Genomic DNA, 57,080 nt, shown 5'->3' on the forward strand with positions numbered 1-57,080 from the left:
TGCGCCTGAAAGAAACACCGTTGCGCGGGCAGATGCAGTCACTGCGCAGCCAATACCTGGCGTCGCTGGCCAGCGAAGCGCGCTTGAGTGCCGAGAGCGAAGGCTTGCCGGCCATTGCATTTGGCCCCGAGCTGCTGGCCGATCCCGACGTCGCAAACACCCTGACCCTGCAACGCCAGTTATTCCAGAGCCGTGCCCAGGCCCTGGCCACCGAACAGGCGGGCCTGCGCGAAACCATCGCCGGCTTTGAGGCGCAGTTGCGCGGCACGCGGGCCTCCCAAGCGAGCAAAGTGCAACAGCGGGCGGCGTTGAATGAGCAGCTTCAGGGCCTGCGCGAGTTGGCGCGTGACGGCTACATCCCACGCAATCGCCTGCTCGACAGCGAGCGGCTGTATGCGCAAATCGACGGCGCTATCGCTGAGGATTTCGGGCGTATCGGCCAGTTGCAGCGCCAGGTGCTGGAGTTGCGTTTGCGCATCCGCCAGTTGGGCGAAGACTTCCAGAAAGACCTGCGCACCCAGTTGGCCGAGACTCGCACCCGCAGCGAGGACTTGCGCAATCGCCTGGCCTCCGCCGAGTTCGAACTGGCCAACAGCCTGGTTCGTGCTCCGGCATCCGGCGTGGTGGTGGGGTTGCAGGTATACACCGAGGGCGGCGTGATCAAGCCCGGTGAGGCCCTGATGGACATCGTGCCCCAGGGCGAGCCGTTGTGGGTGGAGGCGCGGGTGCCGGTACAGATGATCGACAAGGTGCACCCGGGCTTGCCGGTTGAGTTGATGTTTTCGGCATTCAACCAATCCACCACGCCACGGGTGGCGGGCGAGGTCACGTTGGTCTCGGCCGACCGCCAGGTCGATGAGCGTACCGATGAGCCGTATTACACGCTACGGGCCCAGGTCAGCGCAGCGGGTATGCAGCAACTGGACGGCGTGCAGATCCGTCCGGGGATGCCGGTGGAAACCTTCGTCAAGACCGGCGAGCGCTCGATGCTCAACTACCTGTTCAAACCCTTGCTGGACCGTACCCATATGGCCCTGGTGGAAGAATGAAGGCGTTGTTGTTCACCCTCTGTTTAAGTTGCACGCCAGCGGCAAACGCCCTGGGTCTGTTGGATGTGTATGAGTTGGCGCTACGCAACGACCCGACCTTTCAGGCGGCGATCCAGGAGCGTGAGGCCGGTGAAGAAAACCGCGTGATTGGTCGAGCCGCGTTGCTGCCGAACCTTTCATGGAGCTACAACAACTCGCGCAATGAGTCCGAAGTCACCCAGAGTACGGCGGTGGGTAATGTCACCAGCGACCGCAATTACCGCAGCTACGCCTCGGCCCTGACCTTGCAGCAACCGCTGCTCGATTACGAAGCCTATGCGCGTTTTCGCCAAGGTACTGCCCAGGCGTTGATGGCCGACGAGCGCTTTCGCGGCAAGAGCCAGGAGTTGGCCGTGCGGGTGTTGAGCGCCTACAGCCAGGCATTGCTGGCACAAGAGCGCATCGAGTTGAGCCGCGCCCAGAAACGGGCGTTTGCCGAGCGCCTGCAACTCAATGACCGCCTGCTCAAAGGCGGTGAAGGCACGCGGACCGATGTACTCGAAACCCAGGCGCGCCTAAGCCTGGCCCAGGCCGAAGAGATCGAAGCCGTGGATGCCCAGGACAGCGCTTTGCGTGAGTTGGAAGCCATTGTCGGCCAGCCGCTGCACATCGAAGAACTGGCACCCCTGGCCCGCTCATTCGAGATCGCGCCGCTTGAGCCCAACCGTTTCGAAACCTGGCGTGAACTAGCCATGGCCAACAACCCCGAACTCAAGTCCCAGCACCACGCGCTCGACGTGGCCTCTTATGAAGTGGAGCGCAAGCGCGCCGGGCATTTGCCCAAGGTCAGCCTGTACGCGACCAGTCGCAAGACCAGTTCCGACTCAGAAAGCAGTTACAACCAGAAGTACGACACCAACAGCGTCGGCATTCAGATCAGCCTGCCGCTGTTTGCCGGTGGCTCGGTCTCAGCCTCTACCCGTCAGGCGGCCAACCAATTGTCCCAGGCTCAATACGAGCTGGACGCGCAAACCGCCGCAACCTTGGTGGAGTTGCGCAAGCAATTCAACCTCAACACCAGCGGCGCGGCCAAGGTGCGGGCCTATGAAATGGCAGTGAGTTCCGCCACGGCGCTGGTGAGCGCCACGAAGAAAAGCGTCAGTGGCGGCGAGCGGGTCAACCTTGATGTACTCGACGCCGAACAACAACTGTTCACCGCCCGCCGTGACCTGGCCAATGCACGCCACGCGTACCTGCTGGCGCGCATTCAGTTGAAGTATTACGCGGGGTTGCTGAGCGAGCAGGACTTGCGGGCGTTGGCCGGGTATTTCCGGCCCTCGGCATGAGTGGTTACAACCCGGCATTCGCCGGGTTTTTTGTGGTTACTAGTCTGTGAAACAGCTTCGGGAATCAGGAGCCGGTTGTCGGGTGGCAGAGGGAAATTGTTACCTGGCGGAAAATAACCTAACGGATGGGTTACGATGAGAGTAGGTGCTTACAAAGGCTACGTGATTTCAGTGTTTATCAGGGATGAGCATTGCCCGCCCCATGTGCATGTCAGGGGCAAGGGATGGGATGCACGCTTTCGCTTCAGTTTTTTGGGTGGGGATGTTGAGTTGTGGGACGTAGAGCCTGAACGGAGGCGGCCACCCATGTCGGTACTGAAGGAAATACGCGAGGCGATCATGCAGCGGCACTACTTGGCGCGGGCACGCAGGATTTGGTGGGAAAAACTGCAGACGGTTTGTCTGGAGAATCATTCCTGGGATTGGGACGCTGGTGAGTTGGTTCCAGGGTTGGTCATTCGACCGGGCGTCTACGTCATCGCAAGCGCCCGGCACGACGTTGTCGAGCAACGGACTATTTTGAATCTGGTAAGAGCGCCAGATTGCGTGGGGATTAATTTATGAAGATCGTAAAAGCTAAGGTCAAACCTTATGTACCTCTCACTGAGGCCGACGTTGACAAGGCAATCGCCCGAGGGCGCAGGTTGAAGCGCCTGTACGCCAACGCCAGCAATGTGCGTTATGAAAACGACTGCCTCTCCATCGGCTTCAGCGATGGCAGCCGCGTGGTGTTGCCGGTGGCTGGCCTTCCGGAGTTCGAGGGGTTTTCAGAGAAAGACTTTCAGCAACTGGAAGTGACGTTCGGTGGCAAAGCGATAAGCTGTGAAGCTCAGGACCTGGACGTTTCGATTACCGGCCTGATCGCTACAAGCCAGCCGCTGATGGACCTGGCAACCAGCCTGGTGGCATCGCGCAATGGTCGCAAAAGCAGCGCGGCCAAATCCGCCGCCGCCCGCGCCAATGGCAAGAAGGGCGGGCGGCCACGCAAGGACGTACCAGAAACACCAGACACATGAGTAACCCCTGTGGGAGGGGGCTCGCCACAGCAAGCCCTCTCCCACATTATTGGGTCGATGCCCCGCGGTTTTATCGGCGGGTCAGCAACACACCCGATTCCATATGGTGCGTCCACGGGAACTGGTCGAACATCGCACATTGGGTAATCCGGTGCGTGTCATGCAGTTGCGCGATGTTGGCGGCCAACGTCTCCGGGTTGCAGGAGATGTACAGGATATTGTCGAAACGCCGGGTCAGTTCGCAGGTGTCCGGGTCCATGCCGGCGCGGGGCGGGTCGACGAATACGCTGCCAAACTCATAGCTTTTCAGGTCGATGCCGTGCAAGCGGCGGAATGGGCGCACTTCATTGAGCGCCTCGGTGAGTTCCTCGGCGGAGAGGCGCACCAACTTGACGTTACCGATCGCGTTTTCATCGAGGTTGCTCAAGGCCGCGTTCACCGAGGTCTTGCTGATCTCGGTGGCCAGCACGTTACGCACGCGAGTGGCCAGCGGCAGGGTGAAGTTGCCGTTGCCGCAGTAGAGTTCGAGCAAATCGTCCGGGCGGTCGCCCAAGGCTTCAAATGCCCAGTTGAGCATCTTCTGGTTCACCGTACCGTTGGGCTGGGTGAAGGCGCCTTCGGGCTGGCGGTAGCTGAAGGTGCGGCCACCGACCTCGAGTTTCTCCACTACGTAGTCCTGGCCGATCACATCGCGCTTGCCCTTGGAGCGGCCGATGATGCTCACATTCAGCTCAGCCGCCAGCTTGTTCGCGGCGGTGTGCCAATGCTCGTCCAGCGGGCGGTGATAGCACAGGGTGATCATCGCGTCGCCGGCCAGGGTGGTGAGGAACTCCACCTGAAACAGCTTGTGGCTCAGGGCGGCGCTGGCTTGCCAGGCGGCCTTGAGTTGCGGCATCAACTGGTTGATGCGCTGGCTGGCAATCGGAAACGCTTCGATCAGGATCGGCGTGCGCTTGTCGTCCTGGGAAAACATTGCGTAATGGCGATCACCGCCTTCGCGCCACAGGCGGAACTCCGCGCGCAGGCGGAAGTTTTGCAAGGGCGAATCGAAGACCTGCGGTTCGGGCGCGTCGAAGGGTGCCAGCAGGTCACGCAAACGCGTGACCTTGTCTTGCAGTTGAGCGGTGTAGCTTGCGGCGTCAAAAGTCATGCGTTGAACCAGCCCAGCTTGATCACAAACAGAATCGACAGGATTACCAGTGCCGGGTTCAGCTCACGGTAGCGGCCCGAAAGCAGCTTGATGGCGGTCCAGGCGATGAAACCGAAGGCGATGCCATTGGCGATGGAGTAAGTGAAGGGCATCGCCAGGGCAGTGATCACCACCGGCGCTGCAACCGTAATGTCATCCCAGTCGATTTCGGCCAGGCCCTGGCTCATCAGCACCGCTACAAACAGCAGGGCTGGCGCGGTGGCATACGCGGGCACGCTGGCGGCCAGCGGCGAGAAGAACAGCGCCAGCAGGAACAGGATCGCGACCACGATGGCGGTCAAGCCGGTGCGGCCACCGGCGCTCACGCCTGCGGCCGATTCGATGTAGCTGGTGGTGGTGGAAGTACCCAGCAGCGAGCCAGCCATGGCGGCGGTGCTGTCAGCGATCAGCGCACGGCCCATTTTCGGCATATGGCCGTCCTTGCCCATCAGGCCGGCGCGCTTGGCGACGCCGATCAGGGTGCCGGAGTTATCGAACAGGTCGACGAACAGGAAGGCGAAGATCACGCTGACCAGGCCGATATCCAGCGCGCCCTTGATATCCAGCTGCAGGAACGTCGGAGCCAGCGAAGGTGGCACCGAGGTCACACCGATGAAGGGTGTGAAGCCCAATACGATGGAGGCGATGGTCACCGCCAGGATACCGATCAGCACCGCACCGCGTACGGCCAGGGCTTCGAGCGCGACGATCAGGACGAAACCCAGCGTCGCCAGGATTGGCGCCGGTTGTTTCAAGTCGCCCAGGCCCACCAGGGTGGCCGGGTTGGCGACCACGATCCCGGCGTTATGCAGGGCAATCAGCGCCAGGAACAGGCCGATACCGGCAGCAATTGCCGAGCGCAGAGGCAGTGGGATGGCGTTGATGATCCACTCGCGGATGCGGAAGATCGACAGCAGGAAGAACAGCACCGCCGAAATGAACACCGCGCCCAGCGCCACCTGCCAGGTGTGGCCCATGTGCAGGACCACGGTGTAGGTGAAGAACGCGTTGAGGCCCATGCCCGGCGCCAGCGCAATCGGGTAGTTGGCGATCAGGCCCATCACGGTGGAACCGATGGCCGCCGCCAGGCAGGTCGCGACAAATACCGCACCTTTGTCCATGCCGGTCTCGCCGAGGATGCTCGGGTTCACGAACAGGATGTAGGCCATGGCCAGGAAGGTGGTGATCCCCGCAAGAATCTCGGTGCGCACATTGGTGTTGTGGGCTTTGAGTTGAAACAGCTTTTCCAGCATGCCGGCTCCCTGTGACGCTATTGTGCGTCGTTATTTGTTGACCTCTAAGTCAAAGCACAAACTGCGCCAAGCGCCTGTGGTTTCAGAGAGGATCGGAAAAAGCGGCGCATCATACCAGCAGCCGAGGCTGTGTGGCGCATGGCCTTGAGGCATACTGCGCCGACGTTCAATACCGGGTCATTGCCAGCATGAAAAAAGCCAACGCGTGGAGTCTAGCTCTGATCGCCAGTATCAGCCTGTGGCTGGGCGAAGCACCGGCGTGGGGCGCGGCTGCACCGGCGTTGAGCGAGGTGCGGGTGTTCAAGGTGGAATCGGCAAAATGCAGCGAAACCATCCCCGAACGGGTGAACACCACCCAGATGTGCGAACACCGTGGGCCCACCCAGGTGTCGGTCATGGAAGTCGGCCTGGGCAACAGCCCGATGGGCCGCTTCAATGGCGCAGAGTTGAACGGGCAACGCACGGCGGTGTGCCAGGTGGGCAACATCAGTGAGGCGTGCAACGGCGTGGGCACCTTGATGGGCTACATCTATGTGTTCGACCTGAATGTCCAGGCCCAGGGCTGGTTCGAATTCACCAATACCTCGATCAACCCCCCGCAAAACACCTTGAAAGCCCAGCTCAATATCCGCTGATCAATCATCTTGAACGCTCAAAATCCCGGGAAGTCGTACCCCTAAGACGGCGATTTTCCTGAACGCCGCGGATGTACTTCAACCCGTGAGGTGTTTATGAGCGCAAACCCCAATGGCGCGGCGGCCCAGCCGTTTGCCCGCCACCCGATACGCATGACACTCAACGGCCAGCCGCGCCAACTGGATGTGCTGCCCTGGACCACCTTGCTCGACCTGCTGCGCGAACAGCTGGACCTGGTCGGCAGCAAAAAGGGCTGCGACCACGGTCAGTGTGGTGCCTGCACCGTATTGCGTGACGGCAAGCGCGTAAATGCCTGCCTGACCCTGGCCGTGATGTGCGACGGCGCCGAGTTGACCACCATCGAAGGGCTGGCCGAAGGCGACCAGTTGCACCCCATGCAGCAAGCCTTCATCAAGCATGACGCCTTCCAGTGCGGCTATTGCACCCCCGGCCAGATCTGTTCCGCCGTGGGCCTGGCCAATGAAGGCCGCGCCCACGACCGTGCGCAGATCCAGGAACTGATGAGCGGCAACCTGTGCCGCTGCGGTGCCTACAGCAATATCCGCGACGCCATCGAAGAGGCGCTGCCGGCGTGCCACCGCTCGGGAGGTGAACAATGAATCCCTTCCACTACAGCAAGCCTGCCGATGTTCAAGAGGCGGTGCACCTGAGCAACGCGGCCTCGCGCTTTATTGCCGGGGGCACCAACCTGCTGGACTTGATGAAAGAAAACATCAGCCGCCCGGAACACTTGATCGATATCACCGGCTTGCCCTTGCACGAGGTTGAAGAAACCGCCGACGGCGGCGTGCGGATCGGCGCGCTGGTGAGCAATGCCGACCTGGCCTGGCACCCGCTGATCGAACAGCGTTACCCATTGTTGTCCCAAGCGATCCTGGCGGGGGCCTCGCCGCAATTGCGCAACATGGCCAGTACCGGTGGCAACCTGTTGCAGCGCACCCGCTGCTACTACTTCTATGACGCTACGGTGCCGTGCAACAAGCGCGAGCCCGGTAGCGGCTGCCCGGCGCGTACGGGGTTGAATCGCATCCATGCGATCCTTGGCGCCAGTGAGCAGTGCGTGGCCACGCATCCCTCGGACATGTGCGTGGCCCTGGCGGCGCTCCAGGCACGGGTGCATGTAGAAGGGCGTGGTGGTGCACGTGTCATCGAGTTCGCCGATTTCCACCGTCTGCCCGGCGATGCGCCACAGCGCGACAACCAATTGGCCGATGACGAACTGATCACCGCGATCGAACTGCCTGCCGACCATCTGGCCCGGCACAGCCACTACCTGAAAATCCGCGACCGGGCCTCGTATGCCTTTGCTTTGGTGTCGGTGGCTGCGGCGCTGGAACTGGACGGCGACACCATCATCGATGCGCGCCTGGCCCTTGGCGGCGTGGCGCACAAACCCTGGCGCGACCGCGCAGTGGAAGCGGCATTGATCGGTCAGACCGTCAGCCGCGAAACCTTCAGCAACGCTGCCGATGCCCTATTGCAAGACGCCGAGCCGCTGGAGCACAACGGCTTCAAGATCAAACTGGCACGACGCGCAATCATCCGTGCCTTGAGCGACGCCGCTGTCGCAGGAGAACAGCCATGAGTGCCATCGGCAAACCCCTGGACCGTGTCGACGGTCTGCTCAAGGTCACAGGCCAGGCGCGCTATGCCGGTGAGTTCCCTGAGGATGGCCTGCTGCATGGCAGTGTCGTCTCCAGCACCATCGCCAAAGGCCGCGTTATCAAGATTGATGCCTCCAGGGCCCTGGCCTTGCCCGGCGTGGTCGAGGTCATTGATCACCTCAATCGCCCCAGAATCGCCAGCTATGACGACGCCTTCCAGGATGATGATGCCGCCGACGGCTCACCCTTTCGCCCGCTGTACAACGACCGCGTGCTTTACAGCGGCCAGCCCCTGGCCCTGGTGATCGCCGATAACCTGGAACTGGCCCGGCACGCCGGTTCACTGGTGCACATCGAATACGCGCCTGAAGATTTCGAGACGGACCTGCTCACCCAGCAGGAACGGGCCTACCCTTCACCGCAGACACCGCCCAAACCACGCGGTAACTTTCAGGCCGAGTGGGCCGGTGCGGCGATCAGCCTCGATCTGCATTACAGCACCCCCATCGAACACCACAACCCCATGGAGCCCCATGCCAGCACCGTGCTGTATCAGCCGGACGGCACGTTGCATATCCACGACAAGACCCAGGGCCCGCAGAACTGCCAAGCCTACGTGCAAAAAGTGTTCGGCCTGGATAAAAGCCAGGTGCGCATTTTTGCTGCCTTTGTCGGTGGCGCCTTCGGTTCGGGCCTGCGCCCGCAGTATCAACTACCACTGGCAGTGATGGCGTCCCTGGCGCTCAAGCGGTCGGTGCGCGTGACCCTGACTCGCCAGCAGATGTTCACCTTCGGCTATCGCCCACGCACTTTGCAGCGTTTGCAGATGGGTGCCGCCGCCAATGGGCGCTTGCTGGCCCTGGGGCATACCGCGATTGGCCAGACCTCGCGCTTCGAGGATTTCAGCGAGCACGTGGTGGAGTGGAGCGGCATGCTCTATCACTGCGACAACGTGCAACTGACCTACAAGCTGGTGCCGCTGGATGTCTTTACCCCGCTGGACATGCGCGCCCCCGGTGCTGCGCTGGGCGTGAACGGCCTGGAATGTGCCATGGATGAACTGGCCTGCGCCTTGGCCATCGACCCGGTGCAACTGCGGCTGATCAATTACGCCGAGCGCAACCAGAACGAAGACAAACCCTGGTCGAGCAAAGCCCTGCGCGAATGCTACAGCGAAGGCGCCGAACGTTTCGGCTGGAGCCAGCGCAACCCGGAACCGCGCAGTATGCGCGACGGTCGCCAGTTGATCGGCTGGGGCATGGCCGGTGGGGTGTGGGAAGCCATGCAGATGAAGGCCAGCGCCAAGGCACGCATCGATAGCCGCGGCAAACTCACCGTCAGCAGTGCCACCACCGACATTGGCACGGGCACCTACACGGTGATGACCCAGATTGCCTCTCAGGCCAGTGGCGTGGCGATGGGCGATATCAGCTTTCTACTGGGTGATTCGTCATTGCCCACGGCGCCGTTGCAGGGCGGTTCGTTTACCGTGTCTTCCGTCGGCACCGCCGTACAGCAAGCGTGCGAAGCGCTGAATGCCAAATTGCTGGAGATCGCCCGGCAGACTTACCCGGTATTCAAGGATGCCGATTCGGTTCGGTTTGAAGACGGCCAGCTACACAGCGGTGACGTGAGCGTGTCGTTGGCGCAACTGGTCAAGGACAGCGGTGAAGACGCCTTGCAGGTACAGGTCGACAGCGAGCCCGACAAGAAGCGCGAGGGTTATGCCAGCGCTACGCACTCGGCGGTGTTCGTCGAAGTGCGGGTGGATGAAGACCTGGGCACCATCAAGGTCAGCCGTGTGGTCAGCGCGATTGCTGCGGGGCGCGTGGTCAACCCGAAGATGGCCCGCAGCCAGATCCTTGGCGGCGTGGTGTGGGGCATTGGCATGGCGCTGCATGAAGAGACCCAGGTCGACCATCAATTGGGACGCTACATGAACCACAGCCTGGCCGAGTACCACATCCCGGTGAACGCCGATATCGGCGAGATTGACGTGCTGTTTGTCGAAGAACACGACGATGTGGTCAACGCACTCGGGTCCAAGGGCGTGGGGGAGATCGGCATTGTCGGCGTGGCGGCGGCGGTGGCGAATGCGATTTACCATGCCACCGGCAAGCGGGTGCGGGAGTTTCCGATCACCTTGGATAAAGTGCTCTAGCACCGGTGTTCCAAACACCGAAGCTCCAACTGTGGGAGCTGGCTTGCCTGCGATAGCGGTGCCTCAGCCACCAGAGAGTTGCCTGATACACTGTTATCGCGGGCAAGCCCGGCTCCCACAGGGTACAACGCTTAAGCTTATGGCTTGGTTTCTTCCACCAGCACATGCATACGATCGCGATTGGCCAGGGTCGGGAACAACTTGATCCATACCCCGGTCACCACCAGGGTGCCGATCCCGCCCATTACCACCGCCGGCACGGTGCCGAACCAATGAGCGGTTATCCCGGACTCGAACTCGCCCAGTTGATTGGATGCACCGATAAACAGGCCATTGACCGCGCTGACTCGCCCACGCATCTCATCCGGTGTTTCCAGTTGCACGAACGACGCGCGGATCACCATGCTGATCATGTCCGCCGCGCCGAGCACTACCAGCACTGCGAGGGAGAACCAGAACGAGGTGGAGAGGCCGAAGGCAATGGTCGCCACGCCGAATACGCCGACGGCGGTGAACATCACGCGTCCTACCTTGCGGTCTACCGAGAACCGCGCCAGCCACAGCGACATCAGCAAGGCGCCCACCGCCGGTGCCGAACGCAGCAGGCCCAGGCCCCAGGCGCCGGTCAGCAGGATGTCCTTGGCGAACACCGGCAGCAACGCGGTGGCGCCGCCCAGCAGTACGGCAAACAGGTCCAGGGAGATGGCGCCGAGGATGTCCGGGCGGCTGCGGATAAAGCGGATGCCGGCCAGCAGCGAGTCCATCGTGGCCTTGGCTTTGTTGAGCGGCGTCTGACGGGCGGGCAGGTTCAAGGTCAGGACGCAGGCAATCAGGTACAGCGCCACGGTCGGCCCGTACACCCACACGCTACCAAACGCGTAGAGCAAACCGCCAACGGCGGGTGCGACGATGGTCGCCAGTTGCTGGGCCGATTGCGATGCCGCCACGGCCCGTGGGAACAACGCGCTGGGCACGATGCTCGGCAGCAGCGCCTGGGTGGTGGGCATTTCAAATGAGCGCGCAGCGCCCAGCAGGAAGGCTAGGATAAAGATCATCTCGCGGGTCACGTTGCCGGTCAGGCCGCCGATGGCCAGGGACAAGGCAATCAGCGCCTGTAACGTCTGGCAAATGGCGGCGACCCTGCGTCGCTCATAGCGATCGGCTACATGCCCGGTGTGCAGCATGAACAGCACGCGCGGTACGAATTCCACCAGGCCAACCAGCCCCAGGTCCAGCACGTTGCCGGTCAGTTGGTAGAGGTTCCAGCCGATCGCCACGGTGAGCATCTGGAAACCGCTGGCGGTAAAGATCCGCGCCAGCCAGAACGCGATGAAAGGGCGGTGGTGACGTAACAGCAACGCGGGTTCACTGGGCATCGGCAATCAGGTCGGCAACGGGGGAATGGCGAGATTAGCATCAAGCTGTAACAAATAGTTGCAAGAACAGGGCTGAGGCAAGCTGTCACGCGGCAAAAGACCACACAGTCCTACAGCAAAAATGGGACTACTCTTTCAACGATGCTTGATCCAGATCAAAACCTGCCCCGGAATTGCTCTGGCGGCCGCAAGGCCAGAATCCCCACGAGATGGGTAAAAAAAGAAACGAATTGAAATTCGCCACACTCCATATCCGTGGGGGCAGTGGGTGCAGGCTCCCAGCCAGCAGCCGGTATTACCTGACAGAGGAAGACTTATGTTCGGTTTGGAGGCGCTAGATCTCGCCCGAATTCAATTCGCGTTCACCATCTCGTTTCACATCCTGTTCCCGGCGATCACCATCGGCCTGGCCAGTTACCTTGCGGTGCTGGAGGGCTTGTGGCTCAAGACTCATAACGATACCTACCGTGACCTCTACCATTTCTGGTCGAAGATCTTTGCCGTCAACTTCGGCATGGGTGTGGTCTCCGGCTTGGTCATGGCCTATCAGTTCGGCACCAACTGGAGCCGTTTCTCCGACTTCGCCGGTGCTGTCACCGGGCCATTGCTGACGTACGAAGTGCTCACGGCCTTTTTCCTTGAGGCCGGTTTCCTCGGTGTGATGCTGTTCGGCTGGAACAAGGTGGGGCGCAAGCTGCACTTTTTCTCCACGGTGATGGTGGCCGTGGGGACGTTGATCTCCACGTTCTGGATTCTCGCCTCCAACAGCTGGATGCAAACGCCACAGGGCTTTGAAATCATTGATGGCCGGGTGATTCCCACCGATTGGCTGGCGGTGATCTTCAACCCTTCGTTCCCCTATCGCCTGATGCACATGGCCACGGCTGCATTTGTTGCCACGGCATTCTTCGTCGGCTCGTCGGCGGCCTGGCATTTGCTGCGCGGCAAGGACAACCCGGCGATCCGCAAAATGCTCTCCATGGCGATGTGGATGGCGCTGATTGTCGCGCCCATCCAGGCGGTGATCGGTGACTTCCATGGCCTCAATACCCTCAAGCATCAACCGGCAAAAATCGCCGCGATTGAAGGCCACTGGGAAAACATCGGCAACGAGCCGACGCCATTGATCCTGTTCGGCTGGCCGGACATGAAAGCCGAGAAGACCAAATACGCGGTCGAGATCCCGTACCTGGGCAGTCTGATCCTGACCCACTCCCTGGACAAGCAGGTGCCGGCCCTCAAGGAGTTCCCGCCTGAGGACCGCCCCAACTCGACCATCGTGTTCTGGTCGTTCCGGGTCATGGTTGGCTTGGGTTTCCTGATGATCTTCACCGGTCTGTTCAGCCTGTGGCTGCGCCGTGGCGACAAGATGTACACCTCCAAACCGTTCCTGTACCTGGCGCTGTGGATGGGCCCGTCCGGGCTGATTGCGATTCTTGCTGGTTGGTTCACCACTGAAATCGGCCGCCAGCCTTGGGTGGTCTACGGGCTGATGCGCACCGCAGATGCCTCGTCCGGGCATAGCCTGGCGCAGATGACCATTACCCTGGTGTTGTTCGTGGTGGTGTACTTCGCGCTGTTCGGTGCCGGTTTGGGTTACATGATGCGCCTGGTGCGCAAGGGCCCTGTGACTCACGACAGTACCGAACCGGCCCATGGTGGCCCTGGTCAGAAACGCACCCCGGCGCGTCCGTTGTCTGCCGCCGACGATGGCAGCGATAACGACCACGACCACATCCAGCACAAGGGGAATTGAGATGGGTATTGATCTTCCGCTGATCTGGGCCGTGATCATCATCTTCGGCATCATGATGTATGTGGTCATGGACGGCTTCGACCTGGGTATCGGCATCCTCTTTCCGTTTATCCCCGGCAAAGTCGACCGTGACGTGATGATGAACACCGTGGCCCCTGTATGGGACGGCAACGAAACCTGGCTGGTACTCGGCGGCGCGGCGTTGTTTGGCGCGTTCCCGCTGGCGTATTCGGTGGTGTTGTCGGCGTTGTATCTGCCGCTGATCCTGATGCTGATCGGGCTGATCTTCCGCGGCGTGGCCTTTGAGTTCCGTTTCAAGGCCAAGGACCACAAGCGTCACCTGTGGGACAAGGCGTTTATCGGTGGCTCGCTGGCAGCAACCTTCTTCCAGGGCGTGGCGTTGGGCGCCTTTATCGATGGCATCCCGGTGGTGGACCGCCAGTTTGCCGGTGGTTCACTGGACTGGCTCACACCGTTCACGATGTTCTGCGGCGTGGCGCTGATCGTGGCCTATGCCTTGCTCGGCTGCACCTGGCTGATCATGAAGACCGAGGGCAAGTTGCAGGAGCAGATGCATAACCTGGCGCGGCCGTTGGCTTTCGTGGTGTTGGCGGTGATCGGTATCGTCAGTATCTGGACGCCGCTGACCCACCCGGAAATCGCTTCGCGCTGGTTCACCTTGCCGAACCTGTTCTGGTTCCTGCCGGTGCCGGTTCTGGTATTGGTCACGATGTACGGACTGTTCCGCGCCGTGGCCCGTCATGCGCACTACACGCCGTTCCTGCTGACACTGGTGTTGATCTTCCTGGGCTACAGCGGCCTGGGCATCAGCCTGTGGCCCAATATCATCCCGCCGTCCGTGTCGATCTGGGACGCTGCGGCACCGCCGCAAAGCCAGGGCTTCATGCTGGTGGGCACGTTGTTCATCATCCCGTTCATCCTGGGTTATACCTTCTGGAGCTACTACGTGTTCCGCGGCAAGGTCACCCACGAAGACGGCTACCACTAGGAGGGTTGAAACATGTCCGGTAAACCTTCACTGCACGAGATTGAACAGGCCGAGAAGCAGCCATTGTGGCGGCGCCTGGGATGGCTGGCGGGGATCTGGGTGGGCAGCGTGCTGGCCCTGTTCGTGGTGGCCAGCCTGATGCGCATGTTCATGAATGCGGCGGGCCTGACCACGCACTGACATACCGAACCGGCCTGCCAGCGTGAGAGGCAAGCCCTGCTCTTCTATTGGAAGGGCAGGGCTTTTTTATTTGCGCGCTTTGAGGATGACGAACTTTGGTGTGGCCGCCACTTGTTCGACGCCACGGAACAATCGCGCCAACTTGCTGTGGTAGCCCAGGTGGCGATTACCCACGATATACAACGCGCCGCCCACTACCAGGGCTTCGCGTGCCTGCTGGAACATGCGCCAGGCGAGGAAGTCACCCACCACTTGTTGTTGATGAAACGGTGGGTTGCACAGCACCACGTCCAACGATTGCGCCTCCTGACCGGCCAGGCCGTCATCGGCACGTACAATAACGTCGCGATTGCCCAGAGCGGCTTGCCAGTTTTCAGCCGCCGATTGCACGGCCATATAGGACTCATCCACCAACGTGTACTGCGCGTCGGGGTTTTGCAGAGCGCTGGCAATCGCCAATACGCCATTGCCGCAGCCCAGGTCTGCCACGCGGGCGCTGCCAAGGTTTTTCGGCAGGTGCGGCAGGAAGGCGCGGGTGCCGATGTCCAGGCCCTCGCGGCAGAAAACGTTGGCGTGGTTGAGCAACTCGATGGCTGGCGCGTCCAGCCTGTAGCGGGTGGGATAGGGCGAGACGGCGACAGGACGATCTGCCACGGTGGCGATCAGCAATCGCGCCTTTTTGACCGCAAGCGTCGCGTGCATCGGCCCGATGTAACGCTCCAGCAGTTCACCGGCGGCGCGGGGCAAGTGCTTGACCATCGCCCCGGCGATCACCTCGGCGCCCGGCGCCAATTGCCCTTGCAGGCGGATCAACTGTTCTTCCAGCAGCGCCAGGGTTTTTGGCACACGGATCAGCACCCGATCGAAAGGTCCCACCGGCGCGGTGCTGGCGGGTACGAATGGCACGGCATCAAACGCCTTGCCGTTGCGCACCAGGTTTTTCTCCAGGGCTTGGGCGGCGAGGAACGAGTCGCCGCTGGAGGTCACCAACATCTGGCCCGCAAGGCTGGCCGCGAGGGCACCGAAGCTGTCATTGAGTACCAGCACGCGGGTCAGCGCATTGGGTTGCTGTGCGCCAAGGTGGTTGAGCAGGTACTCGTCGGCGGCATCGAAGGCTTGCAGCGGATCATTGTGTTGCTCTGGCTGACGAATCAGATCGAGCTGGGCGAAGGGGCTGTCAAGCAGGGGCATGGGGGAAGAATGCTCTGGGTAATCGACGGAACCGTCTGAGTGAACGGCGACGCGACCCACTGAAGGGGGCGGCATCAACACTCAGAGTTGGCCGTAAATGTTACGTTTTTTTTTACGCAATGACATGGGGTGTTTAATTGACGATTACAGCATTCCGGCTTTGGCGAGGCAGAGCACAGCTTGGATCTTACTGGTGACCTTCAATTTGCTGAGTACTCTGCCGACATGAAAACCCACCGTGCGCTCGGACAGGCACAGAATGCGAGCGATCTCCGCGGCAGTCTTGCCCATGGCGCACCATCTGAGAATCTCCGTTTCGCGGGCCGTTAACTTGAATGGCGCCTCGTCGATGGGCTCGCCGGTGTATTGAAGCGCGACGACCGCATGCATCGCATGGCAGAGCCACAATACTTGACCGGCTTTTTCGTAAAGCTCTTCAGGGCTGACCTCACCCTTGTCACGCACCAGGGTCAGCATACTGAATACACCCTTGAAATCATGCACCGCCTGGGACCAGCCCATATGCACCCCAAATGACTCAGCCAAGTCCCACAGTTCAGGTGCGTTACCGAAGGCTTGCTTCTCCCAGAGGATGGGCAGTACAGAGTGCTTGCAGTGAACTACAGCCGGATCTTTGTCGAAGAAACCTGCTTGTTGATAGATTTTGTTCCATTCATTTGGGTAGTTGTTGCAGTTGAAAGGCTTTGCTTGGGTATTTTCGGATTGAGTACTCATTGTGAACGAGCAATATTTGAACCCCATTTCCTGAGTGCGGTTGATCACCATTTCATACACGGTGGTGATTTCGCTCTCGCCTTCCAGCTTGGGCAGCCGTGAATTGTGCCAATTGACCATCGGTAACTCTCCATGGGTTTCTTTGTGACTTGGGTACTTCCTGATCCCCAATCCAACACGAAAACAAGTGTAGGACACGTCGTACAAGCTAGTCTGAAAAAAAATTCATCAAGTGGTTGGTCTTCGGGTTTCAGATATGTACAAGCGTTATTGGTTTGTATGAAAAAACCGATGGGACATTTTTTTTGCACTGGTTTTAATGACTTGCAGGTGATATCAAAATGACGTCTTCGGACGGCGTAGTTTCATCTTGTGGCGCATTCCGGTTGGGTTAATAGCCAAATGATTAGTATGAGTGTGCGGCGCGTTGTTTGCTGCGGATTGCGGGTGAACCGCTGGCTCACTTGCGTCACTGACAGGCGGTGCGCGATGGGTAAATGCAATGCCAGTACAAATCAACGGTGTTTGCGTCATCTGCTTTGAGAGACACTAGCAGCCTGTGCAAAACGGAGCCTCCCATGACGGCCAGTGCTGAGAAATTTACCCGCCAGACCTTGCTCGACGTGCAATCGCTGACCCCCAGCCTCTTCACCCTGCGCACCACTCGCGACCCAGGCTTTCGCTTTACCGCCGGCCAGTTCGTGCGCCTGGGTGTAACCAAGGCCGATGGCAGCACCGTGTGGCGTGCCTATTCTGTGGTGTCATCGCCTTTTGATGAGCATCTCGACTTTTTTTCCATCGTTGTCCCTGGCGGGGAGTTCACCAGCGAACTCAGCCGGCTGCGGGTTGGCGATACCTTGTTGGTAGAGCGCCAGGCCACCGGCTTCCTGACCCTTAATCGCTTTGTCGACGGGCGCGACCTGTGGCTGCTGGGCACCGGCACAGGGGTTGCGCCGTTCCTGTCGATCCTGCAGGACTTTGAGGTCTGGGAAAAATTCGAACGCATCATTCTGGTGTACAGCGCGCGGGAAGCGAAAGAGCTGGCTTACCAGGCGCTGATCAAGGAACTGGGGGAGCGCGAGTACTTGGCCGAGTACGCGCATAAACTCACCTACATCCCCATCGTCACTCGCGAGCAATATCCGGGTGCGCTCAACGGGCGCATTACCACGCTGATAGAAAATGGCGAACTGGAGCGCGCGGCCGGCCTTGAGTTAACGCCGGAACACTCCCGCGTATTGATTTGCGGTAATCCGCAGATGGTCGATGACACCCGCCAGCTACTCAAGCAACGGGACATGCAACTGAGCCTGAGTCGACGCCCTGGTCAGGTTGCAGTAGAAAATTACTGGTAGAAAAAAGGCGCCTCACGAGGCGCCTTTTTGCAACCGCTGATTAAAGCGGTTTGTTGTTATTTTGAGCCTTGAGCAGATCGCGGATCTCACCCAGCAGCACTTCTTCCTTGGTCGGCGTCGGTGGCAAGCTAGGGGCTACGGCCTCTTCTCGCTTCAGGCGGTTGATGGCCTTCACACCCATGAAGATCGCAAAAGCAACGATCACGAAGTCGATGATGCTCTGGATGAACTTGCCATAAGCCAGCACCACCGCCGGTACGTCACCCTGTGCGGCCTTGAGCGTTATCGCCAGGTCGGCAAAGTCCACACCCCCGATCAGCAGACCGATAGGCGGCATAATCACGTCGCCTACAAACGAGGAAACAATTTTGCCGAAGGCGGCGCCGATGATGATACCGACGGCCATGTCGACCACATTACCTTTGACCGCGAAGGCCTTGAACTCACTGATCACGCCCATAGGTTATTCCTTGTTACAGTTGAGAAGGGTGGAGGTCAGTGTAATTCAGTCGTACAAGGCTTGCTCGACACAACTGTTAACACTGTCGATTTTTATCGACACATTAAAACGCAAATAGTTTGCAAAGTGCCACCAGTCGCGCGCGAATTAACCGTCATTTCAGCCAGTTACCAGATTATTTTATTAATCGGGCCTGTGGCGTTTTTCTATTTATCTTCTGACTCGCAGGTCTCTAGCCTCTGACAAGCACAACAGAATGTGCGCTAAAAAAACCAGAGGAAACCTCGATGAACACTCCAATCCGCCGCAGGCCCGTGTCCGCGCGTCACGCGTTGGCACTGGTGACCGCCAGCCTGCTGTCCCTCTCCGTGCAAGCCGCCAACCTGACCCGCGATAACGGGGCCAACGTCGGTGATAACCAGAACTCGCAAACGGCCGGAGCGAACGGCCCGGTATTGTTGCAGGACGTTCAGCTGATCCAGAAGTTGCAGCGCTTTGACCGCGAACGCATCCCCGAGCGTGTGGTACATGCCCGCGGTACCGGCGCCCATGGCACCTTCACGGTGACCGACAACCTCAGCGACCTGACCAAGGCCAAGGTGTTCGCCGCCGGTGAAACCACGCCAGTGTTCGTACGCTTTTCGGCGGTCGTCCACGGTAACCATTCCCCTGAAACCCTGCGTGACCCAAGGGGTTTTGCCACCAAGTTCTACACCGCCGAAGGTAACTGGGACCTGGTTGGCAATAACTTCCCGACCTTCTTTATCCGCGATGCCATCAAGTTCCCGGATATGGTCCATGCCTTCAAACCCGACCCACGCACCAACCTGGATGACGACTCGCGCCGTTTCGACTTCTTCTCCCATGTTCCCGAAGCCACGCGTACGTTGACCGAGTTGTACTCGGACTCCGGTACCCCGGCCAGTTACCGCGAGATGGACGGTAATGGCGTACATGCCTACAAGTTGATCAACGCCAAGGGCGAAGTGCACTACGTCAAGTTCCACTGGAAGAGCCTGCAAGGCATCAAGAACCTGGATCCCAAGCAAGTCACCGAAGTACAGGGTCGTGACTACAGTCATATGACCAACGACTTGGTCACCCATATCAACAAGGGCGACTTCCCCAAGTGGGACTTGTATGTGCAAGTGCTCAAGCCCGAGGACTTGGCCAAGTTTGATTTCGACCCCCTGGATGCCACCAAGATCTGGCCGGATGTACCGGAGCGTAAAGTCGGGCAGATGGTGCTCAATCGCAACCCGGCCAATGTCTTCCAGGAAACCGAGCAAGTCGCGATGGCGCCTGCCAACCTGGTGCCGGGCATCGAGCCGTCGGAAGACCGCCTGCTGCAAGGCCGGGTGTTCTCCTATGCCGATACGCAAATGTACCGCTTGGGTGCGAACGCCCTGCAACTGCCGATCAACGCTCCACGGGTCACCGTCAACAACGGTAACCAGGACGGTGCGATGAACTTCGGCAAGACCACCACCGGCGTGAACTACCAGCCAAGCCGGCTGTTGCCACGCGAAGAGCCGCAAACCGCGCGCTACAGCCAGTCGCCGCTGTCGGGCAGCACCCAGCAGGCGAAGATCCAGCGCGAGCAGAACTTCAAACAGGCCGGTGACCTGTACCGCTCCTACACCAAGAAAGAGCGTCAGGACTTGATCGACAATTTCGGCGGCTCGCTGGCCACCACCGATGACGAAAGCAAGCACATCATCCTGTCGTTCCTTTACAAGGCTGATCCGGAATACGGCACCGGCGTCACCAAGGTGGCCAAAGGTGATCTGGCTCGCGTGAAGGCGCTGGCGCAAAAACTGACTGACTGATTCGTTGGTTGCGGTCGGCGCCTCTACGGGCGTCGACCTTTGGCAGGAGAAGCCCCTATGCGTATCTCTATCGGTTTACTGATGGCCATGCTGGCCTTTGTCGCCCATGCGGAGTCTCCCGACCCGGTGGCGCTCAAAGCCCAGTTGCAGGATTACTACTTCGACGCCGCTCGCCGTGGCGACCTCGACATGCTCAATACCTTTATCGACTCCGGCTACAGCCTCAACATCCAGGATGACAAAGGCTACACGGCACTGATTCTCGCCGCTTATCACGGCCAGGGCTCGTACGTGGAGCGTCTGCTCGACGCGGGTGCCAACGCCTGCGTACAGGACAAACGCGGCAACACGGCGCTGATGGGCGCGATCTTCAAGGGTGAGCTGAAAATCGCCCAGCGCCTGCTGGCCACCGACTGCAACCCGGACCAACGCAATGGCGCGGGACAGACTGCCGCCATGTACGCCGGGCTGTTCAAACGCGTCGAGTTGCTGGGTGAACTGCAAGCCAAAGGCGCAGACCTGAACGCCGAGGACCCCGTCGGTAACAGTGCTTCACGTTTGGCCAGTGGCGAAATCCGGACCCCGGCGTCGCGCTGAGCTATCATCGCGGTTTTTCGGTTGGAGGTTCTCACATGGCAAAGGCCAAGCGCATGTACGGCTGCACGGAGTGCGGCGCGACCTTTCCCAAATGGGCGGGCCAGTGCTCCGAATGCGGTGCGTGGAACACCCTGACTGAAACCATGATTGAAAGCGGTGGTGCCGCAGCCCCTACCGGCCGCGCCGGCTGGACCGGGCAACAGGCACAGATCAAGACCCTGGCCGAGGTCAGCGTCGAAGAGATCCCGCGTTTCTCCACCGCGTCCGGCGAACTGGACCGCGTACTTGGCGGTGGCCTGGTCGATGGATCGGTGGTGCTGATCGGCGGTGACCCGGGCATCGGCAAGTCGACCATCCTCTTGCAAACCCTGTGCAGCATCGCCAGCCGTATGCCGGCGCTGTACGTCACCGGTGAAGAATCCCAACAGCAAGTGGCCATGCGCGCCCGCCGTTTGGGCCTGCCCCAGGACCAACTGCGGGTCATGACCGAAACCTGCATCGAAAGCATCATCGCCACGGCGCGGATCGAAAAGCCCAAGGTCATGGTGATTGACTCGATCCAGACGATTTTCACCGAGCAACTGCAATCGGCGCCGGGCGGCGTGTCCCAGGTGCGCGAAAGTGCGGCGCTGTTGGTGCGCTACGCCAAGCAGAGCGGCACGGCGATCTTCCTGGTCGGCCACGTGACCAAGGAAGGCGCGCTGGCCGGGCCACGGGTGTTGGAGCACATGGTGGATACCGTGCTGTATTTCGAAGGTGAGTCCGATGGCCGCCTGCGTTTGCTGCGGGCGGTAAAAAACCGCTTTGGCGCCGTGAACGAGCTGGGTGTGTTCGCCATGACTGACCGTGGGCTGAAAGAAGTCTCCAACCCCTCGGCGATTTTTCTCACTCGCGCCCAGGAAGAAGTCCCGGGCAGTGTGGTGATGGCGACGTGGGAGGGTACCCGGCCCATGCTGGTGGAAGTCCAGGCGCTGGTGGATGACAGCCATTTGGCCAACCCGCGGCGGGTCACGCTTGGCCTGGACCAGAACCGTCTGGCGATGTTGCTGGCGGTATTGCACCGTCACGGCGGCATTCCGACCCATGACCAGGATGTTTTCCTTAACGTAGTGGGCGGCGTCAAGGTGCTGGAGACCGCCTCCGACCTGGCGCTGATGGCGGCGGTGATGTCCAGCCTGCGCAATCGGCCGCTGCCTCATGATCTGCTGGTGTTTGGTGAGGTCGGCCTGTCGGGCGAAGTCCGCCCGGTGCCCAGTGGGCAGGAGCGGTTGAAGGAGGCGGCCAAGCATGGGTTCAAGCGGGCGATCGTGCCCAAGGGCAATGCGCCGAAGGAAATGCCGGCAGGTTTGCAGGTGATTGGGGTGACGCGCCTGGAGCAGGCGTTGGATGCACTGTTCGAATAATCACCAGCATTGCAGATCCAATGTGGGAGGGGGCTTGCTCCCGATTGCGGTGAATCAGTAACAGATAGGCTGACTGACCCACCGCAATCGGGAGCAAGTCGAATCGTCGCACCGCCCCTCCCACATTTGAGTTGTGTTGGCTTCTAGATTTCCAGCAATGCCGCCAGCTCTCTGTGTAGCTCTTCCTCATCCCCCAGGTTCAACTCAATCAGTCGCCGCAAATGGCTGATCGAATCCAGATCGATATGTTGGCACACGAAGCCCAACTGCCCCTGATCCTCGTGGCTCAGCTTCACTTGCATCTTTATATGCGCTTTCGGATCCAGGCGTATGTCTACGTCGAACGGCAGCGCCTTGTTCCCCTTCCAGTCTTCGGGGCGCTCGACCAGTAGACCCTTTAGCGAGAGATCCACCAGTTTCACCGGAAAATCCCATCCGTTTTGCCGAATTTCGGTTTTGGCATCAAAAGCAATCCGGCGAAAACGGCGGCGATCAGACGGTTGCTCAGTCATGGTGAAGTCCTCGGTGGATAGGGGGATTGTAGCCTTGCGCCATCATTTGGCATTTATTTCGTTTTTTTGCCGCATAGAAGGCTCTAGACCAACGTAGGGGGCTGGTCTTTGAGGCCAACAGCGCTAAACTCGGGCTGGCTGTCCTTTCTGTCCACCCTGGCTGGAATACAAAAATGAAAAATAATAATAGCCTGCTACGCCACCTACCCTGGCTGGTGCTGGCAATCGTAGGAGCGTGCGCCCTGGGCGTAGTGGCCTTGCGCCGCGGCGAGGCGATCAACGCCTTGTGGATTGTGGTCGCTGCTGTGGCCATCTATCTGGTTGCGTACCGTTACTACAGTCTGTTCATCGCCAATAACGTGATGCAACTCGACCCTCGGCGGGCCACCCCCGCAGTGGTCAATAACGACGGTCTGGACTACGTGCCGACCAACAAACATATCCTTTTCGGTCACCACTTTGCGGCGATTGCCGGTGCAGGCCCGTTGGTCGGTCCGGTGCTGGCGGCGCAGATGGGCTACCTGCCCGGCACCCTGTGGCTGATTGCCGGTGTGGTGCTGGCGGGTGCGGTGCAGGACTTCATGATCCTGTTCCTGTCCACTCGTCGCAACGGGCGTTCCCTGGGTGACATGGTTCGCGAAGAGATGGGCCGCATTCCCGGGACCATCGCCCTGTTTGGCTGCTTCCTGATCATGATCATCATCCTCGCGGTGCTGGCACTGATTGTGGTCAAGGCCCTGGCCGAGAGCCCGTGGGGCATCTTTACGGTGATGGCGACCATCCCGATTGCGATGTTCATGGGCATCTACATGCGCTACATCCGCCCGGGCCGCATTGGTGAAATTTCGATCATCGGCGTGCTGTTGCTGCTGGGTTCGATCTGGCTGGGCGGGCAGATTGCCGCTGACCCGGTCTGGGCCAAGGCCTTCACCTTCACCGGGATCCAGATCACCTGGATGCTGATCGGCTACGGCTTCGTTGCCGCTGTTCTGCCGGTATGGCTGATCCTGGCGCCGCGTGACTACCTGTCTACCTTCCTGAAAATCGGCACCATCATCGCTCTGGCGATCGGCATCCTGGTCACCATGCCTGACCTGAAAATGCCAGCACTGACCCAGTTCATCGACGGCACTGGCCCGGTGTGGAAGGGCGGCCTGTTCCCGTTCCTGTTCATCACCATCGCTTGTGGCGCGGTCTCGGGCTTCCACGCGCTGATCTCTTCGGGCACCACGCCCAAGTTGCTCGCCAGTGAAAGCCACGCCCGTTACATCGGTTATGGCGGCATGTTGATGGAGTCGTTCGTGGCCATCATGGCGATGGTTGCCGCTTCGGTGATCGAGCCTGGCGTGTACTTCGCCATGAACAGCCCGGCGGCGATTGTCGGTACTGACGTGGTCACCGTGGCGCAAACCGTTAGCAGTTGGGGCTTTGCAATTACCCCTGAAGCGCTGTCGGCTGTTGCCCACGATATCGGTGAAACCACCATCCTGGCGCGTGCCGGCGGTGCGCCGACGCTGGCAGTCGGTATCGCACAGATCCTGCACAGTGTGCTGCCAGGTGAAAACACCATGGCGTTCTGGTACCACTTTGCAATCCTGTTCGAAGCGCTGTTCATCCTCACGGCGGTCGATGCCGGTACCCGTGCCGGTCGCTTCATGCTGCAGGACCTGCTGGGTTCGTTCGTGCCTGCGCTCAAACGCACCGAGTCCTGGACCGCCAACCTGATTGCTACCGCAGGCTGCGTGGCGATGTGGGGTTACTTGCTGTACCAGGGCGTAATCGACCCGCTGGGTGGTATCAACACCTTGTGGCCGCTGTTCGGTATCTCCAACCAGATGCTGGCGGGTATCGCGCTGATGCTGGCGACCGTTGTGCTGATCAAGATGAAGCGCCAGCGCTACATCTGGGTGACCATGTTGCCGGCCGTCTGGCTGCTGATCTGCACCACCACCGCAGGCTTCATCAAGCTGTTCGACGCCAACCCGGCGATCGGCTTTCTGTCGCTGGCCAAGAAATACAGCGATGCCCTGGCCAACGGTCAGATCCTCGCCCCGGCCAAGAGCATCGACCAGATGCAGCACGTGATCTGGAACGCCTACACCAACGCAACGCTGACGGCGCTGTTCCTGTTCGTGGTATTCAGCATCCTGTTCTATGCGCTCAAAGTCGGCGTAGCCGCCTGGGGCAACAAAGAGCGTACGGATAAAGAAGCGCCATTCCAGGCCGTACCGGACGCATAAGCGAGGATTGCCACTATGTTCAATGACATCAGTCGCCTCGGTAAATACCTCGGTCAGGCCGCGCGCCTGATGGTCGGCATGCCCGACTACGACACCTACGTCGAGCATATGCAAACCAAACACCCGGACAAGCCGGTGATGGACTACAAGGCGTTCTTCCGCGAACGCCAGGAGGCCCGTTACGGCGGCAAGGGTGGGCCCAAGTGCTGTTGACCCGGTAACGCGGGCCAATGCGATACCCCTGTGGGAGCAGGGCTTTCTTTGGGAGCTGGCTTGCCTGCGATAGCATCACCTCGGTCTGACTGAAGCACCGAGTTGTCTGCATCGCAGGCAAGCCAGCTCCCACAGGGGCCTTTGCTCCCACATTTGTTTTGTGTTTATTCAGTTATCAGGAGAATAGTTTTGTCCTCTCCCATCCCCGTCACCATCCTCAGCGGCTTCCTCGGTGCCGGCAAGACCACCTTGCTGCGCCATCTGCTCAAGGCCGAGCACGGCTTGAAAATCGCCGTGATCGAAAACGAATTCAGTGACGCCGGCATCGACACCCAGCTCTTGGGCGACGAGCCGGTACAAGTCATGACCCTGTCCAACGGCTGCGTGTGCTGCACCATCCACACCGACCTGACCAAGGCCCTGTACCTGCTGCTTGAGCGTCTGGACAGTGGCGAAATCGCCTTCGACCGCCTGGTGATCGAATGCACCGGCCTTGCCGACCCGGCACCAGTGGCCCAGACTTTTTTCATCGACGAAGAACTGCGCGAGCGCTACATCCTCGACGGCATCATTACCCTGGTGGACGCCGCCCACGCCGAGCATCACCTGACCCAGACCATCGCCCAGGCCCAGATCGGCTTTGCCGACCGCCTGCTGGTGAGTAAGCGCGACCTGGTGGACAACGCCACCTTCGACGCCCTCAGTCAGCGCCTGACCCGTATCAACCGGCGTGCGCCGATCCGTGTGGTGGATCACGGCAAGATCGACTTGGCTGAGTTGCTGGATGTGCGCGGCTTCAACCTCAATGCCGGCATGAGCCTGCGCCCGGTCAGCGCTGCGCCATCGGTCGACCGTATTTCCAGCCTGGTGCTGCGCACCGACCAACCGCTGGATATCGACCGCCTCAGTGAGTTCATGAACGAACTGCTGGAAGACCACGGCAAGCAGCTGCTGCGCTACAAGGGCGTGCTGAATATTGCCGGGGAGGATCGACGCATGGTGTTCCAGGGCGTGCTGAAACTCTATGGTTTTGACTGGGACACCGAATGGGCCGAGGGCGAGGCGCGGGAGAGTGTGATTGTGTTTATTGCCGATGAGCTGCCGGAGGACAAGATCCGCGAAGGTTTTGCCAAGGTCTACCAAGCCTGACTTGAAATGCGATCAACTGTGGGAGGGGGCTTGCTCCCGATTGCGGTGGGTCAGTAAACATATAAGTGACTGACACACTGCTATCGGGAGCAAGCCCCCTCCCACAATTGAATGCATTTCAAATTGAAATAAAAAAGCCCGGCTCAAGAGCCGGGCTTTTCATTCAAGCAACTGCAATCAAGCGCCGTAAACCGGCAGCTTTTTGCAGATGGCCTTGACCTTCTCACGTACCGCGTCGATCACGGCTTCGTTGTTCAGGTCAGCCAGGATGTCGCAGATCCAGCCGGCCAGTTCCTTGCACTCTGCTTCCTTGAAGCCACGGGTGGTCACTGCCGGGGTGCCGAAGCGCAGGCCGGAGGTGACGAACGGCGAACGTGGGTCGTTCGGCACGGAGTTCTTGTTCACGGTGATGAAGGCTTTGCCCAGGGCGGCGTCAGCGTCTTTACCGGAAATGTCCTGTTTGATCAGCGACAGCAGGAACAGGTGGTTTTCAGTACCGCCGGACACCACGTCAAAACCGCGCTCGATGAACACAGATGCCATGGCCTGGGCGTTCTTCACCACTTGTTGCTGGTAGGTCTTGAACTCAGGCTGCAGTGCTTCCTTGAAGCAGATCGCCTTGGCGGCAATCACGTGCTCCAGCGGGCCACCCTGGGCGCCGGGGAATACCGCGGAGTTGAGCTTCTTCTCGATCTCGGCGTTGGCGCGAGCCAGGATCAGGCCGCCACGTGGACCGCGCAGGGTCTTGTGGGTAGTGGTGGTCACCACGTCAGCGTAAGGCACTGGGTTCGGGTACACGCCCGCTGCCACCAGACCGGCCACGTGGGCCATGTCGACGAACAGGTAGGCACCGACCTTGTCGGCGATTTCACGGAAGCGTGGGAAATCCAGGATCTGCGAGTAGGCAGAGAACCCAGCCACGATCATTTTTGGCTTGTGCTCTACCGCCAGGCGCTCGACTTCGTCGTAGTCGATCAGGCCGTTGGCATCGATACCGTACTGGACGGCGTTGTACAGCTTGCCGGAGGAAGAAACGCTGGCGCCGTGGGTCAGGTGACCGCCGTGGGCCAGGCTCATGCCCAGGATAGTGTCGCCGCCTTGCAGCAGGGCCAGGTACACGGCGCTGTTGGCCTGGGAGCCGGCGTGTGGCTGGACGTTGGCGTAATCGGCGCCGAACAGCTCCTTGGCACGGTCGATGGCCAACTGCTCAACCACGTCGACGTACTCGCAACCACCGTAGTAGCGCTTGCCCGGGTAGCCTTCGGCGTACTTGTTGGTCAAAACCGAACCTTGAGCCTCCATCACCGCAGGGCTGGTGTAGTTTTCCGAAGCGATCAGCTCAATGTGCTCTTCCTGGCGCACGGCTTCTTGCTCCATGGCGGCGAAGAGATCGGCGTCGTACTTGGCAATAGTCAAATCACGGCTGAACATGGCGGTCCTCAAGGATCGGGGGCAGAAAAGGAGGGCATTCTAACCCAATGGGTTTTGGATGGCATATGAAAGGACATCATGTCGCGGACAAGTGGGGCTCATCTGGGGATGAGTGGTGACTGTGCTGGCCTCATCGGGAGCAAGCCCCCTCCCACATTCGAAGGTATTCACAGTTCAAAGGTGGGAGGGGGCTTGCTCCCGATGGAGCCATAAGCTTCACAACAGCAGGTCAGTCGAACATGAAGAGAGCATCATTGCTGAACTGCGCCTCGAACCGATTCGCCGGCATCGGCCGCCCGAACAGGTAACCCTGGACCTCATCACAGCCATGCTCGCGCAAAAAGTCCAATTGCTCGTGGGTTTCCACACCTTCGGCGATCACCGCCAGGTTCAGGCTGTGGGCCATGGCAATGATCGCCCGGGCGATCTGTGCGTCCTGCTCACCGGAGGGCAGGCCATCGACGAAGGTGCGGTCGATCTTCAGCACGTCGATGGGGAATTGCTTGAGGTAGTTGAGCGATGAATAGCCAGTGCCAAAGTCGTCTACCGCGATGCTCAGGCCCAGGTTCTTCAAGCTGGCGAGGATTTGCAGCGCTTCGTTGACTTCGCGCATCAGGATACTTTCGGTCAGTTCCAGCTCCAGGCACGCTGGCGGCAGGCCAGTGTCCTTGAGGATGGTGGCGATGCGCGTGCCCAGCTGGCCGTCGGAGAACTGTCGCGCCGAGATGTTTACCGAGACTTTGGGCACCCGCACCTTGTTCTGGTGCCAGGTCTTGAGTTGGCGACAGGCTTCGCTGATCACCCAATCGCCCACGTCCACCACCAGCCCGAGTTCTTCCAATACCGGAATGAAATCCCCCGGCGGCACCAGCCCGCGACGCGGGTGGCGCCAGCGCAGCAGGGCCTCGGCGCCGGTCAGGCGTTTGCCGTCCCCGCTGAATTGCGGTTGGTAATACAGCACGAATTCGTTCTGGTCCAGGGCGTGGCGCAGGTCGCTCTCCAACTCCAGACGCTCCAGGGCGCTGGCGTTCATGTCGGCCTGGTAGAACTGGAAGTTGTTCTTGCCGCGCTCTTTGGCGTGGTACATCGCCGTATCCGCGTTTTTCATCAGTTGGCTCAGCTCGTTGCCGTCTTGGGGGCTGAGGGCGATGCCGATACTGGCGGTCACGAAGAACTCGCGGCCTTCGAGCACGAATGGCTTCACCAGGCTGGCCAGAATCTGCTCGGCCACATGAATCGCGCGGTTCAGCGCCATTTCGCGGCTGACCCGTGGTTGCAACAGCAGGGTGAACTCGTCGCCGCCCATGCGCGCCACGGTGTCGTCTTCGGCCACGCAACCGAGCAGGCGCGTCGCCATTTCCTTGAGCATACGGTCGCCGGCGGCGTGGCCGAGGGAGTCGTTGATCGGCTTGAAGCGGTCGAGGTCGAGGAACATCAACACCACCCACGACTTCTGCCGTTCTGCCGATTGCAACGCCGTGTGCAGACGGTCCTGGAACAGCGTGCGGTTGGGCAGGTGGGTCAGGGCGTCGTAGTAGGCCAGGCGGTGGATGCGCTGTTCGCTGGCCTTGCGCTCGCTGATATCGCTGAAGAAGCACACATAGCTGGCCAGGTCGCCTTCATCGTCGAACACCGCCGTAATGCCGACCCAGGCCGGGTAATGCTCGCCGTTGCGGCGCTTGAGCCACACTTCGCCTTCCCAGGTACTGTGCTGGTGCAGTTGCTTGAGCACATAACGCAGGTGGGCTTCCTGCTGCTCGTCGACGGTGAGCATGTTCGGCAATTGGTCGAGCACGTCCGCCACTTCATACCCGCTGACCCGGCTGAACGCCTCGTTGGCTTGCACGATATAGCCGGCCGGATCGGTGATCAGGATCGCCGAGGTGGAGTGCTCGAAGACCGTGGCCGCCATGCGCAGGTCTTTTTCGGCGCGGCGTTGCTGGCTGATATCGCGGCCCACGCCGAGGATGCCCTCAAAGGCGCCATGTTCATCCCACACCAGCACCAGGCGCAGTTCGATCGGTACTTTGCGCCCGTCGGCGCGCAGGCAGTCGAACAGGAACAGTTGGGTCTGGACTTCATCGCGCAAGGTGTTCAACGCCTCGGGGTTGCCGAGGGCGCGACTGACCTGTTCCATCAGGCTATAAATGCCGGTCAACTGTTGCGGGTTGGCAACGATCGACTGCCAGCCATGCTTGAACACCCAATCCACGTCATAGCCCAGCACGGTGTTGACCGATGGGCTGATGTAATTCAGAGCCAGTTGGCTGTCGGTAGAGCAGATCACGTCGCTGATGCTTTCAGCCAACATGCGGTAGCGCTGTTCGCTGTCGCGCAGGGATTCGCTGGCTTCGATCTGGTCGGTAATGTCCTTGGCCACACCGATGATCCGAGTGACCACCGTGGACGTATCCCGTGCCAGGGCCTGTTCGCGAATATCAAAGCGGCGCCATTGGTTATTGCGGTGGCGAAAGCGCAGTTGGCAGTGCAACTGGGTCGTGTAGCCGACCTGGCGTTGCTGCTCACGCGAGTCATGGTAGTGCTCGGCGTCTTCGGGGTGCAGCAGGATTTCCCAGAAGTACTCACCCATTTGCTGCAGTTCGGCTTTGTTGTAGCCCAGGGTGTGGCCCAGATGATGGTTGCTGAAAATCATGCGCTGGCTGATCACGTCCTGCACATACAGGTGATCGGGCACCGTGCGCACCACATCCGACCAGAAGCTCTCGCGCTCCACCAGCGACAACTCGATCAGCTTGCGGCTGGTGATGTCGCTGATGCTGAGGATCACTGCCTTGACGTCATCCTGCTGCTCCGGCAAACGCATCACCAGCCACAGGTACTGTTCGTTGCCGGCCATGTCGTTGAGCTGGATTTCCAGCTCCAGCTGTTTTTGCCGGGTCAGTACAGCTTCCAGCACCTGATAGCCGATGGACGTGGCATTGCGCGGGCAATCATCGATCAGGCGTTCCCACGCCTGCTCGCAGGACGCGACGTTGAGCAGGCGCACGGCCATCTGGTTGACCTCGGTGACGCGCAACTCCCTGAGCAGTTGCTTGCGCTCGGCGGGGTTGGCCTGCAACCAGGCGTGCAACTGTTCGCGGCTTTGTACCTGGGTCTTGTTGCAAAACGCCTTGAGCCCCGCCAGGTCAAGCACGCACAAGGCCACGCCTGTGCCTTCGAAGATGTCCTGATAGCGTCGCCGGCCTTCATTCACCTGGCGTTGGCGGCGGCGCATGTTGAGCAGCACGATCACCGGGACCAGCGAAAATGCCAGGCCCAGCAGGCACTTGCCGATAAAGGCAGGCAGCAGTTGTTCCAGCACCGCGCTGCGGTCAAACAGGCCGCGCAGTTGCCAGTCGCTTTTGCTCAAGGGCGTGACCAGCACACTGCGGTTCAATTCTTCTGGTGTCAGAGCGCTGGGCCACTGCGCGGGCATCCCGCTGTCACGGCTGACCACACGATGGTTCAGGCTGTTCTCGATCGCCCACATCGGGCGCTGGCCCTGAATGTCCTGCCGTGTGAGGTTGGCCAGGTAATTGGGGGCCAGGCGCAAGGCCCAGTACACCTTGGAGCCACCGCTGGGTTGGTGCAGCAACAGATAGATGACCGTGCCGTCATTGTCGTTGCTCAGGTAGTAAGACTGGGCGTGACTGCGCTTGACCAGGTCTTCGAGCAGGGCACTGTCTTGGCTGCCTTCGGCAGTGTCGCTGATCAGTGCGCCGTTGGGGGTGAGCAGGGCGAAGCTGCGTAGGTCCGGCAACGAGCGCTGCAATGTGCGCATCAAGGCCTGCTGCTGTTCGGCATTGCGCGGCGGCTCGACAATGGGCAGCAGGTTCAGGGCGATCTGCGCGCTCAGTGCCATGCTCTGGCTGATCTGCTCGGCCAAGTCAGCACTGTAGTCGATGGTGTATTGCTGCTGGTTTTTCTGGTTTTGCTGCAACTGGTCAAGCAGTTGCCAGAACAATAACGCGAGCAACATCAGCACAAGCGTCGCCAATGCGCCCTTCAAGGTACCGTGCAGGGGCGCTCCCGGCGCAATATGAGCGGCGCGCAAGGGAGTGGGCGGCGTGACTTTGGACAAGCTGTGATCCTGCGGTTGGCTGGACTGGCGCGCGACGTGCACTATAAGCCGGACGCCCGGAGGGCGGCTAGCATGCCTTGAGTTGTGGCAAAGTGCCAGTCCTCCCTGGCTGGACTGCCCCAGCGCATTCAGGTAGCTTTGCCGGTTACGCGGGGGCGTTCCAGCCCCAGACATTCAGGCTTTTTCCCCACGCAGGCATTGATGATAGTCAAAGGCCCGCGCGGCGCATGGCCTGGCACGGGCTTCGTCCGCTTAATTCATCAGTCACTGACGCTAGGTTCACCATGGCTCAATACGTCTTCACCATGCATCGGCTGGGAAAAGTTGTTCCGCCGAAGCGGGAAATCCTGAAAAACATTTCGTTGTCCTTCTTCCCAGGCGCCAAGATCGGCGTGCTCGGCCTCAACGGCTCGGGTAAGTCCACGCTGCTGAAAATTATGGCCGGCGTCGATACCGAGTTCGAAGGCGAAGCCCGCCCGATGCCGGACCTGAATATCGGTTACCTGCCGCAAGAGCCGATCCTGGATCCGACCAAGACCGTGCGCGAAGTGGTTGAAGAGGCCGTCAGCGTGATCAAGGACGCCCAGGCGCGCCTCGACGAGGTGTATGCCGCCTACGCCGAACCGGATGCCGACTTCGACAAGCTGGCCGCCGAGCAGGCCAAGCTCGAAGCCATCCTGCAGGCTGGCGACGGTCACAACCTGGAGCGCCAACTGGAAGTCGCCGCCGATGCGCTGCGCCTGCCGGCGTGGGACGCCAAGGTCGAGCACCTGTCTGGTGGTGAAAAACGTCGTGTGGCCCTGTGCCGCCTGCTGCTGTCGGCTCCCGATATGCTGCTGCTCGACGAACCGACCAACCACCTGGACGCCGATTCCGTCGCTTGGCTGGAGCACTTCCTGCACGATTTCCCGGGCACCGTGGTTGCGATCACGCACGACCGGTATTTCCTGGACAACGTCGCCGGCTGGATCCTCGAGCTCGACCGCGGCGCCGGTATCCCTTACGAGGGCAACTACTCCGGTTGGCTGGAAGCCAAGTCCGACCGTCTGGCCGCCGAATCCAAGCAGCAATCGGCCCACGAAAAAGCCATGAAGGAAGAGCTGGAATGGGTGCGCAAAGGCGCCAAGGCCCGCCAGTCCAAATCCAAGGCCCGTCTGCAACGCTTTGAAGAAATGCAGTCGCAGGAATTCCAGAAGCGCAGCGAAACCAACGAGATCTACATCCCGGCCGGTCCGCGCCTGGGTGACAAGGTCATCGAGTTCAAGAACGTATCCAAGGGCTATGGCGACCGCGTGCTGATCGACAACCTGTCGTTCTCCATGCCAAAAGGCGCGATCGTCGGCGTCATTGGTGGTAACGGTGCGGGTAAGTCCACGCTGTTCCGCATGTTGATGGGCAAGGAAACGCCGGACTCCGGCAGCATCGAGATCGGCGACACCGTGCAACTGGCCTGTGTAGACCAGAGCCGCGACGACCTCGACGGCAGCAAGACTGTATTCCAGCAGATCTCCGACGGCTCCGACCAGATCCGTATCGGCAACTATGAAATCCCGTCGCGCACCTATGTCGGCCGTTTCAACTTCAAGGGCGGCGATCAGCAGAAGTTCGTCAAGGACCTGTCCGGTGGTGAGCGTGGTCGCTTGCACCTGGCCCTGACCTTGAAAGAGGGCGGCAACGTGTTGCTGCTCGACGAACCGTCCAACGACCTCGACGTTGAAACCCTGCGTTCCCTGGAAGAAGCCCTGCTGGACTTCCCGGGCGCCGCCATTGTGATCTCTCACGATCGGTGGTTCCTTGACCGCGTCGCGACCCACATCCTGGCGTACGAAGATGACTCCCAGGCGGTGTTCTTCGAAGGTAACTACACCGAGTACGAAGCAGACCGTAAAAAGCGCTTGGGCGAAGCAGCTGCCCAGCCGCACCGTGTGCGTCACAAAAAACTGGCCTGATTCGGGCTGGTTTGAAAAAAGCGGAGCCTTCGGGCTCCGTTTTTTTTTGGGCGCTGTTCAGGTGGACCGAGGCGACTTCATCGCAGGCAAGCCAGCTCCCACATTAGATCGAGTACCTCTGCTACGACACGGTCCAATGTGGGAGCTGGCTTGCCTGCGATAGCGGTTTAACTATTGGTGCATATCTCGCGTTGAAATCCCTGTTAGAGGGCAAAAATCCTGATTATTTATATCCAATGCACCATTTAAATTCACAAAAGCGACATTTTGCCCTGTCACGGTGCGAAATGAATTGATAAAGTCCGGCTCATTCTCTGTTTAACAACAATCAATTTGCCGAGACTTTTCATGATCGAATCCGTCGAATCCTTCCTGGCCCGCCTCAAGAAACGAGACCCCGACCAGCCGGAATTCCACCAGGCCGTGGAAGAAGTCCTGCGCAGCCTGTGGCCTTTTCTTGAAGCCAACCCCCACTACCTGACCTCGGGCATTCTGGAGCGCATTTGCGAACCGGAACGCGCCATCACCTTCCGGGTATCGTGGGTGGATGATCACGGCAAGGTTCAGGTCAATCGCGGTTTCCGTATCCAGATGAACAGCGCCATCGGCCCGTACAAAGGTGGCTTGCGCTTTCACCCTTCGGTCAACCTGGGCGTGCTGAAATTCCTCGCCTTCGAGCAGACCTTCAAAAACTCCCTGACCTCGCTGCCCATGGGCGGCGGTAAAGGCGGCTCGGACTTCGACCCCAAGGGCAAGAGCGATGCCGAAGTGATGCGCTTCTGCCAGGCGTTCATGAGCGAGTTGTACCGCCACATCGGTGCGGACGTCGACGTGCCGGCCGGCGATATCGGTGTGGGCGCACGGGAAATCGGCTTTCTGTTCGGCCAGTACAAGCGCCTGAGCAATCAATTCACTTCAGTGCTGACCGGCAAAGGCATGACTTATGGCGGCAGCCTGATTCGTCCGGAAGCCACCGGTTTCGGCTGTGTGTATTTCGCCGAGGAAATGCTCAAGCGCCAAGGTCAGCGGGTCGAAGGCAAGCGGGTGGCGGTGTCCGGCTCCGGCAACGTGGCGCAATACGCGGCGCGCAAGGTCATGGACCTGGGCGGCAAGGTGGTTTCCCTGTCGGACTCCGAAGGCACCCTGTACGCCGAAAGTGGTTTGACCGAAGAACAATGGTCGGCCCTGCTGGAGCTGAAAAATGTACAGCGCGGGCGTATCAGTGAACTGGCTAAACGTTTCGGCCTGGAATTCCGCAAAGGCCAAACCCCTTGGGAGCTGGCGTGCGATATCGCGCTGCCATGCGCCACCCAGAACGAACTCGACGCCCAAGCCGCACGCACGCTGTTGCGCAACGGCTGCATCTGCGTGGCCGAAGGCGCCAACATGCCGACCACCCTGGAGGCTGTGGATATCTTCATCGACGCGGGCATCCTGTTTGCGCCTGGCAAGGCGTCCAACGCCGGCGGTGTGGCAGTGAGCGGCCTGGAAATGTCGCAGAACGCCATGCGCCTGCTGTGGACCGCCGGGGAAGTGGACAGCAAACTGCACAACATCATGCAGTCGATTCACCATGCCTGCGTGCATTACGGTGAGGAAAACGGCCGGGTCAACTACGTCAAGGGCGCCAACATCGCAGGCTTCGTGAAAGTGGCTGACGCGATGCTGGCCCAGGGCATCGTCTAAACCTCGGGTTCGATGCTCAGCACTTCGATCAACTGATCGCCGACGGGGCGCTTCCACAGCACCTCGTCGCCCACCTGGGCCCCCAACAAGGCGCGGCCCAGAGGCGAGCCCCAGTTGATCAAACCGGCGTTGGCGTCGGCTTGATCCTCACCTACCAATTGAATGCGCTGTTGCTCGTCCTGCTCATTGGCGAACGTGACCCAGCTGCCGATCTGCACCTTGTCGGTGGCTGTCGCCGGCGCGACCACCTGAGCGCTTTGCACCCGCTGGTTGAAGTAACGCAGGTCCCGCTCAAGATCCGCCTGGCGCTGCTTATCGGCCTGCTCACCTTTGGCGGACTCGGCGCTGTACTCAAGCTGCAATTGCGCCACCTTGGCTTGCAACTGCGCCAACCCTTGCGCGGTCAGGCGGTTGGGCTGTTCGCTGACCTGACGCTCCACCGGCTGGTCGGCCTGGGCGGCGGCGTTGTCTTCATTTACAAAAGCTCGGCTCATGGTGTTCTCCCTCTATGGCATTTGGGCCATGTTTGCCGTGCTTTAGTTTCGATGGATGTCTGCAAACGACCTATTGCGAGCGATACGCCTTGGCCGCATCGCGGTCTTTTTCCTGCTGCCACTCGCGCTCGCGGTCGTTGTTGCGGTTTTCCTGGTAGTCGCGCAGCTCTTCGTTCTCACGCATGGCTTTGCACTGGCGAAACCCGTCTTCCCAGCCTTCGGCGTATTGCCGGTCTTTCAAATAGCGTGGAACGTTCTTGCGAAACTCCCCGGTAATCACCCCAGCGGCCTGGCGGCCACTGCTGCAACCATCGTCAAAGCCGTCAGCGAAGGCGGGTGGATAACCCTTGGCCAGCAACTCTTGGTGAGTGGATTGGCAGCCTGACAAACACACCATTGCACACAGCATTACCGCATACCGCCACATGGCGTACTCCCTGGCCGATTCACGGCTGATAAGGGGAGTCTAGTCAGTGATTTGTGGGGGCGGTGTGAAAGGGCGGTGAGAAATGTGTTGGGTTAAAAGGCCTCGTTGACCGTCAGAGCGGCATGTTCAGCCAACTCCTGCTGGATAAACGCCGCAATCATCGCGCGATACACCTGCTCAGTTACCTCTGGGTTAGCGCCTACTACCTCGGACAACCCCCGCACCTTGGCGATCACCTGTTCAACTCGTTGCGGCGCCTTGACGCTATCCGAATCTTTTTTGAAGCGCGCTGCTTGAGATACGTAGTGGCCTCGCTCGGCGAGCAGGGTGACGATTTGTTGGTCAAGGTGGTCGATGTTTTCGCGGACTTCTTCGAGGGTGGTGCAATTAACGGCCATGTTGATAGAGCTCCTATTGGACAGGCAACGCGATGGTTTTGAAAGCATGCGGTCAAGTGTGGGAGCGGGCTTGCCCGCGATAGCGTTGTTTCAGCCTCGTATTCGGTGACTGACACTCTGCCATCGGGAGCAAGCCCCCTCCCACATTTTGATCTTCGCCAGGCCTATGTCAGTAGTGGTACCACTTCACTTCAAGCATCACTTCATTCACGGGCGTGGATAAGTGGCTGTATTCACGCTGCGCACTCAGGCGCAGGCCCAGGTTGCGCGACAGTTCCCACTGCTGGTTGAGGCTGATGCTGCGCCGCACTTCACCATTGGTAAAGAAATCCCCCTTGGCTTCCAGGCTCAGGTTGCCCAGTGGGTTTTTCCACAGCACGCCGGTGTTGAAGCCGGCGGCGGGCGAGATGGCTTCGCTGAAATCGTTGTTGTGTTCCACGCGCACGGTGCCAAGGGCGAAGCCGAGCATGTCGTCGCTCAGTTGCCAGGTGCCGCCGGCGCCGCCGTTGACGTGGGCGACCAGGGTTTCGTCGTCGTGCTTGCCCGGTACCCGTTCCAGGCCGCCAGTCACTTGCCATGACCAGGGTTGCAGCAGCGCGTTACGCGGCGTCAGCGAGCGGATGGTGGCCAGGTCCAGTTGCTGCAACTGCCAGTGATTGCCTTCGTACTGGCGCAGTTTCATTTGCAGGATTTCGATCTGGGCGCCGAGGGGGAAGCCTTCGGCGTTGTCGTTAAGGTCGTGATAGGCCATGCGCAGGCCATATTCACCAAAGGCTTTGTCGCCACGGGTGCCGATGCCGGCTTGCCAGGTGCGTGACTGGTGGCCGTTTTCCGGCAAACCAGGCGGCGTGATCTTGAGGTCTGGCGCAGGGTTCTGGTTGATCGCGCGCAGCAGTTCGAAGCTACGTTGGGAGCGTGCGGTGTCACGCTCCAGGCCGTTGGCGCGGTAGCGGCCAAGGCGATAGGCGGCATCCACAATCAGTGCCTGGCGATCACGCGCCAGAGCCTTGAAGGCCGGCTCTTGCAGTTGCTTCTGATCGTCGCTGATTTTCAGTACCCATTGCTGCTCATCACTATCCAAAGGTTTAGCGCGTTCGAGCAACTCGCGTTCACGGGAGGGCCGATAGTCGATCTTCTCCACCAAGCCCGCTTCCTTGACGGCCTTGACCGTGTCGGTAGGGATCGCGGTGAGCGGGAATTGCTCGGTCAGGCGCAGGCCGGGGCGGGCCACTTGCAGCAGTTCCAGCAGGCGATAGGAGCAGTTTTCGTCGAAGAAGAAATAGTCGAACTGGATCTGCTTGAGCTCCCACACGTGCTCGACCATGCGCTTGGTCTCGACCTCGGTGAGGTTCAGGCGGTATTCCCACAGGTCGCGGTTTTCCAGGCTGCGGTATTCGGAGAGTTTCTCCTGATAGGGCACCAGGGCGAACAGGCCGGGGTAGCCGCCCATCAGGCCCTTCCAGGCATACAGAATGCTGTTGTCGGAGCCTTCGATATAGGCACCGAAGTTGATGGCATAGCTGAGCAGCGCAGTGTTGTTGCTTTGCACGTCGGCCTGGTCGATGCGCAGCAGGGTGTGGCCGAACATCGACGACGGGCTGTTGAGATAGGCCGCGGGGAAGATCATCACCGCGCTATGGGGGGCGACGTCCTTGAACCATTGGGTGAATTCCTTGCAGTCCAGGGCGGGTAGGTCAGTCAGGTGCAACTGATCCTTGAGCCAGCGGGTACGTGCGGGGTACACACACTGGGCGTGCTTCTCACCCAGGCTGGCCGGTGCATACAGCGCTTGCACGGTGGCCTTGAGTTCGGCGTCCGGGTGATGGGCGCCGTCGGCGGCGAGGAAGAATTTCTTGTCGCTGACATAGCTGCGCCAGCCACTGATCTTGCCGGCTTCGTAATGCCCCAGCGACAGCCAGAACGGATCATTGGCCAGTTGCTGCAAACGTTGATCGTCGAGGTGCGGTGCCGCATGCAGCGGGGCGCAGGCGAAGAGAGCCAGGCAAGCGAGGCGTTTGAGCATGGGGGCTACTTAAGTCGGACTGAAAAAAAGACCCAAGGGGGGCAGGTCGAAAAAATAAAACCCGCGCCTCGAAAGACGCGGGCGGGTCGAGCTTAAGCCTGGGTAGCGTATTTCGCCAGACGGGCATCGCTTTTCAGTACAGCAATGGTGTTGTTGTGCACGTCGTCAGCGGTCACGTCAGCCTTGCTGAAGATCTGCTGGAAGTGCTCGTGGGTCACGGCCGCGAAGTGATCGCGATCTTCCGGGGCAACACCCAGTACCACGGCATAGGTGGTCAGTGCTTCGCCGTTGCCTTTGGCCATGTCTTCGGACAGCTCGTTCATCATGCCATTCATGGCAATCCAGGACTTGCCGCCGTAGGTCAGGGCGCTGTTGGTGCTGCAACCATTGGTGCCCGAGGTCATGCCGAAGGTGGCGTTACCCGAGGTGCCGTTGGTGGTGGAAGCGAGGAAGTGAGCCGGAGTACCGCGCTGGCCTTCGAACAACATGTTGCCCCAACCGCAGTTCGGGCCACCTGGTGCTTCTGCCATTGCATTGAGGGAGACGACGGTGAAGAGAGTACCAAGAAGGATCCGTTTCATAGCTTTGTTCTCTTTGTGTGCAAACCAATGGACAAGGGTTCAGGTGCTTCTCAGCACCCTAGGGGCCAGTTATTAGTCCAACCCGCGCAGTTTGGAGTTTAGGCACGTTCCTAGGGTTCCGTGTTTTTTTATAAACATTAAGTCTCAGGCGATTTTTTTGTAGGACGCGTGCGGTGGCTATGCTTTCCCGAAAGCGCGCCTTGCCAGAGCGCTCAACCCGGAGCCAGAATGCCCCCATCTGCCCCGCCTGATGTAAGGAAGCCCGATGCCTGATCCTGTTGCTGCCAGCTTGCGTCTAGCGCCCGAAGCGCTGACTCGCCCTTTCTCCGCTGAACAGTTCAGCTTCTCGACCACCAATGATTTGGAGCCCTTTCGCGGTGTGCTTGGCCAGGAACGTGCGGTTGAAGCCTTGCAGTTCGGCGTGGCCATGCCACGCCCCGGTTACAACGTGTTTGTGATGGGCGAGCCCGGCACCGGCCGCTTTTCGTTCGTCAAACGCTACCTCAAAGCCGAAGGCAAACGCCTGCAGACCCCGGCGGACTGGGTCTATGTGAATAATTTCGATGAGCCACGCGAGCCCCGCGCCCTGGAATTGCCAGGGGGCGGCGCCGCGGCGTTTATCGCCGATATCAACGGGTTGGTCGACAACCTGGTGGCCACCTTTCCGGCAGTGTTTGAACACCCCACTTATCAACAGCGCAAAAGCGCCATCGACCGGGCCTTCAACCAGCGCTACGACAAGGCGCTGGATGTGATCGAACGCCTGGCCCTGGAAAAGGACGTGGCGTTGTACCGCGACAGCTCCAACATCGCCTTTACGCCGATGCTCGACGGCAAGGCGCTGGACGAAGCCGAGTTTTCGCAACTGCCGGAAGCCGATCGCGAGCGTTTCCACAACGATATTTCCGAGCTGGAAGAGCGCCTCAACGAAGAGTTGGCCAGCCTGCCGCAGTGGAAGCGCGAGTCCAACAACCAGCTGCGCCAGTTCAACGAAGAAACCATCACCCTGGCCCTGCAGCCGTTGCTGGCACCGTTGTCGGAAAAGTATGCAGAAAACGCCGGCGTTTGCGGCTACCTGCAAGCGATGCAGGTGTACCTGCTTAAAACCGTGGTCGAGCAACTGGTGGACGACGCCAAGACCGACGCCCAGGCGCGCAAGCTGCTTGAAGAGCAGTACTGCCCGAGCCTGGTGGTGGGTCACCCGGTCAACGGTGGTGCGCCAGTGGTGTTTGAACCGCACCCGACCTACGACAACCTGTTCGGCCGTATCGAATACAGCACCGACCAGGGCGCGCTTTACACCACCTATCGCCAACTGCGTCCGGGCGCCTTGCACCGCGCCAATGGCGGCTTCCTGATTCTGGAAGCCGAAAAAATGCTCAGCGAGCCGTTTGTATGGGATGCGCTCAAGCGTTCCCTGCAATCGCGCAAGCTGAAGATGGAGTCGCCCCTGGGCGAACTGGGCCGCCTGGCCACCGTGACCCTCAACCCGCAAATGATCCCCTTGCAGGTGAAGGTGATCATCATCGGCTCGCGCCAGTTGTATTACGCGCTGCAAGACGCCGACCCGGACTTCCAGGAGATGTTCCGCGTACTGGTGGACTTCGACGAAGACATCCCGATGGTCGACGAGAGCCTGGAGCAGTTCGCCCAGTTGCTCAAAACTCGTACTTCGGAAGAAGGCATGGCGCCGCTGACCTCGGATGCGGTCGCGCGCCTGGCGACTTACAGCGCACGCCTGGCCGAACATCAGGGCCGCTTGTCGGCTCGTATTGGCGACCTGTTCCAGTTGGTCAGCGAGGCGGACTTCATTCGCCACCTGGCCGGCGACGAAATGACCGATGCCGGGCATATCGAGCGCGCCCTCAAGGCCAAAGCCACACGCACCGGTCGCGTGTCGGCGCGGATTCTCGACGACATGCTCGCCGGCGTCATCCTGATCGACACCGCCGGCGCCGCTGTGGGCAAGTGCAACGGGTTGACGGTGCTGGAGGTCGGCGACTCGGCATTCGGCGTGCCGGCGCGGATTTCCGCCACGGTGTACCCGGGGGGCAGCGGTATTGTCGACATCGAGCGTGAAGTCAACCTCGGCCAGCCGATTCACTCCAAGGGCGTCATGATCCTCACCGGTTACCTGGGCAGCCGTTATGCTCAGGAATTCCCGCTGGCGATCTCCGCGAGTATCGCCCTGGAGCAGTCCTACGGTTATGTGGACGGCGACAGTGCGTCCCTGGGCGAGGCATGCACCTTGATTTCGGCCTTGTCGAAGACGCCACTCAAGCAGTGCTTTGCCATCACCGGCTCGATCAACCAGTTTGGTGAAGTGCAGGCGGTGGGCGGGGTCAACGAGAAGATCGAAGGTTTCTTCCGCCTTTGCGAAGCACGCGGGCTGACCGGTGAGCAGGGTGCGATCATCCCTCAGGCCAACGTCGCGACGTTGATGCTCGACGAGAAGGTGCTGCAGGCCGTGCGCGCCGGGCAATTCCACATCTATGCGGTACGCCAGGCCGATGAGGCGCTGAGCCTGTTGGTGGGCGAGGATGCCGGTGAGCCGGACGCCGAGGGGCAATTTCCGGAAGGCACCGTGAATGCGCGGGTGGTGGAGCGTTTGCGCGCGATTGCCGAGATGATCAGCGAGGAAGATCTGAAGGAGGCGGAGAAAGAGCTGGCGCAGCAGGCGTTGGCAGAAGCCAAGCCAAGCTGATCCCTGAAGCTCAATGGGAATCAAATGTGGGAGGGGGCTTGCTCCCGATAGCAGTGGGTCAGTCAAAATTACTTAGACTGGCACACCGCAATCGGGAGCAAGCCCCCTCCCACATATAGAATTGTTTATGCCACAAAATTGACTCCATTCTCGGGGACCGACGCCCGTTGGTCCCTACAACCTTGGTTTGTGGTGTTTTTCTTCTATTCTCAGAGTCAGGGATATCCACAGGAGTCGCAGGATAGAAACAGCCTCGCCCTGCGCTGGGGCTGAACACCGATCTACCGAGGGGCGCCGCCATGTCGCGCAACCTTTGCCTTACCCGCCAGTGCTTGGGCCTGGTCACCCGTATCGAATGCTCCATTCGCCCCCTCGCCGGGGATAACGGCATGTGGACGCTATTGTTTGCCGCCGGGATGTCGGGCGAGCAGCCTTCCACCATCAAATCCCAGGGCCCGTTCCATGGTCCCTTCGTGGCCGAAAGAATGCTGGGCACCATCGTTGATAGCCTGACCTTGCATGGCTACGAGCAAATGGACGAGCCGCAGATCTGGTGCCTGCACCTGCAAGCCCATCTGCGCCAACTCAATGGCGGCCAGGAGCAGTTGGCCCTTTAGCGCCGGCTATTTGCTCTCTGGTTTGTCCAGCTTGACCTCGAAGCCGTACTGCACGGTGCTCAGGTCGGTGCGCTGGTAACTCTCCAGCGTAGTCGGCTGGCCGTAGAAGTAATGCACGTCGAACAGCGCGGTGCCGTACTCCTCGGCGCGGTGGCTGACATTGAGGATTTCCTTGAGGTAATTGCCGCTGGCGTCCTTGGCGTAGATGCGCCAGCTGTCGGAGGGGAAGTCCTTTTGATCGACGATCAGCGCGTTGTCCTTCAGCGACAGGCCCTTGGGCAGCTTGGCGACATCAATCACGGCTTTCTCGATAGTCGCCAGGAACAGCGGCACCGAGCCCACCACAAACGCCGGGGTCTCCGGGAACAGATTAAGGTCGTAAGTCAGTGTGCCGTTTACTGCGTTCAGCTCGAAAGCCTCGGTCGGCAGCTCGATGGGCTCGCCGCGCTCGCCCTTGTCGTCGGCGGTGAAGAAGGTGATAGGCGCATCACTGTTGTTACGCTCGGCGCCGACCAGGTCGTCGTTGAAGGTGAAAGGGTGGTCAAAGATGATTTTCGCGGCGCTGGCGTCTTCGGTCGATTGGCTGATGGTCACGCTGCTTTTAAGTTGGTCCTCGGTCATCGAGGCATCTTTGAGCCAGCTGGCGGCGTCGTCGTCATACACCGTGACCGGCATCGGCAGGGCCTGCACCGTGGTTTGCAGGCTGTTCCTGTCGAAGCGTAATACCGGCAGATCCAGGTCTTTGTGGGTAACCGTGGCCTGGGAGAAATCCAGGACATTGACCTGCAGGTTGTCGATCAGCCCGTTGAAATACACCTTGGCGTAATGGCTGGTTTGCTTGTGTTCGAAGGCTTTTTGCTCATCGGTGAGCTGTTTCTCGAAGGCGTCGGACCAGGCTTTTTGCTTGTGCATTTCAGCCAGTTGCTTCTCGTAGAACGCCACTTGCGCGGCACTCTCGTTGATCGAGCCCGAGCGGGTCAGAAATTGCCCGGTAGTGTCCCGCGCTTGCACCAGCAAAGGGTTCGGTGATTCGTCGCCCACGTCTGCGGCCAGGGGGGCGCTGTTGGTCAGTTCGATTTCGGCGTAGTTCTTTTCCAGCAACAGCAGATTGAGGGTGATGTTGCCCTCGGTGCGTTTATGGCCCACGTCCTTTTTGCTCAGGTCGAAGGTCAGCACTTTGCCCGGCGTGATCACTTCAACCGCGCCCTTGAGGCTGACGGGCTGCGGCTGGCTTTTGTTTTCCGTCTCGATGCCTTCGATAAACGGGTAGGTCACCGTCAGGTCATCGGGGTTGGTGAGGTTGGAGCTGCTGGGGCTCAATTGGATGCCCGGGTCGGTTTCCGACCATTCCGGCTGGAAGGGAATGACTTTGTTGTTGCTCAGTGTCACCGACTGCCATTCCAGGCCATGGGGGAAGGGGAACTGGTCAGGGGCGTTGAAATTGAACGGGAAGACCGGCTGCAAATCCGTCAGATAGTCCGAATGAGAGCTTTTGCGCAGCACGAACAGGCCATTGATATAGGTATCCACCAAAGCCTGGGGCGTGGGGTAGTGCTTGAGCAAGGCCAGGGTGTCTTCGCCGTACTCGGCCTCGATGGGCTTGGTGGCGAGCTTGAGGCGCGCACGTTCCAGTAACAGCAGCGAGCCGCCCAGATCTGCGATGGCATCGCGCAGCTTGGGGTCCTGGATGGTGTCCAGGGACTGTTCGAACTTCGCGGTTTTCTCTTCGAGGGTCGCCTGCTTCTGCTCTTCTTTGGGGGAGCAGCCGCTGGCCATCAGCAACGCCGCACACAGGCCGAGAGTGGCCAAAGGGGATCGCACATCCATCATCTGAGTTTTCCTGTCCGACATCATCGAGCCGAGTTAATGGCCTCGACACTAGCAGAAAAATTCTCTTACAGATGCCACTTGGGTCAGTTTTCTCGCGGTGACAGGGGCCGGGTGGCGGCTGGTATACTCGGCGCCATTTTTAGCCAAGCTGTGTGAGATTCAATGGAACGCTTTATCGAAAATACGATGTACGCCTCGCGTTGGCTGCTGGCGCCGATCTATCTGGGGCTGTCCCTGGGCTTGCTGATCCTGGCGCTGAAGTTCTTCCAGGAAATCATTCACGTGATTCCCAACATCTTCACCATGTTGGAAGCGGAAGTGATCCTGTTGCTGCTGTCGTTGATCGACATGGCCCTGGTTGGCGGCTTGCTGGTGATGGTGATGATTTCCGGCTACGAGAACTTCGTCTCGCAACTGGATATCGATGAAAACAAGGAAAAGCTCAACTGGCTGGGCACCATGGACTCTTCGTCGCTGAAGATGAAAGTGGCGGCCTCCATCGTGGCGATTTCCTCCATCCACCTGCTGCGCATCTTCATGGACGCCAAGAACGTCGATCCGCAACACCTGATGTGGTACGTGATCATCCACATGACCTTCGTGGTCTCGGCGTTTGCCATGGGCTACCTGGACAAGCTCACCAAGCACTGATGCCCCGCGCCGGCCTTACTGCTCGACGAAGTAGTAAGGCTGGCGGTTGATCGCCATTTGCTTGATCACTGTGACCGGCTCTTTCAGTCGGTCGGTGTGGTCCGTCAGCGCAACGTTGCCGGGCTTGGCGCTGAGGAAGGCGCGCAACTCGGGTTCGGTCTTGAGGATCGGCAGGTAGGCTTGCAGGTAGAACACGCTGGCGCCGGCGATCCGCTCGTTGGGCTGAAACATCGCCACCGTTCGGCCTTCGTCTTGCAGGGTCTGGACCTGGCTGATCACCGGCACGAATGATTGGCGCACATCGGCTTTTGGTGCAAACCAGAACGCTGCGCTCAGGTAGCAGGCGATGGCCAGGGTGAAAACCCCGCCGATGATCTGCCGGTGGTAGCGGTACAGCGCCGGCTTGCGGTCTTTGGCCCACTCCAACAGCACCCGCGCATATTCGGCGGCCAACACCGCCGCGGCTGGCGTCAGCGCCATCAAATACACCGTGCGTTTGCTGGAAGCCAGGGTTAGCAGGGTGAACTGCGCCACCAGCCACACGCTGAAAAACAGACGATAGCGGTTGCGCACCAGGCTTTTACGGAAATGCCACAGGCCCAGGTACACCAGGATATTCCAGGGCAGAAAGGCCTCGGGCAGTTTCGCGAGGTAATAGTAGAACGGTTCGTAATGCCCGGCTTCGGCAAACGAACCGCTGAAGCGCCCGACGCTATTGGTCCACAACACCTCGCCCACCGCCTGCATCCCACCGCGCTGAAACAGAAACCCCAGCCAGATCAGCAACGGCACCAAGGCCAGCAGCGTGAACAGTGCCGGCTTGAGCCAGTCGCCGATGCGCAGGCGTTTATCCATCAGACTGGTACTGAGCAGGTACACAAAGATCACGATCCCCGGCAGCGCCAGGCCCAACACACCCTTGCTCAGGGTGGCGATGACCATGCCAGCGGTAAACAACGCCCACGCCCACACACTGGAGCCATCGCGCTCGGGCCGCACAGCCTGGTAGAACCCCAGCAATGCCATGGTCACACCGAGGCTGAGCAACGAATCCTCACCCACCCCCCGCACATTGCCCCAGTAACTGGCCATGGTCGCCAGAATCAGTGCGGCACTGAACGCCAGCGTCTGCGGCCGCTTGAAGCGACGCAGCATCCCGTACAGCAGCATCACGCTGAACAACCCGGCAAACGCCGACGCTAGGCGCACCGCCCCGGTGCTGGCGCCGAACAAGCGAATCGCACCGGCATCCAGCCACAGGCTCAGGGGTGGTTTTTCCAGGAAGGGTTCACGAAACAGGCGCGGCACCACCCAGTCATTGTCCAAGTGCATCGCCATGGCGATCCCGGACACCCGAGCCTCGGTGGAGCCTTGCAGCTCGTGGTTGCCAAGGGCGAAGAAGAACAACAGACCAGCAAGCAGGAGCAGCAGGGGAGCGGGACGCGTCATGGAATCTGGCTACCGGGGCATGAGACCGATCGGGCGACCGGTCATGGGTAGTCAGGGAGTATACGAGCGCGATTCTTAACCTTTGGTGAACGGCCGTGGGGTTTTTCTCCGGCGGATCAAGGCAGTTTCAAGCTGGGCACTGCCGCTTTGCCTTGTGCGGTCAGCACCGGCTCCAACTGCTCCCAGGTGAAGGCCAAGTCGTTGTCGCAACCGTCACCATTGGCCGGTGTCGAGAGTTGCAGGCCCTGGGTGTTGAAGCTGAGGTGAAAGTTGGAGTAATCGGTGATCGCCGGGCAACCCTCGTCGGTAGTGGTTTGCTTGGCCAGCCAAGTGCTGAAGGCGGCCGGCAGCTTCAAATGGCCGGAATAGGCGTCATGCCATTGCTGATGGCCGCCGAGCCAGGTCCATGGGTCCACACTCTCCCCGGTTTGCAGGTTCCAGGAGTGCAGGCCCCAACTGATGCCCATGGCGCCCTGGCCTGCGGCCCAGCGGTAGAACCGCACGGTGAGAAATTGCGATGACCAATAGGCGGGCTCAACCTCGATCTCACTGGTATAGACCGAGCCGTTTCGACCCAGGTATTCACGCCGTTCATAAAAATAGTCGGTTAGATCTTCGTCATTGACGGCCAGAGCGGCGAGTTGCTGGTTGATCTTCTGCACCGCCGGGCTGTCTCCCTCCAGCTTGAGCGTGACGCGGGGGCCTTGGGTCTTGAGTTGGTAGGTGTGGTTGTGGAAAGTCTTCTTCTCGGTCTTGATCGGCAGCGGCGCGGCTTCCATGGGCGCGTTATAGGCATCGCTGCCGCAGCCGTCCGTGCCAATGCGGCGCAGGGCCAGTGGCAGCGGCGTACCGCCATCGGTTTTGCTCCAGGCACCCGAAAGGGTATCGCCCTGAGGTTTTTGCAGAGTCCAGAAACCGGTGTTTCCTTCCTCTACCCAAGGGGCGTTGTCGTTGGCCTGGGTCAGTTGAATCGGGGTACGGATGCGCTGGTAGTAATAACTGCCATGCTCCCCTTCGGCGCCGTTGAAACACACGGTGATAGCGGACTTGCCCAAGGTGCCTTGCCAGACCCCATCCAGCTCGGCAGCGGTGGCGAATGAAGGGATGAAGGCGAGGGCGATGACGGCGAAAGGCTTGAGCACGGGTATCTGACTTCCGATTGTCTGATAAAGGCCGTCAGGGTAATGGGAAGTATGAGGGGATGCCAGCGGGCGAGGTGGGCGTTAAGGCTTCTCGCCCTTTTTATAGGGTGGCGACCGTACGCGGGTTAGCAGACCAGGAATCAAGGAGCCCGGCGCACCCGAAAGTGCCCCACGCACAGCCGCCATGATACGAACCAGCGGATGCTGAAAGCATCGCTCGAACGGATGGTGGCTTTGCAGGCCTTGATATCAACCGAGCTGCTAAACCCGGTCGCTGATTTTGCAGCGACAGGGGAAGGCTAGGCTTGTTGGTTGGGGTGCGCCAGTTCACCGACAGCGCGGCATCTTGCAGGAAAGTTCCGAAGCCCGGCCCTGTTGACCTCCCCGTCGTCAGGCTCTGTTAAAAGCTCCAGTCCTCAGCCTGAACCAACTGGCAGAACGGCCCATTGAGCGTGGCATTGTGATGAGCCACGATGGCCTCGGCTTTCATCAAGGGCGTGTCAGAACAGGTATGACCGTCGGCGATAAGCACCGCATCGAAGCCAAGATCACGCGCGGCACGGCAGGTGCTGTCGACGCAGTATTGCGTTTTCATCCCAGTGACTACCACGCCGGTGGCGCCGCTGGAGCGCAGATTGTCCGCCAGGTCAGTCATTGCAAAAGCGTTAGGCCGGCGCTTTTCGAACACCACTTCTTCACCCTGCAACTTCAGTTCCTCTGCAATAAGCGTAAGCGGGCTGCCTGGTTCGATTGGCGAGCCAACGGGGCCGATGTGGCGAGCGAGAAAAATCGGTGCGCCTGCACTGCGAGCCTTGTCCATCAGGGCATTCAACGTCTCCAACAGATCGTCGCAGCGCCAGGGTTTTTCCGGGCCGTGGATGAGTCCGACTTGGATATCCAGTATCAACAGGGCGTACATGGGTGCATCTCCTTGCGTGTGGACCAGCGACACAAGGGCATAAAAAAGGCCCTGTCCATCGCTGGCGGGCCTTTGAAGTGTTTGTTATTGGCTCACGACACCTCGCACGCTCCGCTTGATGCGGTCGTGGTGGTCGTTGTCGAGGTGAGGCAAGAGGTAGTCATGCATCGACACTAGCAATATCGCCGCGGGCTGACAAGGCAGAAACCTGGGCGGGGCACCGGGGTAATCTGAATAGGCCAGCCGTGTACGATCAGGCACCTCGCGGCGGTTCGTCATGACTTTCGCTCAATCAACATCCTTTCCAGCGTGTTGTCCTTCATCCAATAGTGATGAAACAGCCCCGCTGCCGCATGCAAACCAATCAACCAATAGCCCGTAGTGCCGATCAGCTCATGCCAGTACTTGAGCTGTTTGGCGAAGTCCGGGTCGACGGCTACCGGTGCCGGCACGTGAAAGCCGAAGTACGGGAACGGTTTGTCGCCAGCGGCGAGCATCAGCCAGGCGAGAATAGGCGTGGCGATCATCAGCCCGTAGAGCGCAAGGTGTGTCAGATGCGCAAGAGCGGTCTGCCAGGCCGGTGGTTTTGGGGTGATCGGTGGCCGTGGGCTCAGGCGCCCGAGCAGACGAACCCAGACCAGGGCGAAAATGCTTGTACCAAACAAGCCGTGAAACCCCATGAGCAAACCCCGCGCTTCGCTGCCTTTGGGCAGATAACCCTTGATTTCGACACAGGCATAAACGCCGATGAACAGCGCCAGCATCAGCCAGTGCAGGGTTATTGAAAGCTTTCCATATCGGGTGACGACGGTGTCGCGGGTCATAAAAAGCGCCTCTTGATTATTGTGATGGACGGTCGATCCGGTTGCCTTGAACCGGCCACGTCACCCTGCTCGTGCTGTCTTAAGAGAGTCTGAAGATCGACTCTCAGGTTGACCTTCGTTCACCTTCAGACTTCGTTAAGAAATGGCTTGGATACTTCGCTCAAACCCATTGAGGGAGGCGTTCGGCCCATGCCCGATTTTGACTGGAACATACCCCTGCCGTTGCATTTCGGCCAAGCTGAAACGCCGCCGTTGACCCTGACGGGTGCGTTGCCGGACGACGCTTTGCGAGCGAAGTTCGAAGCCTTTATCCAGCAGCGTTTCCGCAAGGCCCACGGCGCCGACATCCGCCACTTCATGCCCGAGCTGTTCGGTATGCACAACGGTGAAGGCCAGTTGTGCGCAGTGGCCGGCGTGCGTCGCGCGCACCTTGAGCCGCTGTTTCTGGAGCGGTATCTGGACGAACCGATCGAGCCATTGATCAGCGCGGCGGCTGATCACGCGGTAGACCGAAATGCCATTGTCGAGGTTGGCAACCTGGCGGCCAGCGACACCGGCAGCGCGCGCCTGAGCATCATCGCCATCACCTATCTACTGGCCATGGGTGGCCTGGAATGGGTGACGTTCACCGGCAACATCGGGCTGGTCAACAGCTTCCGTCGTCTCGGCCTGAAACCGGTGACATTGTGCGCCGCTGATCCGGATCGACTGGGTGACGAGCGTCAACATTGGGGCAGTTATTACGAGAGCAAACCCTGGGTGCACGTCGGCGACATCCGCGCCGGGTTCGTCCACCTGCGCAATATCGGCCTGTTCAGCCGCCTGGGTTTGCCGATCCCGATTGAAGGAGCCAGCCATGTCGCTTGAACTGCAACGCTTTCAGGAAACCTTGCGCGAACATGCCCGGCGCAATGACAACGCGACCGCGCTGTGGGGCGATACGCTGAAACTCGATTACGCCACCCTGTATGCAGAAGTGCTGTATCGCCAGGAGCGCCTGCGCGATGAGCAGGTGCAAGTCGTCGCCCTGGCGCTGGACAACGGCGTCGACGCAATGCTCTGGGATCTGGCGGTATTGTTCGAAGGGTTGACCTGCGTAACGCTGCCGCCGTTTTTCAGCGCGGCACAACGCGCCCATTGTCTGGAGCAGAGTCAGGCCGAACGCGTGATTGCCGAACCGGAGCTGGAGCCCGAACTGCGCGCTGCCGGCTATGAGCAACGCGGCGAGTTCTGGTGCCGCGCCTTCAGTGGCCAAAGACGCATACCGATGGGCACCGCCAAGCTGACCTTCACGTCTGGCACCACCGGCACGCCGAAAGGTGTTTGCCTGAGTGCCGACAGCCTGTTACGGGTCGCACGTGAGTTGGATCAGGCGAGCGAAACCAGCAGCCCGCAACATCACCTGGCACTGCTGCCATTGGCCATTCTATTGGAGAACCTGGGCTGTTATGCCGCGCTGTATGCCGGTGCAATGCTCAGTTTGCCGAGCCAGAAAACCCTCGGCATCCAGGGCGCCAGTGGCGTCGATGTCCCGCACCTGCTGGGTTATCTCGCCGAGCGTGCACCGCAGAGCCTTATTCTGGTGCCACAGCTGTTATTGATGCTGGTCAGCGCCGCCGAACAGCAAGCCTTTGCCCCGCAAACCCTGCATTTTGCGGCGGTCGGTGGTGCACGTGTGTCCGAAGACTTGCTGCACCGTGCACAACAGGTCGGCTTACCGGTTTTTGAAGGTTACGGTTTGTCTGAATGCGCCTCGGTGGTGTGCCTCAATCGCCCCGGCGCGCACCGCCCCGGCAGCGTCGGTCGGCCACTGCCCCATGTCGAAGTGCGGTTGGCAGAGGACGGTGAAGTGCTGATCAAGGGCTCGATGCTGCTCGGTTATCTAGGGGAAGCACCGTACGCCGATGAGTGGTGGCCGAGCGGCGACCTGGGCGAGTTCGACCCGCAGGGTTTTCTTTATCTCAAGGGCCGCAAGAAGCATCAGTTCGTCACCAGTTACGGGCGCAACGTCAACCCGGAATGGGTCGAGTCCGAGCTGACCCAGCGCCGCCACATCGCCCAGGCGTTCGTTTACGGCGAGTCTATGCCGCGCAATCACGCCTTGCTCTGGCCGCATCGCCCGGATTGCACCGATGCCGAACTAGCCGCTGCCGTCGCCGAAGCCAACGAGGCGTTGCCCGATTACGCCCAGGTGCATCAGTGGACGCGCCTGCCGCACCCCTTCACCGCAGCCAATGGCTTTCTAACCGCCAATGGCCGCCCACGCCGCGACGCCATCGTCGCGCAGTACCACGCCCAATTGACCGAATCCGTTGTCCGGGAGGAATCCGCATCATGAGTTTTTTCGACACCCTGCAAGAAGCCACACAGCATGAACGCCACGAGCTGTTTAACCTGCCGATCATCCTCGATGCGCTGCACGGTAAGGTCAGCCTCGACAGCTATCGGGCTTTTCTCGCACAGGCCTACTATCACGTGCGCCACACCGTGCCGTTGATGATGGCGTGCGGCGCACGTTTACCGACACGTCTGGAATGGCTGCGCAAAGCGGTGTGCGAGTACATCGAAGACGAATACGGCCATGAACAGTGGGTGCTCAACGACATTGCAGCCTGCGGAGGTGATCGCAAGGCCGTGCATGATGGCCAACCCTCGCTGCCGATTGAGCTGATGGTGAGCTACCTTTATGACTTGATCGCCCGAGGCAACCCGGTGGGGCTGTTCGGCATGGTCAATGTGCTCGAAGGCACCAGCATTGCCCTGGCCACACACGCGGCAGGGAGCATTCGGGAGCATCTGTCGTTGCCGGAAACCGCCTTCAGTTACCTGAGTTCTCACGGTTCGCTCGACATCGAACACATGCAAACCTACCGCCGCCTGATGAACCAGTTGGACGATCCTCTGGATCAAGCGGCAGTGATTCATGCATCAAAAGTCGTGTACCGACTGTACACCGACATGTTTCGTGGCCTGCCGCGTGGCGCGGAGGCTGAACATGCAGCTGCGTAACGCGCGCGTGGTGTTGACCGGTGCCAGTGGCGGTATCGGCATGGCTATCGCTGAAGCCCTGTGCGCCGCGGGTGCGCGAGTATTGGCCGTGGCGCGGCATCAGGAAGCCTTGGCTGCGCTGCTCAAACGCTACCCCGACACCCTGTGCTGGGTCGCGGCTGACCTGACGTTTCTCAGCGACCGACGCAAAGTACTCGCTGCCGCCGAAGCGGTTGGCGGAGTCAATCTGTTGATCAACGCCGCCGGGGTGAATCACTTCGCCATGCTCGAACAGCTCGACGACAGTGACATCAATACGATGCTGGCGGTGAACATCAGCGCGCCGATCTGCCTGACCAAGCTACTGCTGCCGTTACTCAAGCAAGCCGACAGCGCCATGGTAGTCAATGTCGGCTCGACCTATGGCTCGATCGGCTATGCCGGTTATGCCAGCTATTGCGCGACCAAGTTTGCCCTGCGCGGGTTTTCCGAAGCGTTGCGCCGAGAGCTGGCCGACACCCGGGTCAGCGTGCTCTACGTCGCACCGCGGGCCACCCGCACGTCGATGAACAGCGCGGCGGCGCAAGCCCTCAACGATGCGCTCAAGGCCAACGTCGATGATCCGCAAACCGTGGCCGCGGCGGTGATGCACGCAATTGCCGGTGACCGCCGTGATCTGTATCTGGGCTGGCCCGAACGCTTCTTTGTGCGCCTCAACCATCTACTGCCGCATCTGGTCGATCGAGGTTTGCGAAAGCAGTTGCCCCTGATCCGGCGCTTTAGCGAAAAAACTGACAACGAGACCCTCAAGCCATGAAAAAAATCTTCGCGTGCCTGTTGATCGCCACCCTCAGCCAAAGCGTCTGGGCGCTGGAGGCCGCTGACCAGCAACGCCTGAGCAGCATTCAACAAAGCTGGGCGCATATCCAATATGAAGTGGCGGAAAAACAGCGCGCCGCCGCGTTCGAGCAGTTGTCCAGCGAAACCCAGTCGTTCACTGCGCAGCGTCCATTGGTGGCCGAAGCCTGGATCTGGAAAGGCATTGTCACCAGCAGTTGGGCCGGTGCCCAAGGAGGGCTCGGAGCGCTGGGCAAAGCCAAGGAAGCCAAGGCCGACCTGGAGAAGTCCTTGACCCTCGACCCCAAGGCTCTGCAAGGCTCGGCCTATACCAGCCTGGCGGCGCTGTATGATCGTGTGCCCGGCTGGCCCATCGGTTTCGGCGACAGCGACAAAGCTGAACAACTGCTCAAGCAGGCGCTGCAACTCAACCCCGATGGCATCGACAGCCTGTACTTCTGGGGCGATCACCTCTACCGTCAGAAACACTACGCTGAAGCTAAGGCGGCGCTGCAAAAAGCCCTGCAAGCGGCGCCGCGTCCCGGCCGTGAAACGGCAGATGCGGGACGTCGCAAAGAGATCGCCACTGTGCTGGTGGACGTCAACAAGAAACTCGACTGACAGGAGTCCGCGTGCGTTTATTACTGATTGAGGATGATGTGGCGCTAGGTGAAGGCATTCATCAAGCGCTGGGGCGCGAAGGCTACACCGTCGATTGGCTCAAGGACGGCAGCAGCGCGCTGCATGCCCTGCTCAGCGAAACGTTCGATGTTGCTGTGCTGGATCTCGGTTTGCCACGCATGGACGGTCTCGAAGTACTGCGGCGCCTGCGCGACAGCGGCTCGAACCTGCCGGTGTTGATTCTCACCGCCCGCGATGCAACCGAAGATCGCATCGCGGGCCTGGATGCCGGTGCCGACGACTACCTGATCAAACCGTTCGACCTGGCCGAACTCAAGGCGCGATTGCGAGCGTTATTGCGGCGCAGTGCCGGACGCGCGCAAGCGCTGATCGAACATGCCGGCATCATCCTCAACCCCGGCACCCAGCAGGTCAGCTACCAGGGCCATCCCGTAGCACTGACGCCCAAGGAGTATCAGTTGCTGCATGAACTGCTCTCACCTCCGGGCCGGGTGATGACTCGAGACCAACTGATTCAACTGCTCTATGGCTGGAATGAAGAAGCGGAAAGTAACACTCTGGAAGTGCACATCTATCACCTGCGCAAAAAGTTCTCTACTGAGCTGATCCGTACCATTCGAGGTGTGGGCTATCTGGTGGAGGAGCGCTGATGACTTCGATCCGCCGCCGTACATTAACGCTGATCATTGGTTTGCTGCTGGCCGGTCTGGCGGTGCTGAGCGTCTTTAACCTGCACGATAGCAATCATGAAATCGCCGAGGTTTACGATGCTCAACTGGCGCAGAACGCGCGCTTATTGCAAGGCGTGATGCGCATGCCAATGGCGAGCAAGCAGCACGCCGAACTGTACCGGGCCTTCAATACCGCACTGGGCGAAGCGGTGCCGCGCGGCGATGGTCATCCATACGAACGAAAAATTGCTTTTCAGGTGTGGAGCCCCGGCGGGGAGGTGTTGGTGCACACCGCCAGCGCACCCGCCTTCAGTTCACCGCCGACGCAACCGGGTTTCAGTGATGTGGTGGATTTGAACCATCGACATTGGCGCGCCTTCCTCCTTGAAGACCCACAAAACGGCATGCGCATCTGGGTTGGCGAGCGCGATGATGTGCGCGCGGATCTGGTCGACCGCATCGTGCGTCATACGCTATGGCCGAACATCGTCGGCAGTTTACTGCTCGCGGCGATGGTCTGGCTCGCTATAGGCTGGGGCTTAAAGCCCTTGGCAAACATGGCCGAGACCCTGCGTGCCCGCCACAGCGGTTCACTGGAGCCATTGCAACTGGCACCGTTGCCCAGCGAACTTGAGCCCATGCAAGCGGCGCTCAACCGCATGCTCGCGCAGATTCAAGAAGTGCTTGGCCGCGAACGACGCTTCATCGCCGACGCAGCCCACGAAATGCGTACACCACTCGCCGTGCTGCGAGTACACGCGCAAAACCTGCTGGAGGCAGGCACAGAACAGGAGCGTCGAGAATCGCTGGAATTCCTTATCTCAGGCGTTGATCGCACCAGCCGACTGGTCAACCAGTTACTGACCATGGCGCGACTGGAACCCAAATCCAATCCGCCACCGCTGCAGCGCATCGACCTCAGCGAAACCGTGCGCAACAGCCTCGTGCAACTGTCACCGTGGTTATTGAGCAAAAACCTTGAACTGATATTCGACGTCAGCGACCAGCCCTTTCACGTATTCGCCAACCCCGCCGCCATCGACATCGCGCTGAACAACCTGATCACCAATGCAGCCAATTTCTCTCCCGAACACGGCGCAATCACTGTGCAACTGAGCCAGGCGGATGGCTTCTGTCATTTGACCGTCGACGACCAGGGGCCGGGAATTGACGAGTCATGTAGAGAGCGATTATTTGAGCGTTTCTACAGCCGTGGCACGGCGCAAGGAGCGGGGTTAGGGCTAACCATCGTCAACACCATCGCCACGCGTTTGAATGGACGTATCGAACTGGCAAACCGGGCAGAAGGGGGGTTGAGGGCGACGTTATCAATTCCAGCTACGGAATAATTGCAAAGCATCCAGCCGATTATTTTTGTTTTGTATAGGCGGTGAAACATGTTGCGGGGCGGGGGGGGGGCAGGTTGGGGGGGACGCTTGGGATAACGAAGCGGCTGGGATGCGGGACGGTTTCAAAGTTTATCGTAGCTGTGAAATTCTTTTGGGGACTGGGTTTTAGGGATGGAAAAAGACGTCTGGGGACGTCTTTTTTGTTGAGTTGGTGGGCCGGGGTAATCTGAACAGATCATCCAATATATTGATTAATAAAGAAATTATCTGTTTAATTATTTTAATGGAATACCATTTGGAATACCGATTCATAGAGTGCGGGGAAATACGATGCGCCCCGTTTTTCTTAGGGATTCACTAGGTTAACGGTTTTCCGATTTCCGTCAGGTATTTCCCTGCTTTCGCTTCTGCTGTAATCAGCCGCTCCAAAAACGAGCCACGCTTTAGATCGTGCGTTTTTGCCAGCTCATCCAGGAGTGTGATTACGGTTGTCGACAACATAACGTTGACTTGCTTCTTGTCTGGTGTGCGTTCGCCGAACTGCTGGCGGCTCCATCGCTGCTTGATACGCTGAATAATGGCCTTCTGCTCGTTTCTTTCAATCTTCGCTCTGTCGAAGAAGATGAGCAGGTCTTCATAGCTGCTGATAGGCAGCTGTCTTCTCGGCATGGACTGATGGTTTCTCTCCAACCACTCCCATGCGCATTCGCAGCGTTTTGCGCCTGTCTTCTTATCTTCAAACCAAGCGAACGCGCCGTCCCCTGCTTTGTGCCTAAGCCACTCTCGACGGAGGCGTTCGATTTCGTCTGCCTTATCTGCAATATCGGCATTCCAGAGGTCGAGCATGGCTATCAGGCGGTTTCTTCCGGCGAGGTGTACTGCTCCTCGGGGCAGACCTCGAAGAGGCCCTAAATCCGTGATGTCTTCAATCCGGCCTAGCAGCCACTGATATTGCCTTTCGTCGCCGTCAATCCATTTGAGGTGTTCATCCAGGACCATAAACCGGTCTTTCTCCTGGCTCAATCTCCTGCGCACATCATTTTTCCGCGTCAGGCACTGAGCGATCGTATTCCTCATGGTCAGTCCGTTGCACGTGGCGGGTTCTAGGTCGGCCTTTTCAAAATGGTA

General features: G+C 59.9%; 50 protein-coding genes (2 of these 50 cut by a window edge). 30 read left to right on the forward strand and 20 right to left on the reverse strand.

Features of this window, described 5'->3' with window-relative positions:
• The 4 genes from E4O97_RS14895 to E4O97_RS14910 all read left to right on the forward strand — a co-directional run.
• On the forward strand, positions 1-1,049 hold the 3' portion of the coding sequence (locus E4O97_RS14895) for an HlyD family type I secretion periplasmic adaptor subunit (RefSeq protein ID WP_216092136.1). It extends 277 nt beyond the left edge of the window; only the last 1,049 of its 1,326 coding nucleotides appear in the window; its start codon lies off the left edge, out of view; it ends in the stop codon at positions 1,047-1,049.
• The gene (locus E4O97_RS14900) at positions 1,046-2,374 is read left to right on the forward strand and encodes a TolC family outer membrane protein (RefSeq protein ID WP_248161591.1); all 1,329 of its coding nucleotides are present in this window, start codon (positions 1,046-1,048) and stop codon (positions 2,372-2,374) included. The genes E4O97_RS14895 and E4O97_RS14900 overlap by 4 nt, the downstream gene beginning before the upstream one ends.
• Before the next feature lie 135 nt (positions 2,375-2,509).
• Positions 2,510-2,938, forward strand: a complete 429-nt coding sequence (locus E4O97_RS14905) for a DUF4160 domain-containing protein (protein WP_032879383.1) — start codon at positions 2,510-2,512, stop codon at positions 2,936-2,938.
• The gene (locus E4O97_RS14910) at positions 2,935-3,390 is read left to right on the forward strand and encodes a DUF2442 domain-containing protein (protein WP_078822382.1); all 456 of its coding nucleotides are present in this window, start codon (positions 2,935-2,937) and stop codon (positions 3,388-3,390) included. Before E4O97_RS14905 ends, E4O97_RS14910 begins: the two co-directional genes overlap by 4 nt.
• A gap of 70 nt (positions 3,391-3,460) precedes the next feature.
• Here E4O97_RS14910 and trmA read toward each other — a convergent pair whose 3' ends face one another.
• Together trmA and E4O97_RS14920 are read right to left on the reverse strand one after the other, a co-directional pair.
• Complete coding sequence (gene trmA / locus E4O97_RS14915) at positions 3,461-4,540, reverse strand: tRNA (uridine(54)-C5)-methyltransferase TrmA (RefSeq protein WP_078822381.1); 1,080 nt, start codon at positions 4,538-4,540, stop codon at positions 3,461-3,463.
• Complete coding sequence (locus E4O97_RS14920) at positions 4,537-5,832, reverse strand: NCS2 family permease (RefSeq protein ID WP_005791636.1); 1,296 nt, start codon at positions 5,830-5,832, stop codon at positions 4,537-4,539. The genes trmA and E4O97_RS14920 overlap by 4 nt, the downstream gene beginning before the upstream one ends.
• A 188-nt stretch (positions 5,833-6,020) precedes the next feature.
• Between E4O97_RS14920 and E4O97_RS14925 the strand changes: the two genes are divergently transcribed.
• The 4 genes from E4O97_RS14925 (at position 6,021) to E4O97_RS14940 (ending at position 10,254) form a co-directional block, all read left to right on the forward strand.
• Positions 6,021-6,467, forward strand: a complete 447-nt coding sequence (locus E4O97_RS14925; protein ID WP_032881207.1) for a DUF4879 domain-containing protein — start codon at positions 6,021-6,023, stop codon at positions 6,465-6,467.
• A gap of 96 nt (positions 6,468-6,563) precedes the next feature.
• Entirely contained in the window at positions 6,564-7,088 is a 525-nt protein-coding gene (locus E4O97_RS14930; RefSeq protein WP_005791634.1) for a (2Fe-2S)-binding protein, read from the forward strand.
• On the forward strand, positions 7,085-8,074 hold the full coding sequence (locus tag E4O97_RS14935; RefSeq protein ID WP_103734825.1) for a xanthine dehydrogenase family protein subunit M: 990 nt from the start codon (positions 7,085-7,087) through the stop codon (positions 8,072-8,074). Before E4O97_RS14930 ends, E4O97_RS14935 begins: the two co-directional genes overlap by 4 nt.
• The gene (locus tag E4O97_RS14940) at positions 8,071-10,254 is read left to right on the forward strand and encodes a xanthine dehydrogenase family protein molybdopterin-binding subunit (protein WP_248161593.1); all 2,184 of its coding nucleotides are present in this window, start codon (positions 8,071-8,073) and stop codon (positions 10,252-10,254) included. Before E4O97_RS14935 ends, E4O97_RS14940 begins: the two co-directional genes overlap by 4 nt.
• A gap of 137 nt (positions 10,255-10,391) precedes the next feature.
• Here E4O97_RS14940 and E4O97_RS14945 read toward each other — a convergent pair whose 3' ends face one another.
• Positions 10,392-11,630, reverse strand: coding sequence for an MFS transporter (locus E4O97_RS14945; RefSeq protein WP_248161595.1), 1,239 nt, complete (start codon positions 11,628-11,630; stop codon positions 10,392-10,394).
• A 316-nt stretch (positions 11,631-11,946) separates the two neighbouring features.
• Between E4O97_RS14945 and E4O97_RS14950 the strand changes: the two genes are divergently transcribed.
• The 3 genes from E4O97_RS14950 to E4O97_RS14960 are packed head-to-tail and all read left to right on the forward strand — an operon-like array spanning position 11,947 to position 14,575.
• On the forward strand, positions 11,947-13,386 hold the full coding sequence (locus tag E4O97_RS14950; protein WP_005791629.1) for a cytochrome ubiquinol oxidase subunit I: 1,440 nt from the start codon (positions 11,947-11,949) through the stop codon (positions 13,384-13,386).
• Position 13,387: 1 nt separating this feature from the next.
• Positions 13,388-14,395 carry a cytochrome d ubiquinol oxidase subunit II gene (gene cydB / locus E4O97_RS14955; protein ID WP_005791627.1) on the forward strand — a complete coding sequence of 336 codons (1,008 nt, stop codon included), beginning with the start codon at positions 13,388-13,390 and terminating at the stop codon, positions 14,393-14,395.
• A gap of 12 nt (positions 14,396-14,407) precedes the next feature.
• The gene (locus tag E4O97_RS14960; protein WP_078822377.1) at positions 14,408-14,575 is read left to right on the forward strand and encodes a DUF2474 domain-containing protein; all 168 of its coding nucleotides are present in this window, start codon (positions 14,408-14,410) and stop codon (positions 14,573-14,575) included.
• A gap of 66 nt (positions 14,576-14,641) precedes the next feature.
• Here the strand turns inward: E4O97_RS14960 and E4O97_RS14965 are convergent, their stop codons facing one another.
• Positions 14,642-15,766, reverse strand: a complete 1,125-nt coding sequence (locus tag E4O97_RS14965) for a class I SAM-dependent methyltransferase (protein ID WP_078822376.1) — start codon at positions 15,764-15,766, stop codon at positions 14,642-14,644.
• A 144-nt stretch (positions 15,767-15,910) separates the two neighbouring features.
• Positions 15,911-16,621: a LuxR family transcriptional regulator gene (locus E4O97_RS14970; RefSeq protein ID WP_248127592.1), complete on the reverse strand. Its 711-nt coding sequence runs from the start codon at positions 16,619-16,621 to the stop codon at positions 15,911-15,913.
• A gap of 458 nt (positions 16,622-17,079) precedes the next feature.
• On the opposite strand from E4O97_RS14970, the gene E4O97_RS14975 reads away from it, so the two are divergent.
• Complete coding sequence (locus tag E4O97_RS14975; RefSeq protein ID WP_032879395.1) at positions 17,080-17,856, forward strand: ferredoxin--NADP reductase; 777 nt, start codon at positions 17,080-17,082, stop codon at positions 17,854-17,856.
• 40 nt (positions 17,857-17,896) lie between these two features.
• Here the strand turns inward: E4O97_RS14975 and mscL are convergent, their stop codons facing one another.
• Complete coding sequence (gene mscL, locus E4O97_RS14980) at positions 17,897-18,316, reverse strand: large-conductance mechanosensitive channel protein MscL (RefSeq protein WP_005791618.1); 420 nt, start codon at positions 18,314-18,316, stop codon at positions 17,897-17,899.
• A gap of 287 nt (positions 18,317-18,603) precedes the next feature.
• Between mscL and katB the strand changes: the two genes are divergently transcribed.
• Genes katB through radA form a run of 3 tightly spaced genes read left to right on the forward strand, consistent with a single transcriptional unit; the run spans position 18,604 to position 22,145 of the window.
• Positions 18,604-20,145, forward strand: coding sequence for a catalase KatB (gene katB, locus E4O97_RS14985; RefSeq protein ID WP_216092129.1), 1,542 nt, complete (start codon positions 18,604-18,606; stop codon positions 20,143-20,145).
• A gap of 57 nt (positions 20,146-20,202) precedes the next feature.
• Positions 20,203-20,742 carry an ankyrin repeat domain-containing protein gene (locus E4O97_RS14990; RefSeq protein WP_078822375.1) on the forward strand — a complete coding sequence of 180 codons (540 nt, stop codon included), beginning with the start codon at positions 20,203-20,205 and terminating at the stop codon, positions 20,740-20,742.
• Positions 20,743-20,777: 35 nt separating this feature from the next.
• Entirely contained in the window at positions 20,778-22,145 is a 1,368-nt protein-coding gene (radA, locus tag E4O97_RS14995; protein ID WP_005791613.1) for a DNA repair protein RadA, read from the forward strand.
• A 143-nt stretch (positions 22,146-22,288) separates the two neighbouring features.
• On the opposite strand, the gene E4O97_RS15000 is transcribed toward radA, so the two are convergent.
• Positions 22,289-22,657 carry a PilZ domain-containing protein gene (locus E4O97_RS15000; RefSeq protein WP_216092128.1) on the reverse strand — a complete coding sequence of 123 codons (369 nt, stop codon included), beginning with the start codon at positions 22,655-22,657 and terminating at the stop codon, positions 22,289-22,291.
• Between the two features lie 173 nt (positions 22,658-22,830).
• On the opposite strand from E4O97_RS15000, the gene E4O97_RS15005 reads away from it, so the two are divergent.
• The 3 genes from E4O97_RS15005 to yjiA all read left to right on the forward strand — a co-directional run bounded on the left by E4O97_RS15005 (position 22,831) and on the right by yjiA (position 26,259).
• Positions 22,831-24,897 carry a carbon starvation CstA family protein gene (locus E4O97_RS15005; RefSeq protein WP_005791609.1) on the forward strand — a complete coding sequence of 689 codons (2,067 nt, stop codon included), beginning with the start codon at positions 22,831-22,833 and terminating at the stop codon, positions 24,895-24,897.
• 15 nt (positions 24,898-24,912) lie between these two features.
• Complete coding sequence (locus E4O97_RS15010) at positions 24,913-25,110, forward strand: YbdD/YjiX family protein (protein ID WP_003194308.1); 198 nt, start codon at positions 24,913-24,915, stop codon at positions 25,108-25,110.
• Positions 25,111-25,299: 189 nt separating this feature from the next.
• Complete coding sequence (gene yjiA / locus E4O97_RS15015; protein ID WP_032879403.1) at positions 25,300-26,259, forward strand: GTPase; 960 nt, start codon at positions 25,300-25,302, stop codon at positions 26,257-26,259.
• Between the two features lie 177 nt (positions 26,260-26,436).
• On the opposite strand, the gene glyA is transcribed toward yjiA, so the two are convergent.
• Complete coding sequence (glyA, locus tag E4O97_RS15020; protein WP_078822372.1) at positions 26,437-27,690, reverse strand: serine hydroxymethyltransferase; 1,254 nt, start codon at positions 27,688-27,690, stop codon at positions 26,437-26,439.
• 229 nt (positions 27,691-27,919) lie between these two features.
• Entirely contained in the window at positions 27,920-31,771 is a 3,852-nt protein-coding gene (locus E4O97_RS15025) for a bifunctional diguanylate cyclase/phosphodiesterase (protein WP_282445337.1), read from the reverse strand.
• Positions 31,772-32,055: 284 nt separating this feature from the next.
• On the opposite strand from E4O97_RS15025, the gene ettA reads away from it, so the two are divergent.
• Both ettA and gdhA read left to right on the forward strand, forming a co-directional pair.
• Entirely contained in the window at positions 32,056-33,720 is a 1,665-nt protein-coding gene (gene ettA / locus E4O97_RS15030) for an energy-dependent translational throttle protein EttA (protein ID WP_005791601.1), read from the forward strand.
• A gap of 348 nt (positions 33,721-34,068) precedes the next feature.
• Positions 34,069-35,406, forward strand: coding sequence for an NADP-specific glutamate dehydrogenase (gene gdhA, locus E4O97_RS15035; protein ID WP_248161597.1), 1,338 nt, complete (start codon positions 34,069-34,071; stop codon positions 35,404-35,406).
• Here the strand turns inward: gdhA and E4O97_RS15040 are convergent.
• The 5 genes from E4O97_RS15040 to E4O97_RS15060 form a co-directional block, all read right to left on the reverse strand.
• Positions 35,403-35,900 carry a GreA/GreB family elongation factor gene (locus E4O97_RS15040; RefSeq protein ID WP_032879409.1) on the reverse strand — a complete coding sequence of 166 codons (498 nt, stop codon included), beginning with the start codon at positions 35,898-35,900 and terminating at the stop codon, positions 35,403-35,405. The two genes, gdhA and E4O97_RS15040, sit on opposite strands and share 4 nt — an antisense overlap.
• A gap of 70 nt (positions 35,901-35,970) precedes the next feature.
• Complete coding sequence (locus tag E4O97_RS15045; protein ID WP_032879410.1) at positions 35,971-36,327, reverse strand: hypothetical protein; 357 nt, start codon at positions 36,325-36,327, stop codon at positions 35,971-35,973.
• A 92-nt stretch (positions 36,328-36,419) separates the two neighbouring features.
• Positions 36,420-36,725, reverse strand: a complete 306-nt coding sequence (locus E4O97_RS15050) for a chorismate mutase (RefSeq protein ID WP_032879411.1) — start codon at positions 36,723-36,725, stop codon at positions 36,420-36,422.
• 169 nt (positions 36,726-36,894) lie between these two features.
• A complete protein-coding gene (locus E4O97_RS15055; RefSeq protein WP_078822370.1) occupies positions 36,895-38,748 on the reverse strand; it encodes a DUF4105 domain-containing protein in 1,854 nt (617 codons plus the stop codon).
• Between the two features lie 92 nt (positions 38,749-38,840).
• A complete protein-coding gene (locus tag E4O97_RS15060; protein WP_003194274.1) occupies positions 38,841-39,329 on the reverse strand; it encodes a DUF3015 domain-containing protein in 489 nt (162 codons plus the stop codon).
• A 265-nt stretch (positions 39,330-39,594) separates the two neighbouring features.
• Between E4O97_RS15060 and E4O97_RS15065 the strand changes: the two genes are divergently transcribed.
• Entirely contained in the window at positions 39,595-42,033 is a 2,439-nt protein-coding gene (locus tag E4O97_RS15065) for an ATP-binding protein (protein WP_032879413.1), read from the forward strand.
• Positions 42,034-42,332: 299 nt separating this feature from the next.
• A complete protein-coding gene (locus tag E4O97_RS15070; RefSeq protein ID WP_005791586.1) occupies positions 42,333-42,650 on the forward strand; it encodes a hypothetical protein in 318 nt (105 codons plus the stop codon).
• A 6-nt stretch (positions 42,651-42,656) separates the two neighbouring features.
• Here E4O97_RS15070 and E4O97_RS15075 read toward each other — a convergent pair whose 3' ends face one another.
• Positions 42,657-44,480, reverse strand: coding sequence for a hypothetical protein (locus E4O97_RS15075; RefSeq protein ID WP_248161599.1), 1,824 nt, complete (start codon positions 44,478-44,480; stop codon positions 42,657-42,659).
• Between the two features lie 162 nt (positions 44,481-44,642).
• On the opposite strand from E4O97_RS15075, the gene E4O97_RS15080 reads away from it, so the two are divergent.
• Positions 44,643-45,131 carry a TIGR00645 family protein gene (locus tag E4O97_RS15080; protein WP_005791582.1) on the forward strand — a complete coding sequence of 163 codons (489 nt, stop codon included), beginning with the start codon at positions 44,643-44,645 and terminating at the stop codon, positions 45,129-45,131.
• A 15-nt stretch (positions 45,132-45,146) separates the two neighbouring features.
• On the opposite strand, the gene E4O97_RS15085 is transcribed toward E4O97_RS15080, so the two are convergent.
• The 4 genes from E4O97_RS15085 to E4O97_RS15100 all read right to left on the reverse strand — a co-directional run bounded on the left by E4O97_RS15085 (position 45,147) and on the right by E4O97_RS15100 (position 49,465).
• Positions 45,147-46,580 (reverse strand): glycosyltransferase family 39 protein, encoded by a 1,434-nt coding sequence (locus E4O97_RS15085; protein WP_248161601.1) that lies wholly within the window; start codon positions 46,578-46,580, stop codon positions 45,147-45,149.
• Between the two features lie 116 nt (positions 46,581-46,696).
• Positions 46,697-47,722, reverse strand: a complete 1,026-nt coding sequence (locus E4O97_RS15090; protein ID WP_248161603.1) for a hypothetical protein — start codon at positions 47,720-47,722, stop codon at positions 46,697-46,699.
• A 400-nt stretch (positions 47,723-48,122) separates the two neighbouring features.
• Positions 48,123-48,641 carry a cysteine hydrolase family protein gene (locus E4O97_RS15095; protein WP_248161604.1) on the reverse strand — a complete coding sequence of 173 codons (519 nt, stop codon included), beginning with the start codon at positions 48,639-48,641 and terminating at the stop codon, positions 48,123-48,125.
• Positions 48,642-48,916: 275 nt separating this feature from the next.
• Positions 48,917-49,465: a cytochrome b gene (locus E4O97_RS15100; protein ID WP_078822364.1), complete on the reverse strand. Its 549-nt coding sequence runs from the start codon at positions 49,463-49,465 to the stop codon at positions 48,917-48,919.
• A gap of 189 nt (positions 49,466-49,654) precedes the next feature.
• Between E4O97_RS15100 and E4O97_RS15105 the strand changes: the two genes are divergently transcribed.
• Genes E4O97_RS15105 through E4O97_RS15135 form a run of 7 tightly spaced genes read left to right on the forward strand, consistent with a single transcriptional unit; the run spans position 49,655 to position 55,952 of the window.
• On the forward strand, positions 49,655-50,332 hold the full coding sequence (locus E4O97_RS15105) for a thermostable hemolysin (protein WP_223018229.1): 678 nt from the start codon (positions 49,655-49,657) through the stop codon (positions 50,330-50,332).
• Complete coding sequence (locus E4O97_RS15110; RefSeq protein ID WP_248161605.1) at positions 50,322-51,803, forward strand: AMP-binding protein; 1,482 nt, start codon at positions 50,322-50,324, stop codon at positions 51,801-51,803. The genes E4O97_RS15105 and E4O97_RS15110 overlap by 11 nt, the downstream gene beginning before the upstream one ends.
• Positions 51,800-52,474, forward strand: a complete 675-nt coding sequence (locus tag E4O97_RS15115; RefSeq protein ID WP_078822361.1) for an iron-containing redox enzyme family protein — start codon at positions 51,800-51,802, stop codon at positions 52,472-52,474. Before E4O97_RS15110 ends, E4O97_RS15115 begins: the two co-directional genes overlap by 4 nt.
• Positions 52,461-53,270 (forward strand): SDR family oxidoreductase, encoded by an 810-nt coding sequence (locus tag E4O97_RS15120; protein ID WP_148854382.1) that lies wholly within the window; start codon positions 52,461-52,463, stop codon positions 53,268-53,270. Before E4O97_RS15115 ends, E4O97_RS15120 begins: the two co-directional genes overlap by 14 nt.
• On the forward strand, positions 53,267-53,911 hold the full coding sequence (locus E4O97_RS15125; protein ID WP_216092119.1) for a tetratricopeptide repeat protein: 645 nt from the start codon (positions 53,267-53,269) through the stop codon (positions 53,909-53,911). The genes E4O97_RS15120 and E4O97_RS15125 overlap by 4 nt, the downstream gene beginning before the upstream one ends.
• Positions 53,912-53,922: 11 nt before the next feature.
• Positions 53,923-54,582, forward strand: a complete 660-nt coding sequence (locus E4O97_RS15130; protein ID WP_078822358.1) for a response regulator — start codon at positions 53,923-53,925, stop codon at positions 54,580-54,582.
• The gene (locus E4O97_RS15135) at positions 54,582-55,952 is read left to right on the forward strand and encodes an ATP-binding protein (RefSeq protein WP_078822357.1); all 1,371 of its coding nucleotides are present in this window, start codon (positions 54,582-54,584) and stop codon (positions 55,950-55,952) included. Before E4O97_RS15130 ends, E4O97_RS15135 begins: the two co-directional genes overlap by 1 nt.
• 357 nt (positions 55,953-56,309) lie before the next feature.
• On the opposite strand, the gene E4O97_RS15140 is transcribed toward E4O97_RS15135, so the two are convergent.
• Positions 56,310-57,080, reverse strand: the 3' portion of a protein-coding gene (locus E4O97_RS15140; RefSeq protein ID WP_248161606.1) for a hypothetical protein. 114 nt of this gene lie beyond the right edge of the window; only the last 771 of its 885 coding nucleotides appear in the window; the start codon falls outside the window, past its right edge; it ends in the stop codon at positions 56,310-56,312.

The sequence above is a fragment of the Pseudomonas sp. W15Feb34 genome, assembly GCF_023127765.1.
Taxonomy (GTDB): Bacteria; Pseudomonadota; Gammaproteobacteria; order Pseudomonadales; family Pseudomonadaceae; genus Aquipseudomonas; species Aquipseudomonas synxantha_A.

Bases quoted from the DNA above. Each gene is read 5' to 3' on its own strand.
- E4O97_RS15065 (WP_032879413.1), top strand. From the start codon at position 39,595: ATGCCTGATCCTGTTGCTGCCAGCTTGCGTCTAGCGCCCGAAGCGCTG.
- E4O97_RS15080 (WP_005791582.1), top strand. From the start codon at position 44,643: ATGGAACGCTTTATCGAAAATACGATGTACGCCTCGCGTTGGCTGCTG.
- E4O97_RS15120 (WP_148854382.1), top strand. From the start codon at position 52,461: ATGCAGCTGCGTAACGCGCGCGTGGTGTTGACCGGTGCCAGTGGCGGT.
- E4O97_RS15060 (WP_003194274.1), bottom strand. From the start codon at position 39,329: ATGAAACGGATCCTTCTTGGTACTCTCTTCACCGTCGTCTCCCTCAAT.
- E4O97_RS15105 (WP_223018229.1), top strand. From the start codon at position 49,655: ATGCCCGATTTTGACTGGAACATACCCCTGCCGTTGCATTTCGGCCAA.
- trmA (WP_078822381.1), bottom strand. From the start codon at position 4,540: ATGACTTTTGACGCCGCAAGCTACACCGCTCAACTGCAAGACAAGGTC.
- E4O97_RS14965 (WP_078822376.1), bottom strand. From the start codon at position 15,766: ATGCCCCTGCTTGACAGCCCCTTCGCCCAGCTCGATCTGATTCGTCAG.
- E4O97_RS15040 (WP_032879409.1), bottom strand. From the start codon at position 35,900: ATGAGCCGAGCTTTTGTAAATGAAGACAACGCCGCCGCCCAGGCCGAC.
- E4O97_RS14925 (WP_032881207.1), top strand. From the start codon at position 6,021: ATGAAAAAAGCCAACGCGTGGAGTCTAGCTCTGATCGCCAGTATCAGC.
- E4O97_RS14960 (WP_078822377.1), top strand. From the start codon at position 14,408: ATGTCCGGTAAACCTTCACTGCACGAGATTGAACAGGCCGAGAAGCAG.
- E4O97_RS15045 (WP_032879410.1), bottom strand. From the start codon at position 36,327: ATGTGGCGGTATGCGGTAATGCTGTGTGCAATGGTGTGTTTGTCAGGC.
- katB (WP_216092129.1), top strand. From the start codon at position 18,604: ATGAACACTCCAATCCGCCGCAGGCCCGTGTCCGCGCGTCACGCGTTG.
- E4O97_RS14950 (WP_005791629.1), top strand. From the start codon at position 11,947: ATGTTCGGTTTGGAGGCGCTAGATCTCGCCCGAATTCAATTCGCGTTC.
- E4O97_RS15075 (WP_248161599.1), bottom strand. From the start codon at position 44,480: ATGATGGATGTGCGATCCCCTTTGGCCACTCTCGGCCTGTGTGCGGCG.
- E4O97_RS15135 (WP_078822357.1), top strand. From the start codon at position 54,582: ATGACTTCGATCCGCCGCCGTACATTAACGCTGATCATTGGTTTGCTG.
- E4O97_RS14935 (WP_103734825.1), top strand. From the start codon at position 7,085: ATGAATCCCTTCCACTACAGCAAGCCTGCCGATGTTCAAGAGGCGGTG.
- E4O97_RS15085 (WP_248161601.1), bottom strand. From the start codon at position 46,580: ATGACGCGTCCCGCTCCCCTGCTGCTCCTGCTTGCTGGTCTGTTGTTC.
- E4O97_RS15095 (WP_248161604.1), bottom strand. From the start codon at position 48,641: ATGTACGCCCTGTTGATACTGGATATCCAAGTCGGACTCATCCACGGC.
- E4O97_RS14910 (WP_078822382.1), top strand. From the start codon at position 2,935: ATGAAGATCGTAAAAGCTAAGGTCAAACCTTATGTACCTCTCACTGAG.
- E4O97_RS15005 (WP_005791609.1), top strand. From the start codon at position 22,831: ATGAAAAATAATAATAGCCTGCTACGCCACCTACCCTGGCTGGTGCTG.
- E4O97_RS15100 (WP_078822364.1), bottom strand. From the start codon at position 49,465: ATGACCCGCGACACCGTCGTCACCCGATATGGAAAGCTTTCAATAACC.
- E4O97_RS14920 (WP_005791636.1), bottom strand. From the start codon at position 5,832: ATGCTGGAAAAGCTGTTTCAACTCAAAGCCCACAACACCAATGTGCGC.
- E4O97_RS15010 (WP_003194308.1), top strand. From the start codon at position 24,913: ATGTTCAATGACATCAGTCGCCTCGGTAAATACCTCGGTCAGGCCGCG.
- E4O97_RS15050 (WP_032879411.1), bottom strand. From the start codon at position 36,725: ATGGCCGTTAATTGCACCACCCTCGAAGAAGTCCGCGAAAACATCGAC.
- E4O97_RS14990 (WP_078822375.1), top strand. From the start codon at position 20,203: ATGCGTATCTCTATCGGTTTACTGATGGCCATGCTGGCCTTTGTCGCC.
- radA (WP_005791613.1), top strand. From the start codon at position 20,778: ATGGCAAAGGCCAAGCGCATGTACGGCTGCACGGAGTGCGGCGCGACC.
- E4O97_RS15125 (WP_216092119.1), top strand. From the start codon at position 53,267: ATGAAAAAAATCTTCGCGTGCCTGTTGATCGCCACCCTCAGCCAAAGC.
- E4O97_RS14970 (WP_248127592.1), bottom strand. From the start codon at position 16,621: ATGGTCAATTGGCACAATTCACGGCTGCCCAAGCTGGAAGGCGAGAGC.
- ettA (WP_005791601.1), top strand. From the start codon at position 32,056: ATGGCTCAATACGTCTTCACCATGCATCGGCTGGGAAAAGTTGTTCCG.
- E4O97_RS14930 (WP_005791634.1), top strand. From the start codon at position 6,564: ATGAGCGCAAACCCCAATGGCGCGGCGGCCCAGCCGTTTGCCCGCCAC.
- E4O97_RS15070 (WP_005791586.1), top strand. From the start codon at position 42,333: ATGTCGCGCAACCTTTGCCTTACCCGCCAGTGCTTGGGCCTGGTCACC.
- E4O97_RS15110 (WP_248161605.1), top strand. From the start codon at position 50,322: ATGTCGCTTGAACTGCAACGCTTTCAGGAAACCTTGCGCGAACATGCC.
- E4O97_RS14905 (WP_032879383.1), top strand. From the start codon at position 2,510: ATGAGAGTAGGTGCTTACAAAGGCTACGTGATTTCAGTGTTTATCAGG.
- E4O97_RS15055 (WP_078822370.1), bottom strand. From the start codon at position 38,748: ATGCTCAAACGCCTCGCTTGCCTGGCTCTCTTCGCCTGCGCCCCGCTG.
- E4O97_RS14945 (WP_248161595.1), bottom strand. From the start codon at position 11,630: ATGCCCAGTGAACCCGCGTTGCTGTTACGTCACCACCGCCCTTTCATC.
- E4O97_RS15115 (WP_078822361.1), top strand. From the start codon at position 51,800: ATGAGTTTTTTCGACACCCTGCAAGAAGCCACACAGCATGAACGCCAC.
- E4O97_RS14900 (WP_248161591.1), top strand. From the start codon at position 1,046: ATGAAGGCGTTGTTGTTCACCCTCTGTTTAAGTTGCACGCCAGCGGCA.
- E4O97_RS14975 (WP_032879395.1), top strand. From the start codon at position 17,080: ATGACGGCCAGTGCTGAGAAATTTACCCGCCAGACCTTGCTCGACGTG.
- glyA (WP_078822372.1), bottom strand. From the start codon at position 27,690: ATGTTCAGCCGTGATTTGACTATTGCCAAGTACGACGCCGATCTCTTC.
- gdhA (WP_248161597.1), top strand. From the start codon at position 34,069: ATGATCGAATCCGTCGAATCCTTCCTGGCCCGCCTCAAGAAACGAGAC.
- E4O97_RS15000 (WP_216092128.1), bottom strand. From the start codon at position 22,657: ATGACTGAGCAACCGTCTGATCGCCGCCGTTTTCGCCGGATTGCTTTT.
- cydB (WP_005791627.1), top strand. From the start codon at position 13,388: ATGGGTATTGATCTTCCGCTGATCTGGGCCGTGATCATCATCTTCGGC.
- E4O97_RS14940 (WP_248161593.1), top strand. From the start codon at position 8,071: ATGAGTGCCATCGGCAAACCCCTGGACCGTGTCGACGGTCTGCTCAAG.
- mscL (WP_005791618.1), bottom strand. From the start codon at position 18,316: ATGGGCGTGATCAGTGAGTTCAAGGCCTTCGCGGTCAAAGGTAATGTG.